The sequence below is a fragment of the Streptomyces sp. NBC_00390 genome (assembly GCF_036057275.1).
In the GTDB taxonomy this organism is placed as follows: Bacteria; Actinomycetota; Actinomycetes; order Streptomycetales; family Streptomycetaceae; genus Streptomyces.
The window spans coordinates 4,869,056-4,925,894 of the sequence record NZ_CP107945.1 but is presented as its reverse complement, the minus strand read 5'-3'; the positions used below and the strand labels follow the sequence as shown (position 1 = coordinate 4,925,894).

Here is a 56,839-nt window from a genome sequence, read left to right as displayed (position 1 = left end):
CCTGCAGCACCTTCCGGCCGAAGCGCGGGACCAGCATCTGAACGGACATCCCGGCCGCCGCGGAGACCGCTATCGAGAACGGCACCCCGGTCAGACCCGCCTTCAGCAGACTCCAGCCGAGTCCGACCTGCATGTACAGCGTCCAGACCAGGAAGAAGATGCCCATCACGATGCCGAAGGTCAGCTGGACGGCGACACCGGCGGCGAAGCTCTTCACCTTGAACAGCGACAGCTCGACCAGCGGCGAACCGTCCTTGCGCGTCTTGTACTTCTCGTAGACCACGAACGCGGCGAACACCAGCACGCTGCCGGCCATGCACAGGTGGCCCCACAGCGGCCAGCCCAGCTCATGCCCGCGGGTCAGGGGGTAGATGAGCATCAGCAGCGCGAGCGTCACCATCGCGACACCCACCAGGTCGAGCCGCAGCGCCTTGGGGGCCCGGGACTCGGTGATGAACTTGCGGCCCAGCAGCAGACCCGCGATGCCCACCGGCAGGTTGATCAAGAAGATCGGACGCCACTCGAGACCGAAGAGGTTCCACTGGGTCAGCAGCGCGCCGAGCAGCGGCCCGGACACCGCGCCGAGGCCGATGATCGCGCCGAACATGCCGAAGACCTTGCCGCGCTCATGGGCGGGGAAGGTGACATGGATGATCGCCAGCACCTGCGGCACCATCAGCGCGGCCGTCGCGCCCTGCAGCAGGCGGGAGGCGATCAGCATCTCCTCGTTCGCGGCGAAACCGCAGAGCGCGGAGGCGAGTGTGAAGCCGGTGATGCCGATCAGGAACAGCCGCTTGCGGCCGTAGATGTCACCGAGCCGGCCGCCCGTGATCAGACCGGCGGCGAACGCGAGGGCGTAGCCCGCCGTGATCCACTGGATCGCGCCGAAGGACGCGCCGAGATCCCCCTTGATGCTGGGAATCGCGATATTGACGATGGTGACGTCGACCAGGTCCATGAAGGCCGCGGTCATCACGATGGCGAGGGCTATCCAGCGACGGCGGTCTGATGCCGTATCCGTTACGGCGGGCTGTGAACTCATAGGAAGAAAACTAGAGTCCATATAGGTCAGCTCATGACCTAGTCGCGGGGCATCCTGAGTGACATGACCGACACCCCGGCACGACTGTTGAATCTGCTCTCGCTCCTTCAGACCCCGCGCGAGTGGCCCGGCAGCGAGCTCGCCGAGCGCCTCGACGTCAGCCAGCGCACGATCCGGCGGGACATCGACCGGCTGCGCGACCTCGGCTACCCGGTCGAGGCGACACGAGGCTCGGTCGGCGGATACCGCCTGGTCGCGGGCGCCGCCATGCCGCCACTGCTCCTCGACGACGAGGAGGCCGTCGCGATCGCGGTCGGGCTGCGGGCCGGAGCGGGCCATGCCATCGAGGGCATCGAAGAGGCTTCGGTGCGGGCCCTGGCCAAACTGGAACAGGTGCTGCCGTCCCGGCTGCGCCACCGGGTCACCACGCTCCAGGCCGCGACGATCCCGCTCACCAGGGGCGACGGCGCGACGATCGACCCAAGAACGCTGACGGTGATCGCGGGCACGGTGACCGCGAGGGAGCGGCTCCGGTTCGCGTACCGCGCGGGGGACGGGTCCGACTCGCGCCGGCAGGTCGAGCCGTACCGCCTGGTCTCGACGGGGCGCCGGTGGTACCTCGTCGCGTACGACCTGGGCCGGGAGGACTGGCGTACGTTCCGCGTGGACCGGGTCGCTGAGCCGTTCGCCACGGGTGCGCGGTTCACCCCGCGGGAGGTGCCGTCGGGGGACGACGCGATGGAGCTGCTGCGCCACTCGATGTCGAGGCGCCAGCCGGAGCATGAGCTCGACGTGAGCTTCGCGGCCCCGGCGTCGTACGTGGCGGCGCGGCTGCCGGAGACCCTGGGATCGCCGGTCGCGACCGGCGACGAGACCTGCCGGCTGCGCGCGCGGGCGGCGGACTCGGTGGAGTGGCTCGCACTGCGGCTGGCGCTGGTGGACTGCGAGTTCACGGTTCACGGCCCGGCGGCACTGCGCGACTACGTCACGGATCTGGCGACCCGGCTGACGCGGGCCACCAGCTGACCACGCGACCGGCTCCCCGGCAGCTGCCGGCGCCCCGCCGTGGCCGCCGACGCACCCTGCCCGCGACGCGGCACCAGATCGACGGCCCCGGGGAGTACGCCCCGGGGCCGCCTGTCGCCGGACCCCTTACGCCGCCACCCTTATGCCGCCGCGTCGAAGCCCGTGTCCCTGGCCATGCGCTTGAGCTCCAGCAGCGCGTGCTTCTCGATCTGGCGGATCCGCTCGCGCGTCAGGCCGTGCTCCTTGCCGACCTCCGTCAGCGTCCGCTCACGGCCGTCCTCGATGCCGTACCGCATGCGGATGATCGATGCCGTCCGGTGGTCGAGCTTGCCGATCAGGCCGTCGAGCTCCTCGCTGCGCAGCAGCGTCAGCACCGACTGCTCGGGCGACACCGCCGAGGTGTCCTCGAGAAGATCGCCGAACTGCGTCTCGCCCGCGTCGTCCACCGCCATGTTCAGACTGACCGGGTCACGGGCCCAGTCCAGGACGTCCGCGATCCGCTCCTCCGTGGAGCCGAGTTCGGTCGCGATCTCCGCGGCCTCGGGGTCCCGGCCGTGCTCCCTGTTGAACTCACGCTGGACACGGCGGATCCGGCCGAGCTCCTCCACCAGGTGGACGGGGAGCCGGATGGTGCGGGACTGGTCGGCTATGGAGCGGGTGATGGCCTGACGGATCCACCATGTCGCGTACGTCGAGAACTTGAAGCCCTTCGCGTAGTCGAACTTCTCGACCGCGCGGACCAGCCCGGCGTTGCCCTCCTGGATGAGGTCGAGCAACGGGAGACCGCTGCGCGGATAACGCCGCGCGACCGCCACCACCAGGCGCAGGTTGGAGCGGATGAAGACGTCCTTCGCGCGTTCGCCCTGCGCCGCCAGGGCCTCGAGCTCCTCGCGCGTGGCGCCCCCTGCCTCGCTCTCCACTGCACCGTCGAGAATCTGCTGGGCATAGACGCCGGCCTCGATGGTCTGGGAAAGCTCGACCTCCTTGGCGGCGTCGAGCAGTGGCGTACGCGCGATCTCATCGAGATACATGCCGACCAGGTCGCGGTCGGCGATCTCCCCGCCCACGGCGCGAACGCTGCTTGCCCTCTCGGACCCTCCGGCCTTGGAGGTGCCCCCAACATCGGACTGCCGACGGGCGACGGCACGGGTTGCCATGCGTGCTCCCTTGCTGAGTAGGTCGCGACACCCTTCCGGGTGCCCTGCATCCGATGGAAACAACGACTGGAATCCGGACAGAATTCCCACACGGTGCATTGATTTTCGCGATCATGCAGTACCCTGTGCGGCCATCAGGGGGAGGCCAGATGCCGCAGGAATGTACAGATGTCCAGGTCAGGGCAGGCACGGAAGCCGACCTGACGGCACTCACGGAGATCTACAACCACTACGCCCGCGAGACCCCCATCACCTTCGACACGGCGCAGTTCACTCCTGAGCAGCGCCGCTCCTGGCTGCACTCTCACCCTGAAGACGGCCCCTACCGCCTTCTGGTTGCTCAGGATGTCCGAAATGCCGAAAGCTCTCCCGCGGACCGCCTCCGGGCGGGGGGCCGCTCCCGGACCGGTCGCATCCTGGGCTATGCGACCAGCAGCCCGTTCCGCCCCAAGCCCGCGTACTCGACCTCCGTCGAGGTCAGCGTCTACTGCGCCGCCGAGGCCACCGGCCGAGGCATCGGCACCCTTCTATACACGGAACTCTTCGATGCCCTGAAGAACGAGGACCTGCACCGGGCGTACGCGGGCATCGCGCTGCCGAACGAGAGCTCGGTGACGCTGCACACCCGCTTCGGCTTCCGGCACGTCGGCACGTACGAGCAGGTCGGCCGTAAGTTCGGCCGGTACTGGGACGTCGCCTGGTACGAGAAGCGACTGGGGGACCCGGCGCTGCCCTGACCGCAGCCCGGCCGAACTGCCGGGTCAGCCGAACTGCACGGACCGCTTGGCCAGGCCCATCCAGAAGCCGTCGATCACGCTCCGGCCGCTCCCGAGCTCGCCCTGGGCAGCCCCCAGGGTGACGAACAGCGGGGCGAAGTGCTCGGTGCGCGGGTGAGCCAGCCGGCCCGCCGGGGCCTTGTTCTCGAAGTCGAGCAGCGCGTCCACATCCTGCGTCGCCAGCGCCCGCCGCCCCCAGTCGTCGAACTCCGCCGACCAGCCGGGTGTCCCGGCATGCCGGAGCGCCGCCAGATTGTGGGTGAAGAAGCCGCTGCCGACGATCAGCACACCCTCGTCCCGCAGCGGCGCCAGCCTGCGCCCGATCTCCATCAGCTTCTGCGGGTCGAGCGTGGGCATCGAGATCTGGAGCACCGGAACGTCCGCCCCGGGATACATCTCCACCAGCGGCACGTACGCCCCGTGGTCGAGGCCCCGGTCGGGGATGTCCTGGACCGGGGTACCCGCGCGGCGCAGCAGCTTGCGTACGGAGTCGGCCAGGCCGGGTGCGCCGGGCGCGTCGTAGCGCACCCGGTAGTAGTGCTCGGGAAAGCCCCAGAAGTCGTACACCAGCGGAACGGCCTCGGTCGCTCCGAGCGCGAGCGGCGCCTCCTCCCAGTGGGCGGAGACCATGAGGATCGCCCGGGGACGCGGCAGGCCGGCGGACCAGGCGGCGAGCTCGCCGGGCCAGACGGGGTCGTCGGCGAGCGGCGGGGCACCGTGCGAGAGGTAGAGGGCGGGCATGCGGGCCGCGGCCCGGGCCTCAGGTGTTGCATTCATGACGGCTCCCGATGGGACTGGCTGCACGCGCTCCGCGCCTGGCCGACTTTCGCCGGCATCTCTTCTTCAACCGCTTCAACCGCCTGAAGCGTTCTACTTGAACCTTCAAGCTAATCCGACCCTAGCCCCATATTGTTCAACTTTCAAGAATGGGTCGTAGAGTGGGATACATGAACACGGCATCCAATGGCGGGAGCGGCGCCGGGCCGCGCTGGCTGACCGAGGACGAACAGCGCGTCTGGCGCGCCTATCTGCACGCCACCACCCTCCTCGAGGACCATCTCGACCGCCAGCTGCAGCGGGACGCCGGGATGCCGCACGTCTACTACGGCCTTTTGGTCCAGCTCTCCCAGGCCCCCCACCGCCGCAAGCGGATGACCGAGCTGGCCGTCGACGCCAAGATCACGAGGTCGCGGCTCTCCCACGCCGTGGCCCGTCTGGAGAAGCACGGCTGGGTGCGCCGCGAGGACTGCCCCTCCGACAAGCGCGGCCAGAACGCGGTGCTCACGGACGCGGGCCACGACGTGCTGCGGCGGACCGCGCCCGGCCATGTGGAAGCCGTACGCCAGGCCATGTTCGACCGGCTCACCCCCGAGCAGGTCGAGCAGCTCGGCGAGATCATGCGTGTCATGGCCGAGGGGCTTCAGCCGCCGGACACCGGTGCGGATCTGCCCTGGCTGCGCTGACGGCTGCGCGCCGGCACACCGAAGGGCCTCGTCCGATGGATCGGACGAGGCCCTTCGGTCGTGCGTGATCTCTCCAGCGCACGCGTGATCTCTCACGCGTTCGTGTTGCCCCTCAGTGCGCGATGACCGGGACCTTCACCTCGTCCTCGACGGTATCGGCGTCACCCGAGCCCGCGACGGCCGGACCGCCGCCCGGACGCCCGGTGTTGATCAGCGTGAACGCGATCGTCGCGGCGGCCACCAGGATGCCGACCGCCCACCAGATCGCCGACGAGAAGCCGTGCACCATGCCCTGGAGCTCCAGCAGCTTGGGGTCGCTCGCCCCCGCGGCGTGCGAGCCGATGTACGCGGTCGTGGCGGAGGCCGCGATGGTGTTCAGCAGCGCCGTACCGATCGCGCCACCCACCTGCTGCGAGGTGTTGACCATCGCGGAGGCGACGCCGGCGTCGGCCGGGTTCACCCCGTGCGTGGACAGCGACATCGCCGGCATGAACGCCGTACCCATGCCCAGGCCCAGCAGCAGCTGCGCCGGCAGGATCAGGCCCGCGTACGAGCTGTCGATCTCCAGCTGCGTCAGCATCAGCATGCCGACCGCGGCGACCACGAAGCCGGGGCCCATCAGCAGCCTGGGTGCGACGCGGGTCATCAGACGGGCGCCGATCTGGGTCGAGCCCGTGATCATGCCCGCGATCATCGGCAGGAACGCGAAGCCCGTCTTGACCGGCGAGTACCCCTTCACGACCTGCAGATAGAACGTCAGGAAGAGGAAGAGCCCGAACATGGCGATGATCGCGAGGCCCAGCGAGAGGTAGACACCGCCGCGGTTGCGCTCGGTCAGCACACGCAGCGGCAGCAGCGGCGCCTTCACCTTCGCCTCGGTGACGACGAAGGCGGCGAGCAGCACCACGGAGGCGATGAACATGCCCACGGTCAGGCTGTCGGACCAGCCGGCCGACTCGGCGCGGGTGAAGCCGTACACCAGCGCCACCAGGCCCAGGGTCGACAGGACGACACCCGGGATGTCCAGCGACGAGCGGTTGCGCGCGCCCTCGGGCTCACGGATCACGAAGTACGCGCCGACGGCGGCGACGATCGCGAACGGGATGTTGACGAAGAAGGTCCAGCGCCAGTTGAGGTACTCGGTGAGGAAGCCGCCGAGGATCAGGCCGACGGCGCCACCGCCACCGGCGATCGCACCGTAGATACCGAAGGCCTTGGCCCGCTCCTTGGCGTCGGTGAACATCACGGCGAGCAGCGAGAGCGCGGCGGGCGCGAGCAGCGCGCCGAAGACACCCTGCAGGGCGCGGGCGCCGAGCATCATCGCCTCGCCGTTCGCCGCGCCGCCGAGCGCGGAGGCCGCGGCGAAGCCGATAAGTCCGACGACGAAGGTGCGCTTACGGCCCCAGAGGTCGGCGATACGGCCACCGAAGAGCAGCAGTCCGCCGAAGGCCAGGGCGTAGGCGGTGATGACCCATTGCCGGTTGGCGTCGGATATGCCGAGGTCCTGCTGGGCGGTGGGCAGCGCGATGTTCACGATCGTCGCGTCGAGCACCACCATCAGCTGGGCGAGGGCGATGAAGACCAGGGCTTTCCAGCGGTTGGCATCAGGGAGAGACATGTCGGGCGTTTTTGGCATGGGTCTGGCCACCTAAGGAGTACGGAGAGATCACGCGGGGCACCTGCCCTCGCGAGTGAAGTGAGTAAGAGGCTTGCTCAATAGGGGAGTTGGCGGGCCGTGGACGCGGGCCCTGCCCGGGGGCTTACGGCATCACATGGAGCTCCGGAGGTCTTCCAGGGTCGCGGCCGCACCCGGCAGTTCGGAGCGCGCGGGCGCTTCGAGGCCGTCCAGGAACAGCTGAAGATGGCGGTGGACGAACTGGTCGATGTTCGGGCACTCGATGCCCGGCAGCGGCCGGGTGAGCTGGGACAGCGCGATCATCAGATCGCCGGCGGCGACGTCGGCGCGCATGCGGCCCGCGCTCTGGGCCCGTTCGACGAGGTTCTGCACGGCTGCCTCGAGGCGCTCGCGCCCGGCGTGCAGATCGGGATGGTCGGAGTCGAAGCTGCCGGAGAGCATCGGGCACAGGGCACCGATCCGCTCATCGGCGGCCGCGTGGACGAAGCGGCGCAGCGCGGAGAAGGGGTCGGCCTCCTCGGCGTCGGCGGTCTCGAGCTGCCGCACCGTACGGGTCATGACACTGAGGACGACCTCGCGGACGAGGACCGCGCGGTCGGCGAAGTGGCGGTAGAGCGTGGCGTTGCCGACTCCGGCGCGGCGGGCGATGTCGTCGAGAGGGACCTCGGGTCCGAACTCCACGAACATCTCGCGCGCTGCCGTCACGATCCGCTCGCGGTTGCGCAGGGCGTCTGCCCGCGGGCGCGGCGTGCGGCGCGTTTCGGTGGCGGCGGCGGGGCTCACAGCTCCACTCCCTCTCCAGGTCGGTTCCACCCGGTCCCGTAATCGGGGACCGACTCCCCGTTTCGCGGGGACACAGGTCCAAACGGGGAATCGATCCCCGGTTATTTCCGGCCCCCATGTGACCTGAGTCACCCCTACTGCGCGGTAGTCCTTCGCCGACGAAAAATCGCACGATCGGACCACCCGACGGGCGCACCACCCCCTCCCGAATCAGGCTGTTTCGGGACGGAGTGCAGCCAGGGTCCGGCCTGCTGCCGCGGACCCGAAGGCGAGTTCATGGAGCAGACGCGCCCCCGGATACGCAGCCGGGGCGGATCCCACCGCCTCGGAGCACTGGCCGCCCTCGCCTCCCTCACCCTCGCCGCCCTGACCACCGCGAGCGCCACGCTCCCCGCCCCGTCCCGTGCCTCGGCCGGACCGGTGGCCGCCCCCGATGCGACGGGGCTCGGGCCCTGCCGTATCCCCACGACGCTCGGGGTGCAGATGTCGGAGGGCATGCCGACCCCGCCCGGGTACGCGGCCTCGACCGGACCCGTGCGCGCCCTGAATCTCATGATCGATTTTTCGGACGCTCAGGGGGAGGGCTCGGCACTCGACCGGCTCGCCGAGTTCTTCCCGCAGACATCGGAGTGGTTCAGCACCAGCTCGTACGGGCGGCTCAGCTACCGCCCGCACGCCCCCGTGAGCGACTGGCTACGGATGCCGATGCCGTTCGCCGCGTACGGGATAGAGCGCGGCTCGTCGTACGAACCCGGCTACCGGCGGCTCGTCCAGGATCTGGTCTCGGTCGCCGACCCCAAGGTGGACTTCAGCGCGTACGACCTGATCAACGTGCTGGTCACGCCCAATGCCGGGCCGTCCGCGCTGGACACCGTGCTGTCGGTGACCTTCTCCGGGAACGAGGAAGCCCCGTACGCGGACGGCGTCCCGCTCGCCAACACGTCCTTCGTCTACAGCCGCCAGGACGACGGCTCCGGGTCGTACGCGGAGACGGGCTATCGCGTCCTGCCCCACGAGAACGGCCATGTCTTCGGCCTGCCCGACCTCTACACCCATGACGGCGGGGGCGCGGTCGGCCACTGGGACATCATGTCCGAGGACTGGGGAGCCAACAACGATCTGCTGGGCTGGCACAAATGGAAGCTGGGCTGGCTGGACAACAGCCAGATCAGCTGCGTGTCCGCACCCGGCACCACGGAGTACGCGCTGACCCCGCTCGCCACCCGGGGCGGGTCCAAGCTGGCCATCGTCCCCGTGGACGAGGACAGCGGCTACGCGGTGGAGGTGCGCACCCGGTCCGGCAACGACGAGGCCGTCTGCGAGCCGGGAGTGCTGATCTACCGGGTGCGGACCGGCGTGGACACCGGGCGGGGCCCGGTCACCGTCATGGACAGCGAACGGGACAGCGGCGGCTGCACCCGGCGGCCCAATGTGCACGCGGAGCTGTCCGATGCGCCCTACCAGCCCGGCGAATCCTTCAGCGACCACGAGACCGGGGTGCGCATATCCGTGGTCCGGGAGGACGCGGGAGGCATCTACCGGGTACGGATCACCCGCTCCTGAACCGGCACCAGCCGCTCCCCTTCGGCCGGCACAACCCGCTCGTTCTCGGCCTGCACCACCACTCCTGAGCCGGATCACGCCTCCTTGAGCAGCTCCAGCTGCTCCCGTACGGGTTCACGCAGCTCGCGCTTGAGGATCTTGCCCGTCGGGTTGCGGGGCATCGGCTCGTCCCGCAGCACCACGTGCGCCGGCACCTTGAACGCGGCGAGCGTCCGGCCGACGTGCTCCCTGAGCGCCTCGGCCGTGACCAGGGCGCCGTCCCGCAGCTGCACGACCGCCGCGACCTCCTCCCCCAGGACAGGGTGCGGCACGCCGAGGACGGCTGCGTCGGCGACATCGGGGTGGTCGTGCAGCACGGCCTCGACCTCGACGCAGTACACGTTCTCGCCGCCGCGGATGACCATGTCCTTGATCCGGTCGACGATGCTGACCCGCCCGTCGTGCACGGTCGCGAGATCGCCGGTGCGCAGCCAGCCGTCCCGGAAGGCGGCCGCGGTCGCCTCGTCGTCGCGCCAGTAGCCGCGGACGAGGGACTGGCCGCGCAACCAGAGTTCGCCGACCTCGCCCTCGGGCAGCGCCTCGCCGGCCGGACCGGCGATACGGACCTCGGTGGCGGGTGCGGGACGGCCCACGCTTCCGGGATTCTCGCGGTATCCGACGCCGAAGTTGGCGAGCACACCTCCACTGGTCTCCGTCAGCCCGTACCCGTTGCGCGGTTCGATCCGATGCCCGAAGCGAGTCGTCAGCCGGGCCACGAGATCGGGCGGCGCGGCGGCTCCGCCGGTGCTGAGGTTGGTGAGCGTCGCCAGCTCGGCCCCGGTGCGCTCGGCGGCGTCGAGAAGCTGCAGCGCGGTGGCCGGCACACCGGAGTAGTGCGTGATCCGGTGCTGCTCGATGAGCGCGAGGGCCTGCTCGGCGTTCCACTTGCGCATCAGGACGAGCGTGCCGCCGGTCGCCATCATCGTGTAGAGCGTGGTGAAGGCGGCCACGTGGAAGAACGGGAACGTCATCAGCACGACGGGCGCCCGCCCCTGGCCGGGCACGATGCCGCGGGCGAGCGCCGCGGCGGTGGCGTGGAAGCGCGGGTTGGCCGCTGCTCCCGCCTGGGCGAGCTGGGTGGCGACGGCGCCCTTGGGCCGGCCGGTGGTTCCGGAGGTGTAGATGATCGTGGCGTCGGCCTCGGCCGCCACCTCGACCGCCGGCGGCGCGGCGGACGGATCGGGCTCGTCGAAGTCCTCGTACCGCTCGACACCCTCACCCGTCGGCCCGTCGTGATGGAAGACCACGGCCCGCACGCCGTTTCCTGCCCGCCACGCCTCCATGCGGGGCAGCCGCTCCCCGTCGACCAGCAGCACCCGCGGCGTGCAGTCGTCGAGGGCGTACGCCAACTCATCCTCGGTCCACCAGGCGTTGAGCGGCACGGACACCAGTCCCGCCAACTGCGTTGCCCAGAAGGCGATCTGCCACTCGGGGTGATTGCGCATGGCGACGGCGGCCCGGTCGCCGGGACGCAGCTCGTACTCCTCGACAAGCCGCCGGGCCAGCGCACTCGCGGCGGCGAAGAACTCGCCGTAGGTGTACGTCCGGCTCTCCGCGACGAGGAACGGCCGGTCCCCGAACGCCCAGGTGGCCTCGACGAATTCCCGCAGGGTGCGCGGCCCGTCCGCGTACTGCAGCCCGCCGTCCTCGGCGCGTACGACGGCAAAGGGAGCACCGGGCGCGGTCAGCGCGGCCTCGGGGCGGACGGACGGATCGGGGTGCGGCACAGATCGCCCCTCCATAAGCGCTTGCTCAGTACAGTGCGCGACGCTATGCGGGGTCCTCGGCACCGTCAAGGTGCACATACGGCCCGACGAGAGACACGATCACCCGAGCGCCCCCAGGAGGTGCGCGCCGCGATCGGCGTCACCGGTCAGTTCTCCGCCGTGCGCAGGGCCGAGTACGCTTCCTCGCGGCCGGTGATGTAGCTCCGCTTCGCCTCGCCCTTGGCGTTCTCGGCGGCGTCGGTGCCCTTGGCGCCCCGGGTGTCGGCCCAGGAATCGATGAGGTCGTTCGTGCCGGCGATGCCGCCCGCCGTCTCCTTGCTGACCTCGGCGCGCGCGAAATTCTCCTTCTCGGTGATGACGTCCTTGGACCACTCGTACGCACCTCGTGCATGCTCCGTCCGAAGCAACGTCACGCCTGCACCCCGACCCGGCCGATGCCGCCGACGCGATGGCCGCTTTGCTGGGCGCTGCGCCGTCCACGAGCCAAAGAGGTTCCGTGTCACGCTGAAGCAGGTGGCCCGGGCGGTGTTCAGGGGGCTGCGGTGCGGGCAAGGTAGTCCTGCAGCTCCCGGTGCCGGAACTGATACGCCAACCCGGCCGTGCGCATGAGCCCCGCCTCGCAGCACCAGTCCAGGAACCGCCCTAACCCCCAGGGCAGCCATCCCACCCGTGCCCACAGACGACGCGTACACAGCAGGAGACAGAGATACCGCGCGCTGGCCCGACCAGTCGTGATCCAGATCATGAGCCCGAGGCAGAGACCTAAGCTCAAAGGCACGGGCTCCGGGCCTGGTTTGTTGTCGGGTGCCAGAGCAATCACGAGCGTGGCTACGAGCGCGCCTCCCAGCCCGCCTGCGAGCCCGGCCATCAGGTCACCGCGCACAATGCCCCGCGAGGTGAGCCCACCGTTCCCTGCTTTGCCCCAGAGTGCGACCCCGAGCGTCGACGCCAGGGCAGCGAGCCCGAAAGCAGCGCCCGTTGCGAGGTCGTGTTTGACTGCGGACACCAGCGCCATGGCGAGCCCGGCCACGAGCATCATCACGACGAGCTCTCGCAAGGTCTTCAATCCCGTCAGGGACATTCGGGTCGGCTCTTGCCAAGGGTCGTACGTTGCCATCACCATCAGGGCTGGCATTGCCATGATCCCTATCACCTGCAGAATCTCACGGTGGGTGAGAAAGAGCGGACCTGGGGTCAGCAGCCCTGGCAGGGCGATGAAACCCAGCACGGCGGCCAGCGCCGCGTGGGCCACGCGCGCCCGATTGCTCCCAGCCAGTGGCCACATTTCATGCAGGACCAGGTCAGTGCCGGGCAGAAGCCGCCCGCTGATCTCCCGGCCGGTCACAGTGTTGGTTTGCAGGTAGAGGGCGAGTACGGTCAGCCAGGCATGGACCCGGTCCGGGGTGTAGGGAGCGGCGGGCGCGTGGTCGGCACCGGGCTGGACGGGGCCTGCGGTGGCGGCTGGGACAAGCAGGCCGAGCAGGTGGTCGCGGATTTTCTCTTCGGTGTCCAGCGCGGGGTCGAGCAACTCTGTGGGGTAGCGGTCCCAGATCCCGCTGGGACGGCTCCGGTCGTAGACGATGGCGGCCACCGTCAGCCGCCACGGAGTGGACAAAGCGCGGGCCAGCGGGCCGTCCGGGTGCTGAGCGAGGGCGTCCAGCACCGGCTCCCACCGCTGCGGCGCGGCGGTGCGCGCGACCAGGAAGTCCCAGGCGGCTTCCGCGGTGACCGGGCGCAACATGATGCGGGCGGCGTCCTGTGCCCATACTTCCTCAGCCTCCAGTACGGAGTACGGCGCGCTGCGGCAGGTGACGACCAACTGGCCGAGGGCCGTGCCGTCCAGGTAAGCGTTCATGGCGTGCAGCGCGGCGGTGGCGCGGGCCGCTGCGGCGGAGGTGGGATGTCCCAGGAAGTCTTCTTCATCCATCTCGTCCAGGCCGTCCAGGATCGGCAGCACCAGTCGGGCAGCCATCAGCAACCGGGCCTCGCGTGTGCCCAGAGGGTAGTCGCGCACCAGGCGTTCGGTGATCCACTTCTCCAGGGTCTGGCGGGTGGGATCGAAGCCGGACAGCGTCATGCGCACCGCCACCGCCTCCCCTGGTCTGCGCTCCTCCAGCAGGCGCATCATCAGGTGCAGCGCCAGGACCGTCTTACCCGCGCCCGGCGCGCCGGTGATCACCAGTCGTCCCGGCCGCAGGGCACGGTAATAGTCGGCCACTTCGCCCAGGATGCCGTGCGGAGCGGCGCCTTCGGCGTTGTGCGCGGGAGCAGGCTCGAAGGCGAAGGAGACGTCGATCGAGCGGATGCTGCCGCCCAGCAATCGGCGGCGTGCCTGCTCCTCCTGGCGTTTCACCTCCCGCGCCAACCGGTCCGCCAACCCAGCCGCGTCGGACTCCTGCAAGCGCAGCGCCAGATAGGCCATCCGTCCCGACCACAACGTGCCCACCGCCGTCGCGGCCAGGCCCACCAGGCCCAGTAGCGCACCCGCGGGGTCGACGTCACCCGTCCCGGCAGCGGGGAGCACCCGCGCACCCAGTACGAGAGCGATTCCGCACAGCGCCGCCGCCGCAGCCGCCCAAGCCAGCCCGAACCCACGCCCCGTCCCCATGACCGCCATCCTGGACCAACCACCGGCCGGCAAGAGGGCGGTTCACCGAGCCGAGCTCCTCGCAGACAGCAGCAGCCCCCTCGGGGCAGCCCTCCGGTGCCATCTCGCTCAACACTTTCACCCCCACCGAAACCAGAACTTCTGTGACCCAGATCCCGGCGCAACTATCGGACATCGTGTGCATCATGAGCCGCGCCGACGTGCACGGTCTACGCGTGCCGTCGGCACAACTGCCCGCTGCTCGACCCCTGTCCGGCCTGCGGCAACCCGCCACTGGCGCACGGCCCGTCCTACCAGAGACCGACCACACCGGGATTGCCGTCTCCGGTGAATTGCGCGCGCTCGGACTCCAGGATCCAGTGGAAACACCTCTGCTGAAGCCCGGTGACCTGTGTCGTGGGCGATTACGGCGATCGCGGTGCGTGTCGCCTACCTGGGCCGATCATGCACGCCCAGCAACGCCGTCGCGAGCGGCTGCACGCCGGGCTGTCCTCCCCCGAACCGGCCGGCACTGCGCGCGATTTCCTGACCGCGCTCGGCTTCCCAAGCTCCTGGCCGACGCGCATGGTCACCGAGCTCACTGCCGGCGAGGAACGTGCCTTGGTTCTCGCCGGCGGGTCGCCAGCGATCGATCCGGTGGCCTTGCTGGTGGCTGGTGCTGGTCCAATTCCGTTCGCAGCGAACTTCGTGGGCTGCCCGCCGAGATACACCAGTACCTCGCCGTAGCCGTCTGCGGGAATCCCGGTGACAACGGTGCCCGAACTGCCCACCAGGTCCTCACCACGCGGCGCGTCCGAGTCCGCGTCACTCATCAAAGCGCGGCTGAACTTCCACGTCAGCCACCCTGCGCCGGCCCCTGCCAGAACTCCCACCCCAGTGGCCGCTCCCATCCCGAGACCGGTAGCGCCCAGCGTGATCGCGCCGGCGAAACCGAGCATCGACAGGAACCCGGCGATCACCGGCAGCGACCGAAATCCGTCCAGACCGCCGCTCAGCCCGTCGAAGACTCCCTCCAACAGGCCGTCGAAGACCAGCGAGAGCACAAGAAGCACCAGACCGGCAATGCCGAGACCGAGAAACCAGCCCATGTTCCTCCCCATCCCCAAGGACTGCTGCGCCTCGCCCGTGGCCGCATCACGGTCCTCGACACCTCCCGCCTCAAGGACGTCGCGGGCTGACGTCACCGAACCGTAAGCCCTCCGCGCACGCCTGCCGGGCCTGGCGGATCTACAGTCGCACCAGGTCCCGAACACACAGGAGTCCTTCATGCGCGCCCGCACCCTCGTCCCGGCCGTCATGGCCGCTGCCCTGATCACCGTCGCCGGGTGCGGAACCGAAGGCGGCTCAGACTCCACCGGGGACGCCGGAGCAGCGCCCTCGAATACGTCGTCCCCCGCGCAGCCGCCCGCCTCGTCGGACGGCGGTGACGCCGGCAGCACCGGCGCCGAGGTGCCCGAAGCGCTGAAGTTCACCGCCTCCACGGTGGACGGCAAGCCGTTCGACGTGAAGACCCTGGCGGGCAAGCCGACCGTGCTGTGGTTCTGGGCCCCCTGGTGCCCCAAGTGCAAGGCTCAGGCAGCCGAGACGGCCAAGGTCGCCGCCGACTATGCGGGCAAGGCGAACGTGGTCGGCGTCGCGGGCCTCGACAAGAACGCTGCCATGAAGGACTTCGTCTCCGAGACGAAGACCGGCTCCTTCCCTCACCTGTCCGACGAGGCCGGTGACGTGTGGAAGCGGTTCGAAGTCACCGAGCAGAGCCGCTACGTCATCCTCGACAAGGACGGCAAGACCGTCTACGAAGGCGTCCTGCCCGGCGGAGAAGGACTGGCCGAGAAGGTCGCCGGACTCACCGGCTGAGTACACCATGGCCGACCTGCCGCTCGCCCTCGCACTCAGCGCGGGCATGCTCGCCGCCGTCAACCCGTGCGGCTTCGCCCTGCTCCCCGCCTACTTGTCGCTGCTCGTCCTCGGCGACGACGCCCCCGGCCGCACGGTCGCCGTCGGCCGGGCGCTGACGGCCACCGCCGCGATGACCGCCGGCTTCGCCGCGCTCTTCGGCGTCTTCGGGCTGGCCATCCAGCCCGTCGCGGGCCAGGTCCAGGAGCAGCTGCCCTGGTTCACCATCGTCTTCGGACTCGTCATGGCAGGGGCGGGGGCATGGCTGCTCGCCGGGCGCCAACTGCCCGCCCTGACCCCGAGGATCCGCCGGGCCCCCGCCGTCACCCGCTCCCTCCCCTCGATGGCACTGTTCGGCATGGCGTACGCCACGGCCTCGCTGGGCTGCACCATCGCACCGTTCCTCGCCATCGTGGTCTCCGCCTTCCGCGGCGGATCCACCGGCGAGGGCATCGCGCTGTTCGCCGCGTACGCGGGCGGGATGGGCCTGATCGTCGGCGCCGCCTCGCTGACCGTCGCCCTCACCCGCACGACTGCCGTCACCCGGCTGCGCCGTCTTGGCGCCATCGCCCCTCGGCTCGGCGGCGGACTGCTTCTGCTCGTGGGTGCGTACGTCGCGTACTACGGCTGGTACGAAATCCGCGTCCAGCGCGACCCTGCCACCCGGGACCCGGTCATCGACGCGGCAGGCGCCGTCCAGCGCACGATCGCCGACGCCCTGGACTCCGTCGGCCCTTCGGTGATCGCCGGCGTCTTCGCGGGCCTGCTGATCGCGGCTGCGGTGCTGGTGCGGGTCCGGCGGGCCCGTCGCCGGCGCACTACGGGCATCGATCCGCACACCATCTGAGGGTCTTGGTGCGCTGCCGTCGGGCGACTATCGGGGTTTGGCCGCCGTCAGCAGTGCGTAGCCGAGTGCGCCGTCCGTGACGGCGGCGCGCGCGGCTTTCAGTACGGGCAGGGCCGCCGCCGTGTCCAAGCCCGCCTCAGCGAGTCGTGCCGGGGCGGTGATGCGCAGCAGGTTCAGCCGGGCCTCGATCTGGTCGATCATGCGGATCATGGCCTGGTCGTGGCGTTCGGCGATGATCGTGCGCAGTCCGGCGGCGGTCAGGAGATCGGCGTACTCGGTCGTGGGGCGGGCGTCGGCGATGCAGGCGATGCGGGCGCCGAGCGTGGACAGCTCCGGTGGCAAACGGTCCGGAACGGCGGTGACGTCGGTGATGCCGAGGCGGCCGCCCGGGCGCAGGACCCGGGCGAACTCGACGGCGGCTTTCGCTTTGTCGGGGAAGGTGCACAGGGCGCACTCGCACACCACAGCGTCGAACACCCCGTCCGCGTATGGCAGATGCTCTGCGTCGCCCGTGACGAATACAGCCCGTTCCGAGAGTCCCGCGGCTTGCGCTGCCCCCTGTGCGAGGGTGGTGTTGGCAGCGGAGTAGTCGACGCCGTCCACCCGTACCCCGTGGATGTCGGCGAGCAGCAGCGCGGTGGTACCGCGGCCGGAGGCGACGTCCAGGACGCGGGACTGCGCGGACAAGGCGAGTCGGTCCGCGAGGCGGCGGGTCAGTGCCGTGCCTCCGGGATGGTACGACTCGCCCAGCAGGAGGGCGACGACATCGGAGGAGTACGCGGCGGCGCAGCACGCCTTGAGCCGGTCATCGCTCATCTCGCGTCTCCCTCACTGTCTTCGACCCGTACGGTGTCGTCGTGAGCCGGTCCGCGAGCGGCAGCGCGTTCGGCACGACCTGTGCGATCGAGACGCCGGACATCTGCGCGCGGATCTGTTCGCGGTAGCCGACGGAGTTGTACGCGCAGAAGGGGATGAGCCGTCCGTCCGGGGTGATCTCCTCGACGCAGCACTTCATCAGCTGCTTGACGTTGAGGGTGTAGGGGTCCTGGAAGTCCTGCACCACGATCATGAACGCCTTCTCGCTGAGGTCCTTCACGGCCCCGGGCAGGTCGATGCCGCAGCTGTCGGCGCAGCCCAGGGCCTCGGCCGTGGCGCGCAGCTTCTCCTGTGTCGTCTCGGTGCCCATGAAGGCGGAGGCGGACCACAGCTTCTCCAGCGCCTCGCGGATGCCGTGGTCGGGCATGACGCGGTTGGTGACGTAGTCGAGGTGGTCCTCGACGTTCAGCAGCCGGGGGATGGGGACCACGGTCCGGTCGCCGGGCGCGCCGTCCACCAGCAGATAGGTGACGGAGCGGCAGGTGGGAAAGCAGCACGGCACGGGGAAGAAGTCGCCCTTGCGGAACCATCCGGGCAACTGTTCGCCGATCAGCCTGATGACGTCGGGGTTGGTCAGGCGGTTCAGCGGGTCGAAGGCGACGTGGCGCCCGGAGTGGGTGACCGGCTGGAAGGCCACTGACCGTACGGCCGGGTGGTCGATACCGAACTCGACGATCGCACCGACCTCGTGCTCGTTGAGCCCGCGCTCGACGGCGGCCACCAGGGTGACGGTCAGTCCGGCGTCGGCGCAGTGGTCGAGCGCCTGCTGCTTGATCTTCCGCAGGTCGCGGCCCCGGATCTCCAGATGGGTGCGCTCGTCGAAGCCGTCGAACTGGAGGTAGACGCTGACAGACCTGCCCGGCGTCTCGTTGCGCCTGGCGATCTCGGCGGCGAAGGCGCGGTCGGAGGCGAGCCGGATGCCGTTGGTGTTGAGCGTGACGTTTTTGATTGGGCGCTGTTGGGCGAGGTCGATGAAGTCCAGGATGTGCCTGTGGATCGTGGGCTCTCCGCCGGAGAACATCACGACCTCCGCCTCGCCCTCCGACTCGACGAAAGTGTCGAGCATCCGCGCGCACTGCTCATGCGTGATCGAGTAGCCTCCCCCAGACTTCGTCCGGGAGGTACCCCCAGGCTGGTGACCCGAGTCGGCGAAGCAGATCGGGCAGTCCAGGTTGCAGCCGGTGTTGACCTCGATGATCCCCAGGCACGCATGCTGCTTGTGCTCCGGGCACAGCCCGCAGTCGCTCGGGCAGCCGTCGCGTACCTCGGTCTGAAAGGCGAGGGGGATCGTCCCCGGCTTGTTGAAGCGCGAGGAAGACAGGTACTCCTCCGCGTCACCGTAGACGAGGGCCTCGAACTGGCCGTGCTCACGGCAGCGTTTGCGCAGGTACACCTTGTTGTCGCGGATGTTGACCTGGGCGTCGACAGGCACCTTGCACACCGGACAGATGGACTTGGTGAACTCCACGAACACCTCGTCGCGATCGGTCTTGCCTCGCCGCGGTTCGGGTGCCTGCGTCATACAGAACTCCTCAGGTGTCTACGAGCAGCGGTCACAAGGGCACAGCGCCGCGACAGCGGCGGATGCGGCAGCGCAGGAGGTATGCCATGACCACCACCATCGCGCCGACCATGATCAGCCACGGGTTGCTCAGAAATCCGCCGACGGCAGCAAGCACGCCGGCGCCCAGCAGGCCGAGCAGCCCGCACAGACGGGAACGTTCACGCGGTCCGGAGGTCACGCGCCGCCTCCTCGTGCTCTCGAACCATGCGAACTCTGCGTAGCAGCAGCCCGGCGTAGAGCAGCAGCAGTGCATCCTGGACGAGCACAAGCCAGCTCAGGCGCTGGGTGAGGTAGATCCCGAAACAGCCGCAGTTGGCAACCGTGAGCCCACGCGCGTACGCCTGTACGGCCAGCAACGCCCACACCACCGCCACGCCCGCGAACACCCACACCGGGACTGTCGCGCGGGATCGCGGGCGAGCCAAAAACCACACCCCGCACACCAACTCGCCCACGATCAGTGCCACGGCGAGCACGGTCGCACCCGGGCCGACGACCTGCCCATAGCCGGCGATGATCCCGGGCATGTGGCGGAAGGACGCGAGCTGCCCGGCCGCCATCGCGGCGAACAGCGCGCCCAGCACGATCCGCAGCACCATGCTGCGCACGCTATGCCCGCGGCGCCGCCGAGAACTGTAAGCGCGCTCACCGAACCGGCCGCGGCCCTGCGGAGCATCGAAAATGGACGCTCAGCCTCTGGCCCTTTGCAACGCCGGCCTGCCGCGGCCACTGGGCACACCCGCGTACGGAGTGCTCCAGCGATCCGCGCCCGGGCCGACGCATGGGAGCTCCGCAAGACGGTGACTGCGGCCTTCGACTTGATCAGCGACCCAACTGGCGGCGTGAGCGCCTACGCGGTCAGAGCAGGGCCCTGCGTTCCGCCTCCTCTTTGACCGACTCGAGCGATGCCGCGACCGTCGCTTCCCACCGGGCAGCCACCTTCGTGCCCCACCACGTGCCTGCCCCCCACAAGTCGGTGCCCAGCTTTCCCTCGTACACGAGTCGGGTTCCTGCGGCTTCCTCGGCCAGGGTGAAGGATTCGACGACGTACGGCACCGGCCCGCGCACCAGGCGGAAGTCGACACGATTGGGCCGGGTGAAGCGCACCGTCTCCACAGTGACGGCCTTCCACCGGCTGCCCAGCGGCGTGATGTGTGCGGCGAGCACCATGTCGCTGCCACGCTCGAGCACCTGGACCTTCTCCCGCATTGCCCTGGTGGCCCGTCCCAGGTACGGCTGGGCGATCACATCGAAGACGGCCTCCTGGGGCGCCGCGATGTCGACAGCCTGCGGCCCGAGCGGCCGGATGCGCCGCCCCACGCCCAGGTCGACCGGCAGTGCACCGCTGACCAGCCCCGCCCAGCTGCCGGCGGCGACGGTCGCAACCCCTGCCGTCCAGGCCGCAGACCGAGCCAGGCTGCGGCCGGTCACGAGGCGATCCCCGGTTCGTCCGCGACCTCAATTGCGATCCCGTGCCTGAAGGCGACGTGGTTCTTGATCCGGCGGGCGAGGGGGCTCGGGCGCGGGTAGTACCAGGCCGCGTCTGGAATGGTCTGCCCGTCCACGGTGACGGCGTAGTACCGGGCTACCCCCTTCCAGAAGCACAGCGACCTCGTGGAACTCGGCATGAAGTACTCACGGTGCAGGGTCTCGGGCGGGAAGTAGTGATTGCCCTCGACGATCACCGTCTTGGGAGCTTCCGCGATCACGGTGCCGTTCCATACAGCCCGCAGCATGGTCTCACTCCTCATCATGTGCCGGGGGACTCCCGGGACGGACGACGTTATGCGTGGTCGGCGCGTGGCTCAGTGACCGTGCTTACCGTTCGCTGCGCAGTTCACCCATCCCGGCGAGGATGCGGGAGATGACGTCCGGTGCACTCGGTCGCGGCCGCACGCTGGGCCACTTCAGGCGGGGCATCGCGTGTGGAGCGGCCTGTGCCGGGGCCGGCAGGAAGCGCTGCCGACCTGTCCGTGGACGGAGGCAGTCAGCCCTCGCTGCCCGACCAGGCCGAGTGCGTGGCGGGCGTCGCCTCACTGCGGTTGAACCGGTCGCAGAGTGTGGCTCCGAGAATCAGCCCGTGTCCCGCGAAGACGGCCGAGGGCACAAGCACCATCCTCAGGAATTCGGCGTCCTCCGACCGCATTCCGGCGAGCGATGGAATGGCCGGGATCAGCACGCCTGTGTAAAGGACCAGGGCCGCGATCCCCTTTACCTTGAGGCCACCCGGAGTCGACTGCCGCCGCATCCATTGTGGCGCGCGCCCCGACAGAAGGACCGCGGCGAGGGGCAGAATGATGACCGACCACACAGTTATCCACAGCCAGTGGAACATGTCCCCTCCAAAGGACCGCGACCTTTCCGGCGATTGAGGGTGCCCTCACGCCTGTCGCGTTGCTGCGGACACAGTGACACCCCGGGCTGCGGCCGGTCACTGCCCAGGCGCGGCAGCCCGCAGCCGCTCAGGCTGCCGGAAGCGCGACGTGCCTATGGCCCGACGCGCGGCCTCCGCGGAGCAGAGCGGCGTGCGGGCGCTTGAACCGTCCGGTACCCGGCCTCGGTGAGCATGAACAACTGCCGTCGATAATGATCTTGAATGCCGAGCGCCGCGGCGGTTGGCCGGGGCTCCGCCTTGTGCCTGCGGGCTGCTTTTCAGTGGCCGACGGTGAGTTCGCCGCTGAGCTTGCCGTGGATGGGGGCGCGATCACCAGGGCGACGGCGCCGGTCGCGGCAGAGATCATCGCCCGGCGCCCACCCACGATCGAGTGGTCCGCTTGCCTCTGCTGGCTTACTGCCACGGGGCCGCCTGCCGGGCGTTCGGGTTGGTGAGCATGTGGCGGGGATCGGCAGCGCGGACAATCGCGGACTCCACCGCAGCGACCCGGTCGGCCAGCAGACCGAGAGCGGCGACGGCTCGGGTGAGCGGATCCTCCTCCGGTCCGCCCAGGGCCTGTCGGCGTCTGTACGTGGACGTGATCTCCGCCCAGCGGCCGGCCTGCTCCTTGGTGTGTGTGCCGCGCAGGGCGGCCAGCTTGAGGAGGTTGGATTCCGCTCCGGTGGTGAGAGTCTGGGCCTCGCCTGTGTAGTGGTCGTCGATGACGGCCGCGAGTTCGGCGTCGTTCATGACGGGCACGACGCGCTGGGCGATCTTGTTCATGTTGCGGTACGAACCTTGGAGCTGGAAGGGCGGTTCGGTGCGGGTGGCGTCGGTCTGGGCGGCGGAGGCGATGTACGCCTGGTTGACCGCGAGGACCGTCTCGCGCGCGGTGAGCAGGTGGCGCAGCACGGCGAGGATGCGGTCGAGCTCTGCCGGGGCATAGGGGTGGATGAGCCGGTCGCGCCGAGCGGTCGGGTTTCCCCCATGGCCTTCGGCATGGGTGGTACCCCCAGCGGCGAGGCGTACCAGCAGGTCCAGGTCGGCGCGGTCGCGCCCGGCGAGCGGTGCGAGGACGGAGTTCGAGGTGAGGGCGTTCTCGACGAAGCTGAAGGCGAAGGCGTCTTCCTTGCCGGTCAGGACGTCGCCGAGGTTCCAGACGTCGGCGCGATTGGCGAGCATGTCGGGGATGAGGAAGCGCTGCCCCGACTCGGTGTAGGGGTTGCCTGCCATGCAGACGGCGAAGCGCTTGCCGCGCAGGTTGTGGCCGTTGAGCGTGCGGGTGGCGTCGCACAGTGGGATGAACTTCTGCAGCAGTTCAGGAGAGGTGTGCTGGATGTCGTCCAGGTGCAGCAGGACGTTGTTGCCCGCCGCAAGCGCAAAGTTGATCTTTTCGATCTCCCGCCGGGCGGTGGCGTTCGGGGCCTCGGCCGGATCGAGTGATGTGGTCGCGTGGCCGAGCGCCGGACCGTCGACCTTGACCAGGAGCAGGCCGAGGCGGTCCGCGACGTACTCCATGAGGGTCGTTTTGCCGTAGCCGGGCGGTGAGAGGAGGAGCAGCATGCCGCTGTTGTCGGTCCGCCTGCTGTCTCCCGCGGCACCGAGCTGTTTGGCGAGGTTGTCCCCGATGAGAGGGAGGTAGACCTCGTCGACGAGCCGGTTGCGCACGAACGACGACATGACCCTGGGGCGGTATTCGTCCAGGCGAAGCCTGGTGTGCTCTGCGGCGACGAGGGTGCCGCGCAGCTTCTGGTACGCACGGAAGCCGGGCACTGCCCGGTCGGCGAAGTCCGCCGTCCGGACGAGGAATTCGTCCAGGCGGACGGGGAGGTCGCTCCGGGTGACTCGCGGGTGCGTCCCGAGCAGACCGCTGACGGTGCTGGTCAGCGGGGCGTCGACCTCGCGCCGTGGGAGGTCGGGGCAGAGCTCGATCGCGACGGCCTCGGCGAGGTCGCCGGCGTCGACGTCCTCCCCGCAGGCATCGGCGTACGACCTGAGCCAGCCTTCGACGAGCCGGTGAGCGGCGGCCGGGTCGTTGTCCTCGACGTGCGTGCGTACGTCCTCTTCGTACGGGGAAGAGCCGACAGCACGGCGGAACTTGTCGAGCAAAGTGCGGGCCGCGGTGCTGGTGGTGAAGGATTCCCCGGTGGCGAGTTCCTCGACCAGGTAGGCGGCGGCTCCCGCGTGGCGGTGCGCCTGCAGGCCCGGCATTCCGGCGGCGAAGGCGGCCATCGCATCGGTCATTTCGCCCCGCAGCGCGTCGAGCGCCGGGGCCGTCCCGAAAGTCTCGCGTGCCCGTATCAGCGACACGGCGTGCCGGGCCCATGTCTCGCGTGCCGAGGATGTCGTCCCGTACGTCCAGAACAGCTGGGCAGCGGCACGGTCCGCTGCCGGGTGGAGCAGCAGACCGGCGTCCTCGTGCAGTTGCAGCACGACGGCCAGGATCGCGGCCGCGTCGTGGTCGTGGATGCCGCGCTCGTAGCCCTCGTCGTACGCGGCTTCGGCCGCCCGGCGGGTGAGAGCGGCCAGGTCGGATCCGGCGAGCGCTTCCGGGCCATGCTCGGCCAGCAGCTGCGCGGCGAGGTGTTCGGCCCGGTAGACCTCGCTGTTCTCGGACGGGATGTGCTGGCCCCAGTAGGGACGGGTGGCCGGGAAATCCTGGGCTGTGACGGGGGAGCGGTAGTCGGTGCCGGTCAGGGCGAAGGCCATGCCGTCCTCGTGCGGGACGAGGGTGAGTTCCGTGGGCTGTCTGCTGACGGTGAAGCGGTGACGACCGAGTCTGATCGTCTCGCCGCCGTCCGCGTACAGCTCGGTACGGTCGTGCAGTGCTCGGCCGGCCTCCTGGCGCGCTGCCTTCAGTCTGCCCTCGAGCTCCTCCGCGCATACCAGGTCGCCGAGCGCACGGAGCTCCTGTGCGGTGCGGCGGACCTTTGCGGTCATCGGGTCGGAGGCGAAGTAGGTGTTGACCGCGTCCAGGCTGTCCAGGGTGGCCGTCCGTCGGGCGACCGCCTCCAGGACCCGTGTCGCCGACTCCGCGAGCCGTTCGGCATGCCGGGCGCGGGTGTCCTGGAGCGTCTGCCTGCGCGTGGAGAACGCCTCGTACACCTCGGTGCGCTTGTCCGCGACGTCGGTGAGGAAGTCGTCGTGGTCGGCGAAGCGCGACTCCAGGTTCTCCATCTGGAGCAGCAGCCGGGCGAGTTGCGCGTCGCAGTTCTCCGGGGAGTCGGCGGCGGCCAGCGCACCGGTGACAGACTGGCCCAGCAGGGCGAACTCGGCGGCGAACTCGGCCCGGCCCTCGTGGTCGAGAAGCTCCCGGCGGCGGGCGGCCAGGGTGGCACGAGCGCGGTTGACGCCGCCGAGGACGTCGGCGATCCGCTTCAGGATGGAGGTACGCACAGTGGCGTCGCCGATCTCCAGGCCCGCGATGACCTCGGCGAGTGACTGCAGACCGAAGGCCTGCTCATCCAGCCGCTGGGCGACCGGCCCCGCTGCGGCGACCGTGGTGATCGCCACGGCGTCCGCGGTCAGCCTCTCGATCTCCGTCTGGTAGCCGGTGAAGGAGTCCTCGCGCTGAAGGAAGGCGACGGCGCGCTGCGCCGCGGAGGCTACGTCGGCCTCCACATCCGTCGCGAGCTCGTCGATGCGCTCGGGGTCGGCGTACCGCATCTCCTTCAGCGTCAGCAGGTGCCCGTGTGCCTGGCGCAGTTCGGTGATGCGCGCGACCCATTCCCCGGCGCTCACGGGGGCCTCGCCACGGATGCGCCGGACCAGGCGGGCGATGTGCCCGGCGGACTCGGCCAGCGCGCCGGCCGCCTTCCGCGTCATCTCCTGCACGCCCCGGAACTCGTCCAGCACATGCTCGGCAGTGACGCGTACCGCGTCCAGCGGGGTCCGCAGATCCCCGGTCTCCGGGTCACCCAGCCAGTGGTGGGCGTCGGCGGCACGGGTGCATGCGGCGACGAGAGCCTCGTACGTTTCGATGGCCGCGGCTGTCTCGGCGACCTGTCGGGCGACGGCCAGGCAGTCGGACAGGCCGCGGACCAGGTCCGCGTTGCCGATCCTGGCGAGCGGCCCGGAGCCGGCCGGAGCTGCGGCGGCGTACGCGTCGGATGCATATGGGCTCCGCCACACCTGCGCGACGTGCACGCGGGCCGGGCCCTCGGAGGCGGGCGTGCGCAGGATGACGAGGGTTCCGTCGTCGAGAAGGGCGTAGCCCTGGCAGGTGAGGCGACTGGTGATCTCCTTGCGGATCTGGTTGTAGGAGAGGAGCAGACTGCGGCCCTCGAGGCGGGAGTGGAATGCGTACAGCACGTCCTCGCCGTTGGGGGAGTGCAGGACGCGCTCGAACTCCAGGTCGTCTGCGGTATCGGTGTCGAAAGTCTTCACGGTGCCCGTGGCCAGGCAGTATCCGCCGGGGAAGACGATGCCCTGGTCGTCGGGCAGACGGCGGCAGGACTGTCCGATGCCGTCGAGCCTGACGACGGACTTCGTAAGGGCGTTGAACACCAGGTGACGCTCGGTTTCCTCCTTGTACGGGCGGACGCGCAGGAGGATCAGCGCGCCTGCGCGGGCGTACGCAACGTTCGCATCGGCGAGCGACTGCAGCGGCTCGTCGACGGGCTCGCTGTATGTGCCCTGGTCGGACTCCGTGTCGTTCTCGGTCTTCACGGTGAGCGTGCCGCCGACCGTCGAGACGAACAGCGTGCCGTCGGCGACGGAGATGTGCGGACACCGGCCCAGGACGTGGTCGTCGCGTGTGGTCTCCACCCATGTGAGGTCGTGCGAGGCGGGGAAGGTGTGGTCGCGCTCACCGCGGGCGTCGAGGAAGCGGGTCTCGCCGGACGGGGAGGTTGACCAGCGCAGGACGCGGATGTCGTCGGCCTGCTCTCCGGTTTGGAAGACGGCCAGCAGCTTGCCCTCGACGTGGCGTAGCCGGAGGAGACGTGCTCCCTGGAAGTAGCGGTGAAGAGCGGCGAATTCTCGGTTGAAGTCCGGGTCGTCGAGGAGACCGGGTACTGCGTCCTCGGCGAGCCGGTTCAGCTCGCGGTCGTACAGCGAGAAGACGTCACCGACCGTGGTCCGCGGGGTCAAGGCGGCGGCGGTGTTGTGGCCGAGGAGGAGTCTGTCGCCGATGGCGACGATGTCGCGCCCCACGCAGGCGGTCTCGGTGCTGATGCGCTCGGTGCCGGTCAGGGCGAACTCGCCGGCTCCGAACTCGGCGATGCGGGCCGAGTTGAGTGCCTCGGCGCGCCGGGCCAGCTCGGTGGCCTGCGCGCCGAGCCGGTCGCGCAGCACCTCGTACGTTCCGGCGTCCATGCCGCCCCCGCCGTTGTCCATCCAGTTCACACTCCCTATGTGCTTGTGGTTGAGGTTCCGGAGCCGCCGACCCCCGTCCGGCGGTTCCGGAACCTCCGACCGCTCCCCCGGGGCGGTCAGCTCTTCGCGGTGCCGTTCAGCGCGGTGAGCGGGGTGTCGGCGAGGCCGAGTTCACCTGCTTTGTCGAGCAGTTGGCTCAGCTGCGCGGTGGGTGCTCCGCCCGTCTTCATGAGCTTCATCAGCAGTGCGGACACAGTGAGGTTCTGTACGTCCACGGTCGAGACCGCGCCCAGCATCTTCGTGAGGTCGTCCGTGAAGGACGCGGAGCCGTCCAGCCACGGTCCCGCGAGGGCCTGCGCGGTCTGCGAGTGCTCGACGAAGCCGTCGACGCTCTTGCCGAGTGAGATGGACTGCACGAGCCGGTCGAAGAAGACGGACTCGCCTCCCACGATGTTGATGTCGGCACTCTCCAGGCCGGTGGCGAGCACCGTGGCCTGCGCCTCGGCGACCTGACGCTGGACGTCCAGGCCCGCCAGACGGATGTCCTTCTCCGCCTCCAGGCGCAGCCGGAACTCCTCGTGCGTACGGGACGCCTCGTCCAGGGCAGCCATGGCGGCTGCCTTCTCGGTCAGTCCCGCGGCTTCCGCCTTGAGCTTTTCGCCGATGGCGGTGGCCTCGGCGAGCGCCTTCTCACGGGTGCCGGCCGCCTCGGCACGCAGCCGGGCCTCCGTTGCCCCAGCCTCCGCACGGCCCGCCTTCTCGATCGCGTCGGCCTCCTTCTCCCGTACTTGGACCGCCGCCAGGCCCTCGGCTGCGGCTTCGGCCTGGATGCCCTCGGCAAGGCGGACCTTGGCGCGGGCGTCCATGTCAGCGGCCTTGTTGCGGGCCTCGGCGAGGGTGAGTTCCTCCGCGGCGCGGTGGATCGCGGCCTGCTCGGCGGCTTCAGCGGCCTTGATGTCCTTGACCAGCTGCTCCTGTGCCTCGGCCTCGGCGGCGATGACGACGGTCTGCCGGTTGCGCTCGGCCTCTTCGACCGCGCGGAGCTTCTTGATGGACTCCTCCTGCTCGGCGACCGTACGGTCCACCGCGACCCGCTCGCGGATGACCTCGGCGATCTCCCGGCGCTCGGCCTCGACCTCCTTTTCCGCGGAGATGCGTGTCAGTTCGGTCTCCCGGTCCCGGGCGATGACTTCGAGCAGCCGGTCCTTCTCGATGCGCTCGTTCTCGACGGCGATGACGCGCTCGCGGTTCTTCTGGGCGACGGCGACCTCGCGGGCCTGGTTCTCGCGCTGGATACCGAGCTGCTCCTCCGTCTTCAGGAAGGCGCTCTGTGCCCGCAGCCGCTCTTCCTCGACCACCCAGGCCGTCTCGGCCTCCTCTCGGGCCCGTACGGTCTCGATCTCCCGCTTCTGCTTGACCTCGGCATCCGCCTGTCGGCGCTCCAGCTCGAGGATCGCCTCGCGGGCGTCGACGTTCTGCCGGGTGAGCTCCTTCTCCTCGTGCCGCTGGAACTCATTGGTGCGCACGTGCTCTACAGCCGTCAGCTCGGTGATCTTCCGGATGCCCTGGGCATCCAGGATGTTGGAGGCGTCCAGCTGCGCGAGCGGCGTCTGCTCCAGGTAGTCGATCGCCGCGTCCTCGAGGCTGTAGCCGTTCAGGTCCGTGCCGATGACCTGGATGATCCGGTCCCGGAACTCGTCGCGCTTGGTGTAGAGGTCGGTGAAGTCCAGCTGCTTGCCGACCGTCTTGAGTGCCTCGGAGAACTTGGCGTTGAACAGATCCTGCAGTGTCTCCTTGTCGCTGGCGCGTGCCGTGCCGATCGCCTGGGCGACCTTGATGACGTCCTCGACGGTCTTGTTCACCCTCACGAAGAACGAGATCCGGATGTCGGCCCGGATGTTGTCCTTGCAGATCAGCCCGTCCCGTCCGGTCCGGGTGATGTCGATGGTCTTCACCGAGATGTCCATGATCTCGGCCTTGTGGAGCACGGGCAGGACGACCTGCCCGGTGAAGGTGACGTCCACCTTGCGCATCTTCGACACGATCAGCGCCTTGCCCTGCTCCACCTTCCGGAACAGTCGGCTGATCACGAACAGCATGGCGACGGCAATGAGCAGGACAACGGCGATGAGCACACCGATGCCCATGGTGATGGCATCCATGAAAAATCCCCTGGTGAGAGGTGAAAGCTGAAGGCTGAGGGCAGCGGCGTGTCAGCCGCGCGGGTCGAGCGCCGCGTCGTAGGGCGCGACCCAGAAGAACTCGCCGGCGTCGTCGTACGCGTACAGCAGCCCCGTACTGCCGAGTGCCAGGACGTCGGTCCCGGTCTGGCGGACCTGGACGACAGCCGTGGAGCCGTCCCGCGCCGCGACCTCGGCCTGGCCGAAGCCCGCGTCCACCCGCCCCGTGCGGATGGTGCAGGTCAGCCCGACGAAGTCCTGCCGGGACGGCCCGGGTTCATCAGGGAACAGCTTCGCGAGCGGTCGCACGAGTACCCGGGTCACCCGCCAGGCGAAGAAGAGCGAGCCGAAGAGCAGGACCGCGCCGAGCAGATGGATCGCGGCTTCAGGCAGGTCCGAGCGGGTGAGGAACACGGAACCGCTGTAGTTGGCGAACCACGCGAGCACGATCAACAGCGAGGCCGACACGGAGACGGGCACTCCGCCGAGATGCAGAGTGTCGGCGTCAACGTCGGCGTCGAAGCTGTCGGATTCGACGGCGCCGATCAGTACGAGCAGCCAGAAGCCGACGACGACCACGAGTGCTGAGGTGAAGAGCACCGTGGGGAACCTGACGGCGACTTCCAGAAACTCTGCCATCGGTCCTCCCCTCGTCTCCTGCCGGTCGAGGTCACCTCGGCCGGCAGTCGGAGCGGATCACTCCTTTCCGGCCTCCGGCAGGAGATCTTCCCCTCCGCCCGACCCATCTCATCCTGGCAGCGCAGCAAGCCTGTTCGCATTGCCGCTCACTGGCAATCTTTACGGCTTCTTGATGCCGGTCGCAGACCCCCGGAACGGTCGTGCCACCCTTGGCATCCTCGCGTCACGCAGTCGTCAGCGGCGCGTCAGAAAGGCGGGGAGAGGCATGACGGAGCGGGAGACACCCGAGGAGTACCTGAAGGGGTACACCCAGACCTTGGTGGATGCCTGCGCCACGAGCCGTCGGCTCACCCGCGAGGAGCTGACGTCCCTCCGGATCCAGGGCGAGCGCGCCGCAGAGGCCGGCATCGGACTGCGCGTCCTGGTCCGTGCCCATCTCGCCGCCGCCGGAACCGTGCGACCCGGACTGACGGGCACCGCCGCCGAACACCTCCTTGCCGCCGTCGAGCAGGCCGTGGACGCCTTCGCGGAGGGGCACGAGCGAGCCCAGCGACTGGCGGTACGTCAGGAGGAGGCCGTGCGCCGGGAGTTCATCGACGACCTGCTCTACGGGCGCAGCGATCTTGGCCGTCTGGCGGAGCGCGCCGAGCGTTTCGGGCTGCTGCTCTCCCATGCCCACGCGGTCGCCGTGGCGCAGGGCACCGAGCCGTTCGACGACGGCTCCCCCATCACCCGCCACATCGATTCCTCGCTCGTCGCGCGTTTCGGGAACCGCCGCATCCTGCTCACCACCAAGGACGGCCGGCTCATCTGCATCGCACCGGGCGACCAGTCCGAGGTGCTCAGCTTCTTCGCCAAGCAGGCGTACGCGGCGACGGACGGCGGCCAAGTGGCCATCGGCCGGGCCCATCCAGGCGCCGGAGGCGTCGTCCACTCCTACGAAGAGGCGCTGAACGCTCTCGACCTGGCCACCCGCATGGACCTCGAAGACCCTGTGCTCCATGCCGCTGACCTTCTGGTGTATCCCGTGCTGACCCGGGACCGCCAGGCCATGGCCGACCTCGTGCACAGCGTCCTCGGCCCACTCAAGCAGGCCCGCGGCGGAGCCCAGCCCCTGATCGACACCCTCACCGCGTACTTCGACACGGGCTGTGTGGCCGCCGAGGCAGCCCGACGGCTCTCGCTGAGCGTGCGGGCGATGACGTACCGGCTCGAACGCATCCACAAGCTCACCGGTGCCGACCCGGGCGACCCCGTCCACCGCTACACCCTCCAGACAGCGGTCGTCGGCGCACGCCTGCTGGACTGGCCGAACCAGGACCTCTGACGGCCAGGGCGTGCGCGGGCGCGAGCGGGGCCGGTCATGGTCGCCCTACCGGGCGTCTTCCACACTGTGCGGCACCCCAGCGTTCACTGGGGCTTGGCCGGCACGGGACGACGGCGCTGAGGAGCCGAGCCCGTTCACGCGGATGGACCTCAGCAGCGGCTCAGAGGACGGGGATTGACGAGCCCCTGATGTCGCCCATGGCTCGTGAAGCAGGGGTCACGACATCGGTGCGCTCGTGGGGATCCCTGCCCCCGCGGAGCGTCGGCGCCTCCGGATCTCGGTATGCGCGACCACCAGAGTCGCTACGTTCAAGGGGAACGCCGCAGCGGAGGCGATTTCTGTCGTGCCGGTGGCCCTGGTGAGACTGGAGGCCAGTGCCGCACACAACAGTGTGGCGGGCAAGCAGCGGCGCCAAGTGGGAAGGTCTCGCAGACGCCACACCCGAACGCTCAGTACAACATTGAGGGTGAGGAAGGCTACGGCCCAGGCGGCCAGCAGGAACAGAGTCAGGGGCATCGGCAGAACTCCACAACAGAGGAAGACGTCATGCCGACCGGCCTTCCTGGCTCACTGGTGGGCGGCGCGGAGATGACACCGAGCAGGTGGTGCCGCCGACCTTGGTCTTCTGGGCCACTGCCACCAGCGGGCCGCGTACCGCGCCGTCAGGGCCGCCGCCTCCCGCGCAGTGTCGTCGGGTTCCGCAAGCGGCGGCGGAGGTACATCTGCGTGCAGGTGGTCCCCCACCGAAGCCCTGCTCCTCGGTCGATATGTGTGAATGCGGTTCCGCGAGGTCATGCGCGAGCATGCCCGATCTCCTTGCTGTGCTGGGCTGCCGCCTCGTCCTCGTCGCTCGGAATGCCGGCCAGGTCCTCTACGTGGAAGAGACGGGCGATCGGTACGTCGGTGCTGCTGTGGGCGATGATCGAGGCGGCGATGCACACGGCGATCAGCGTGTACGCCTCCTTACCCTGCGGGATACCGGCCTGCAGGACCAGAAGTCCGTACACCACCGATGCGAAGCCCTTCGGTCCGAACCAGGCCGCGACCAGCTTCTCGCGGCGGTCGAACCCGGTTCCGATCAGCGAGATGAGCAGTGATGCCGGCCGGATGAGCACGATCGCCAGCACCACGGCGACGTATCCGCCCAACGACAGGTCCGCGAAGAGCTGCGGGGTGAGCAGTGCGCCGAAGACCAGAAGGGCGGCGAACTTGGCAAGCTCGGCCAGCGCCTCGCCGAGCGGCTCGAACGCAGCCTTCGCCTCCGGGGAGACGGCAGTGAGGACCGCGCCGGCCGAGAAGGCCGCGAGGTAGGGGTTTGCGTGGGTGAGGTGGCACAGCCCGTACAGGATGATCCCGATGGCCAGCGGCAGCAGCGGCTGCAGCTTCGGTTCCGCACCCAGCAGCCGGAACCGCGCAAGACCGTTCACCAGCAGTGGCAGGAGAACACCGAAGGCCAGTCCCAGCCCCAGTTCCAGGGCGATCTTGCCGAACGACGCGTTGCCGTGGCCGACTGCGGGGCCGGCCGCCGCGATGAGGACCAGAACGATCGGCAGCGCGAGACCGTCGTTGACGCCGCTTTCCACATTCAGCAACTGCCGTAGCTTGGCAGGGACTTCCTTGCGCCCCACGATCGCCGACGCGAACACCGGGTCCGTAGGCGCCAGCACCGCGCCCACCAGGAACGACGTCGTCCAGTCCAGACCCACCACGTAGTGCGTGACCAGGGCCATGCCGACGAAGGCGAGCGGCATGCCCAGCCCCAGGGCCCGCGCCGGGTTCTTCCAGTTCGCCCGCAGCTTGGGGAAAGAGACATGCATGCCGTCGGTGAACAACACGGCGAACAGAGCGAGGTCAGCAGTCACCGAGACGATCTCACTGTTTGGCGTGATGTGAATCAGACCGAGAAAGCCGTCACTGACCAGCGCCCCGCCGACCAGGAAGAGGAGCGATGTGGACAGAACCGTACGAGCAGCGAGCCCGGACAGCAGCACAGCGATGAGCAGTGCGACCCCGAAGACAGCAACGAGCACCATGAGGGTGTCCCCCGATCGGAAAAGAGAGCTCTCTCGAATTCGCCGACCAGGCTTCCCGGCACACCGCTGGGAACCTTACCCGTTCTTTACGCGACATTGACAGGTCTCTAGCGCGCACCCGTGGCGTTGTTGCATTGCCGACACCCGGAAGCGAGCTCGGTCAACTGCAACGGCGGGCCGGCTGTCAGAAGCGGCCTCCCGACCAGGGCGCATGCGCGACGGGTGACCCGGCACGCTCGGCCTCGCCGCGGTTGAACGCTCGCTCAGGGTCGCTCCGATGACGAGTCCGTTGGCGCCGAAGACGGCTGCGGGCAGCAGGACCAGCCTCGTGAAGTCCGCGTCCTCCGAACGCAGGCCGGCAAGAGGGCGAGCATGCTGTTCAGCTCCAACCTCCTGGAGACAGACGTTCCCAACAACTGGGCCAAGGCCATCAGCCGCCGGAGCGGCTCGGCGTCCACCATGTCGTACTGCCCGACCACGAGATGGGGGAGCGCGTCGCACGCCTCCTCACGGGCCGCATGGTCCGTTCCCGTCGGTGGGACGGACTTGCCGCTCATCGTTGCCTGGCTCGTGGTCGCCGGCCTGGTGTTCACCGGCTGGTTCGGGCTGGTGCAGATCCGCAAGTTCCGGCTCGCGGTCGACGTGGTGCGGGGCAAGTACGACGAGGAGGGGTCGGCCGGTGAGGTCAACCACTTCCAGGCGCTGACCGCCGCGGTCTCGGGCACGGTCGGTCTCGGCAACATCGCCGGTGTCGCCGTGGCCGTCTCCATCGGTGGTCCCGGTGCGACGTTCTGGATGATCCTCTGCGGCCTGCTGGGTATGGCCACGAAGTTCGTCGAGGTCACCCTGGGTGTGAAGTACCGCGAGGTGCATGCCGACGGCACCGTCTCCGGCGGCCCGATGCACTACCTGCCCAAGGGCCTCGCCGACCGCTTCGGAAAGAACGGCAAGACCCTCGGCAAGGTGCTCGCCGTCCTCGCCTCCTTCATGATCCTGTTCTTCGGCCTCTTCGGCGGCAACCTCTTCCAGGTCAACCAGAGCTACGCACAGCTCGTCTCCGTCTCCGGTGGCGAGAACGGCGCCCTCGGCTCGTCCGCGGGTGCCCTGTTCTTCGGCATCCTGATCGCCGCGCTCGTCGGCATCGTCCTGCTCGGCGGCATCCGCTCCATCGCCAATGTCACCAGCAAGTTGGTCCCGGCCATGGCCGGCATCTACATCGCCGCCTGCCTGGTCGTCATCCTGGTGAACGTCACCGCCGTCCCCGATGCCCTGGCCTCGATCGTCAAGGGCGCCTTCAACCCCGAGGGCGTCGCCGGTGGTGTCCTCGGCGCACTGATCATCGGTTTCAAGCGGGCGGCGTTCTCCAACGAGGCCGGTCTCGGCTCCGCGCCGATCGCCCACTCTGCCGTGAAGACCAAGCACCCTGCCAGCGAGGGTCTGGTCGCCCTGCTGGAGCCGTTCATCGACACCGTGGTCATCTGCACCATGACCGCCCTGACGATCGTGATCGCCAACCCGGCCAGTTGGGCCGAGGCGCGTGCGGGCGAGTCGATCGGCGGCGTCACCATCACCTCCGACGCGTTCGGCACGGTGCTGCCCTGGTTCCCGTGCATCCTCACCATCGCGGTGATGCTGTTCGCCATCTCGACGGTGCTGACCTGGGGCTACTACTGCCTCAAGGCCTGGACGTACCTCTTCGGTCGCAGCAAGGCCAGCGAGCTCATCTTCAAGGTGCTTTACACGCTGTTCGCCGTCGCGGGCTCCCTGCTCACCCTGCAGACCCTGATCGACATGGCCGACGCCATCCTGTTCATGCTCGCCGTCATCAACATCATCGGCCTCTACCTCCTCGCCCCGGTTGTCAAGCGCGAGCTGAACTCCTTCCTGGAGTTCGTCCGCGCCCGCAAGGCCAGCGAGACAGGCCACGCCGACGAGGACCCGGAGCTGGTGAAGACCACCGCCTGACCGCCCCTGCGACCCGGCTCCTGAGCGGGCCTGCGCACACCTCTCGCCTTGGTGTGCACAGGCCCGCTCGTTGTGCGTTTCAGCAGGTGAAACGGCATCTGGTGGGATCACCGGCAGGCGGTTAGGGTGTAAAGAACGCGTCAATGCAGCGCCCCGAAGCGGGGCCGTGAGACGCGGGGTGTGCCGGGAAGTCTGGTCGGCGTCCTAGGGGCCGTATGCCCTCACGTCGATGCCCCGGAGGTCCTCCTGATGGCCGCTGCCCCGCGCGAGCGTTCCACCTTCCTCGGCCTGCTGCCCTGGCCGGAACGCACAGCAGTGGCCCAGGCGCTGCGAACGGAGACAGTCGGCGGACTGGTGCTTCTCTTCGCAGCCGTGGTGGCCCTGGTATGGGCGAACACCCCGTGGAGCGGGGCCTACGAGCAGCTACGTGACTTCCACTTCGGTATCCCCGCACTCGGCCTCGACCTCTCCGTGGAGCACTGGACCGCTGATGGTCTGCTCAGCATCTTCTTCCTGGTCGCGGGCATCGAGCTGAAGCGCGAACTGGTCGTCGGTGAGTTGCGCACTCCTGCTACGGCAGCTCTGCCGGTCGTCGCCGCCCTGTGCGGCATGGCAGTGCCCGCCGCCGTGTACGCCGCCACTGCCGGCGCGGGTGGGGGCAGACTGGACGGCTGGGCCGTCCCCATGGCCACCGACATCGCCTTCGCTCTCGCGGTCCTCGCCGTCCTCAGCACCCACCTGCCCTCGGCGCTCCGCGCCTTTCTGCTCACCCTCGCCGTCGTCGACGACCTCGGCGCGATCCTCATCATTGCGATCTTCTTCACCAGCGATCTGAATTTCTTGGCCCTGGGCGGCGCGTTCGCCGGACTGCTCGTCTTCTATGTTCTCCAGCGCTTCCGTGTGCGGGGCTGGTGGTGGTACGCCCCGCTCGGCATCGCGATCTGGGCGCTGATGTACAACGGCGGTGTCCACGCCACCGTCGCCGGTGTGGCCATGGGCCTGATCCTGCGCACCACCCGCGACAAGGGCGAGACCGCCTCCCCGGCAGAGCGGACCTCGCATCTGCTGCACCCGGTCTCGGCGGGCATCGCCGTCCCCCTCTTCGCGCTGTTCGCCGCAGGCGTCGCAGTCTCCGCATCGGCCGTGGGTGACGTCTTCACCGGCCCGGAACCGCTCGGGGTCGTCCTCGGTCTGGTGGTCGGAAAGACCGTCGGCATCTTCGCGGGCACCTACCTCGCCGCCCGCTTCACCCGGGCCCGGCTCAACCCGGACCTGGCCTGGGCGGACGTCCTGGCGCTGTCCGTCCTGGCCGGGATCGGCTTCACTGTCGCCCTCCTGATCGGCGAATTGGCCTTCCCCGATCCGGCCGACGCCGAGAGCATCAAGGCGGCGGTCCTCATCGGATCGCTGATTGCGGCGGGCCTGGCCGCCCTGCTGATCAAACGCCGCAACAGGATCTACCGCCGCCTGTACGAGGAAGAAACACGCGACGACGACCACGACGGCATCCCCGACATCTACCAGCGCACCGGCTCCGGCCTCCAATAGCTGGCCGGTTGGCTGGTCGGCGGGGCCGCCGGTCCGACCCTTCTGGTGAGCGGCGGCACCAACGCGGCCGGGTAGCGCGGCAGCCCGGCGCCCTCACGCAGGCGCAGCACGACACCGAGGGTCGCGAAGGCGTCATGGTCGTGGATGCCGCTCTCGTAGCCCACGTCGTACGCCGCCTGAGCAGCCCGACGGGCGTGCTCGGCCCGCTCAAGCAAGCCCACGGGCGGAGCACAGCCCCTGATCGACACCCTCACGGCGTACTTCGACACGGGCTGCATGGCTGCCGAAGCGGCGCGGCGGCTGTGGCTGAGCGTCCGGTCATGACGTACCGGCTCGATCGCACCCACAAACCGACCGGCGCCGGCCCGGCGACCCCGTCCACCGCTACACCTTCCAGACAGCAGTGGCGGCGCAGACTCTCCGAGTGTCAGGACGTCCGCGGATCCGGGCGGGGTGCCGACCGCCGCCCCAGGAGCTCGGCCAGCCCGCGGCGGGTCGCGGCAAGCACGACACGGTCCTCGGCGCGCAGGACGTAGCCGGGGTGGAGGTCCCACAGCAGTCCGGCCACGGTCCGGCCGCCGTCGTCCGGACGATTCGCGGCCAGATCGGGCCGGCGCTCGGCGGGCTCGGCCGTATCCAGAGCGATGACGCGCCAGGCGCCGGGGCGGAACGCCTCGGCGACGGTGCGGCCCTCGAACTGTGGATGTCCGGCTACATCGAGCGCGGCGAACAGAAGCACCTTTCGCTCGACCGGGATGGCACCGAGGATCTGGCGGCCCATCATCGCCCCGGCGAACGCGGGCGCGGCGAGTGTGGAAACGCTCCGACTGCGGGTGAGGGCCTGGGGGTGTGCCGCCCGCAGGGTGCGGTAGACGGCGGTGGCGAAGTCGTCGTCGTACAGCCGCAGCGCCACCCGCAGATCCGGCTTGACGGTGCGCGCGTACAGCGCTGCTTCGAGATTCGTGGTGTCGGCGCTGGTCAGGGCCAGCAAGGCGTGCGCTCGGTGGACCTTGGCCGCCTCCAGCACGCCCTCCTGGGTGACGTCTCCCACCACGACGGGCACGCGCAGACGGCGGGCGAGCGGGATTCCGCGCGCTTCCGGATCCTCCTCCACACACACCACGGGAATGTCGAGCTCACGCAGCCGGGCCAGCACACGGGTGCCCACTTTGCCGAGGCCCAGCAGCACCACATGCCCGGACAGTCCGCGCGGTGGCCGGAGCAGCGCATGCGCTCCACGGACTGTCCCAAGGGCCTCCAGCGAGGCTGCCACGAGCACCGGCAGCAGCGCGAGTCCCACGAGTCCGGCCATGAGCTGGAACACCTGGCGCACCAAAGGCTCGCCGACAGCAGGGTCCCCAATGCCGAACAGATCGAGAAGTGTGATGTAAGCGGCGTGCAAAGGGTGGTCTCCGGTCGTGAGCCAGGAGGCGACGGCCAGGGCGACGACGGCCGCGGCAACACCGGCGAGGGTCCAGCGCAGCCGGCGCGAGAGGATCTCTCCCAGCGATGCGCCGCGGCCGACAAGGCGGCGGGGCGGCACCCATGGCCCGGCATACGAGACCGTCTCCAGCACCACGGTCCCCCGCCCGGTCGCGGCCGTGACCGCGGCGTCGTCGGGCAGCAGCAGGGGCCCCTGGACGCCGCTGTTGTCCGATCCCTCCGCGCCCGCCGGGTCGTTGGTCGTGGACGACAGCAGGGCGAGCGTGCACAGCCCCGGGTCAGGGACCTCGCCGCGCCCGGGCGGGGTGCGTTCCACGGCTCGCAGCAGCAGCCCGTCGGCCTGGACAACCTTGCTCGTGCCGGCGACGGCGGTCGCCGCCAGGGCCGGTGCCGCGGTGTCGGCGTCGGACAGCACCGTGGTGGAGGCGTCCAGCGCGGCTGAGGTCAGCCCGGGCATCGCGACCATCGCGGCCTGGTCGAGAAGCTCCTCCAGGTGCTGGCCCAGCTTGCGGTTGTAGAGCCGGATCACCAGCCGCAGGCGGGGATTGAGCCGACGGGCGGTCAGCGCGGCGCGGATGTTGGTCTCGTCGTCGTCGTACACGAGGGCAAGCGCCGCAGCCCGCTCCACACCGGCCTCTCGCAGCGCCTCCTCCGACGGCTCCGTGGCCTCCAACTCCCGTACGGGGAGCAGGAACTCACCGCTCGAGCCGACATCGTCGGCGCTGTCCGGCCGGGTGATGGCAGCTGACACGCGCCCGAAGAGCACCGAGGCCCGGATACGGTTCCGAGCCACGGTCGGCGGCAGGCTCACGCTCTCGGAGGAGCGGGAAGGTGGGACAACGAGCGTCACCCTCTCCCCGTAGACATCGTGCAGCTCGGCAGCAAGACGCGTAGCCAGCGCATCGTCCCCGCAGACGATCATCTGCTCTGCGGGCACGGCTTGTTGAGCCTGCTGAGGAAGAAGAGAAGACACGCCCCCAAGACTCCCTTGCGACGGGGACAAGCGGTAACCCGGGGCCGGATGCGGCGTCGGGCATCAAGGCGTGGCCTGAACAGGTCGTAGCTGGTCGGACCTCCTGCGGGCGCCGTCAATCCCGGCCACCCGATGCCGAATGTCCGGCGGGACACAGGTCACGCTCGGTCCTGTGGCGCTCATCGCAGCGGACACCGGCCTCTTCCTCGCCGGGAGCGTTCCGATCGGCGTCTCCCATTTTCCAGGCCACTGACGCTGCTCATGACCGAAGCCCCACCAACCATGACAGCTGGGGCGGTGGTGCCGAGGAGCACGTAGCCGCGCGTGTCATAGCAAGGGGCCACCGATCAGCCAGCCCCCTCAGGACGGGCAAGCTGGGATGCGCGTCCTGCGCCGCGACGGCCGCCACCGAACGGGAGAGCACCCGCGGCCGCTCTCCAAGGACGCGACACCGCGGCCTACGAGGGCGGAAACGCGGCCGGCCATCACCGACGACACGCTCCCCACCGTGCGGCGAGCCACCCCTCTGCGGATCCGTCGAGCAGATCCAGCCCGACCTGATCACCCCAACCGGCAAACGCAAGGGCCACAACCCTTCGGTGGTCGGCATCGAGGCTGCCCCGCACGGCGCCCACGCCGTCTGCGGGCCATGCCGCCCAGACCTCCCGGCTCACCTGCGCGGAGCATGGTCGTCCGCGAGCAGCACGGCAAGACCTGGCCGCGACGGGAGAGAGCCGTCGGCTCCTTCGCAAACGGAGCTGTACCCACTCCAAAATAGAGTTACTCTCTAACAAGAGTTAGTCACTAACAAACAAGGGATACCGATGTCCACCATCGTGATCGCGGGTGCGGGTCCCACCGGTCTCGCCCTTGCGTGCGGGCTCAGGGCGAACGGCTTGGCGGTGCGGGTCCTCGACGGGGCGGCGGGACCCTCGAGAACCTCTAGGGCGCTGGGACTGCAGCCCAGAGGTGCGGAGGTACTGGACCGGCTCGGCGCCCTGGACGACCTTCCGGAGCGATCGGTGCGCATCGAGCAAGTGATCACCCACGTCGACGGGCAACCGATGGCACGGCTGAATGTCGGTCAGCGCACGAAGTTGGTGACCAGGCCCGGTCTGCTCATCTCCCAGGCCGAGATCGAGGCGCGTCTCAGGGATCGGCTGCGCGCGCTGGGCGTCGAAGTGGAATGGGGAAAGGAACTGCTGGCCGCCGACCAGGACGGCTCCGGCGTGAATGTCTCCTTCACCGGTGGACAGACACGGGCGGACTGGCTGGCCGGCTGCGACGGCGCGCACAGCCGCGTACGCAAGGCAGCAGGAATCAGCTTCCCGGGCGTGGCCGTGATCGAGCGCTTCCTGCTGGCCGACGTTCAAGCGGCACTGCCTCTGCCTGCGAACGCTGTGTCCGTATGGCTCCGCGCCGGCAGCATGCTCGGTGCCTTTCCTCTGCCCGGCACCGACGTGTGGCGTCTGATGTCCCCAGCACCCGGCGACGCCGACGGCCTCGGCCGGCCAGACGTGCTTGCCGTGCTCAAGGAGCAGCTACGGATCCAGGCCGGAATAGCCCCGTCGACAGTCCGCAACGCGCTGTGGACTTCCACCTTCCGGATCCATCGCCGACTCGCATCCACCTACCGGCGCGGCCGCATCGTGCTGGCCGGGGACGCCGCTCACACTCACAGCCCCTTCGGGGGGCAGGGACTGAACACCGGCCTGGGTGACGCCGAGAACCTCGCCTGGAAGCTCGCCATGGTCGCCTCCGGAGCGGCATCCGACGCACTGCTGGACACGTACGAGTCCGAGCGTCGCCCGATCGCCCGCGAGGTGCTGCAGTCCACCAGTTCCCTGACCCGCATGGTCGTCGGCCGGACACTCGTGGCCCGTGCTGCACGAGACCGCGTCTTCGTACCGCTGATGAACCGGCCGTTCGTGCAGCGGCTGATATGGGAGCAGTCGTCCCAGCTGAAGATCCACTACCGGAGGGGGCCGTTGGGCGTACGGCCGCACGAACGATGGTCCGTTCCCGGCCCGCGAGTCGGCGACCGGGTACCCGACCTCGCATGCACCCGCCCAGATGGCAGTCCCACCCGTCTTTATGCGGAGATCGGGCCGCGTTGGGGGCTCGTGGTCCCGGCGTCCGGCAACCACGATGTGTACGTGTCCGTCACCGCGCGACACCTCGGTACGACGACCCCTGCCACCACACTGGTCCCGTCTGGCGCCCGGGGGCGGCACGTCATGCTGGTGAGGCCCGACGGACACTTGGCCTGGCGAGGCACGTCCGTAGCCTCCCTGGACCAGTGGCTGAGGCGAGCACTCGGCACACCTGCCTGACCAACGGAGACCGCACACCCCATGGAACTCCCCCCGACACCGCCGATGAGCCTTCGGGAACGCAAGAAGGCACAGACGCGCCGCACCATCCAGGAAGAGGCCCTGCGGCTATTCCTCAGCCAGGGCTACGAAGCCACCACGGTCGAGCAGATCGCCACCGCCGCAGGCGTCTCCAGCATGACGTTCTTCCGCTACTTCCCCACCAAGGAATCCGTCGTCGAGTCGGACGACTACGACCCCCTGATCGTCCGGCTCATCGAGCAACGGCCGACTGAGGAAGACCCACTCACAGCTCTTCACCGCGCCCTCGGCGAAGGCCTCGCAGTCGTCTACGCCACCGAACGGGAAGCGCTGCTGGTCCGTACGCGCCTCATCCTGCGGACACCGGCCCTCCGCGCCCGGCTCTGGGAGAACCAGCACTCCACCGAGCGACTCCTCGCCGACGCGCTCGCGGCCCGGCTCGACACGGAGCCCACCCTGAGCGTTCGCGTGATCGCCGCGGCCGCGCTCGCAGCGCTCACCACGGCACTCACTCTGTGGGTGGACAGCGACGGCAGCACCGACCTACCTGCACTCGTCGACCAGGCCTTCCTCACACTGCTCGGCCAGTAATGCATGGCAGAAACCGCGAAGAGTGACAGGAGCACTCCTGCCGGAGCAGGCGGTCCGACACAGTCACTTCGAGCATCACCGTCAGCCTGACGGTGACGGTGACGGTGACAGTCGACCGGAGTGTTCGCCGCCTTCGTCTCAAGAGGATCTAGGCGATGATGGCGCGGTCTAGAAGTTTCGAACAAGGCGAGCCGCGCAGCTCCCAACGCCGTCAAGAGCCACTCCACGCTGATCGACGACGCGCGCGGCAGTACCGCATCGACCTGAAATTTGATGCCGGGGATACACCGCTTGAGAGCGCAAGAGTGGCCGGCGACTGCCGAACAGCCCAGCATCGGCAAACCGGGAGGCGACAGGTCGCCTCAGCGACCTGTCGCCTGTGCGCTCAGAAGAAGGTGCGCTGCGAGCTCGGTTCGCGGATCAGCGCTCTGAACCAGGGCCTCGTCCGAGGGCACTACTGGTGCGATACCGAGGCAGCCCTGCTCCTGCTCCGGCGCCCCGATCAACGTCATCACCAAGGCGTGTCCAGAGTCTGACGCCTGGTCTCCGTGTCAGGCCGTGCAACCTAGTTCCTTCTTCAGCTTCGGCACGAAGTCCGAGGTGAAGGCTTCGATGTTCTTACGGCGCTCGGCGACGTCACCGCTCGACTGACGGCTGATGGTGATCTGCACGACGAGGTGGTCCGCCGTCCCGGCCGCGCAGCCCGTACTGACCATGGCGTTGTAGTCGCCCACCGCGCCCAGTCCCTCGAACGGCAGGCTCTCGATCTTCTCCCGGTTCTGGAACCGGAAGCTGTCCAGCTCCCCCATGGGGTCGTAGAGCTTGTCGACCTTGTCGACTTCAAGGCCGACCACCAGCCAGTCGTCCACTTCGATGTTGCACGAGCCCGAGGTCTTGGTGCCCGTATCGATCACGGAGTCACCCTTGACCTCGATTTTCTCGCCGTCCACGAGGAACGGTTCGAGCGCCTTCTCGTTAAGAGGCACCCCGCACGCCTCCTTCGGAACCGTGTACTCGCGTCCGCCGCCGCACGCTGTGAGCGACAGTGCGAGACAGCATGTCAGCGTCGAGGCGGCGACGCGCCGCAGACCCGTTCCCATCACTGGTCCTCCGCGACTCCTTCTGCCTTCTTGTTGCCGTCGTTGGCGGAGGCACCGATGTTCGAGTACACACCGTGCCCCTTGGAGTATCCCTCGTGCGCCGGGTCCTCCGCCCACTCCTTGTTCTTCTACGTCCTGCCGGTGACGGTGACAGGCGACCGGTGGTGATTCCTCCTTCCCTGCTGGGCATGTGATGGTCGCCGCCTCCAACTGCCCTCGGGACAACGACCCACGCAAAGTGCGATGCCGAGCATGACCGGCAGCTTTGACGGTCGCCCGCCGGCAGTGGACCTTCACCGCCAACCGCGGCGCTGCGGCAGCTGGAGCCACAGCCGCAGAGGCTGACCTGGCTGCGCAGTCGACAACTGCCGTCCGGCTGCATCGCGGTCACGGGGCAGGGTGCTCGGCTTCGGCCTGGTGATGGCCGGGTGAGCCGTACTGCCCGGACAGCTGCGACGAGCGATGTTCCATGGATACACGGCTCCAGCAAGTACGAGCCACGGTGGTGCCGACTCGATGCCTGGGGGCGGCACGTTCTGGCCGAACGCGCCCGGCACGTCAGCGCCCAGCGCCCCTAGCCCTCAACGGCGCGCCTCGCGGTCTCGAGCCGTCCCACTTCCGACGCAGCCCTTCAAGCCCGCGCCTGCGTCGCCCTGGGGGATCTCCTGCGCCGTATAGGGCTCGGCGATGAGCACGACGTCAAACCCGCCTCCATCACCGCCACCGCCGCCATCGCCGCATTCGATGCGACCGGCCGCATCGAGGAGGCGGCCCGCAGCATCGGCCTTCGCTCCCTCGATCGCGCCGCCGCCATCGTCGGCTACGACTGGCGCTGCGACCCCGCCTACACCGACGGAGTACCGCCACGTGCCTGACGACATCTTCGGTGACCCAGTGCCCGAGCACGGCCGGCCCAACCGCCAGCGCCAGCTCGCCGACCACCACCAGCGCACCGTCGCCCAGCGCGTTCAGGACTGCCTCGACTACCCCCTGCTGTACGAGATGGCCGGGCTCCTCCCGCCGCCGGCCAACGTGGGCTGTCCGCGCGAGTACCTGGCGATCGTGTACATGCTCCTCGCTGCCTTGACCCCGGTGACAAAGTCGAAACGGTCGGCCGTCGGCCTGATGGCGTCGCCGCGGGAATGGCGCAGCGTGCGTGCACACATCCGGCGCCATCTGGGCCGCAGAGCCGCCGCCGTGCTTCCCCTGAACGCACCGTCACGCAACCAGTTCCAGGACGCCGTGGACAAGCTGCTGGTCCCAAGCAGCGACGCACTCGAAGAAGCCTTCCGCAGCTACGCCGCCAGGCAGGCGCTGGAACAGGGGCTCTTCCCGTCCAGCGTTCCCAAGGTCTGGAGCCGCCCGGAGCGACGACAGCTCCTCGTGGGCGACGCCATGGTCCCGCGAGCGATCTCGAAAGCAAGGAAGAGTGAAACCGTCGACGAGAGCACCGGCGTGCTCCGCAACCACCGCGTGGACCCCGCCGCCCGCGTGTACTACGAGAATGGCGAGAAAGCCAAACGAGAGGTCCGCGGCACCAAGTGGTTCTTCACCTCGGGCCGGTCCGATGGCTACTGGACCCGCGTCATCCTCTCCTTCGCCTACGTCGCCGGCGGCGAGTACGAGGACGAAGCAGCGGTGGCCGTCCGCCAGTTCACCATGCTCAAGGATGTCCTGCCGGACTGTATGGGCATCGTCTACGACGGCGCCTTGCGCGGTGTCCACCGCGACGCCCTGGCTCGCAGGGGAATGCTGGCCATCAACAAGCAGCACGGCTCGGTGACTCCCGCGTTCTACGAACACATCAAGCCCTGCCGGAGCGGCCACGAGCTCTGGTGCAACGAAGGACGGATCGCCGAAAGCATCTCCCTCGACGACGGCACCCGCATCCTTGCGCCACCAAGCTGGAGCCCCGCCTCGGTGTCACCAAGAGCCGCTGGTGCCACGTCCTGCGCATCTCCTGCCGTCACGGGGACCACACACACCGCGTCCCCGTCGGCATCACCACCACTCCTGCGGATCGCGCTTTGCGTCAAGCCGACAGCGGGAAACGCCCCAAGAGCGACCGTGAGCGCGGATTCCACCGCGCCGAACTGCTCCAGCAGATCCCCCAGTCCACACTCGCACACCAGCTCGTCTACCCCTACCGCGCGGACTCCGAGTCCGTACACGCCCAGTTCGACCAGAGTCTCTGGAACCGCCGCATGGTCGCCTATGGCATCGAACGGCAGAAGGTGTTCGTCCTCGGCTTCGCCCTCGCCCAGAACGCGACGAGCCACCAGATCCACGTGGAAGGGCGCAGCAACGCGCAATCTGTGTCCGCGCTGGCCTGACCCCCTTCCACCCATGTCGACACGACGGCTGCGGCCCATAGGGGGCGGCCGTCGTGTTCGTCGGGCCTGAAAGGCAGCAGGACGGGCCCTGTCAGTTCACCAGGGACAGCGCGCGCCGTGGTTCGCGCTCGGTCTGCTCGCCGCCGTTCGACCATGGTGATGGTCAGGCCGAAGAGCATCTTGTTCATCTCGTCCACGGTCAGGCCGAGCTCGCCGGCCACGGCGGCGGGCCGCACACCGTTGGCCCTGAGCCCCTGAAAGACCTTGGTCAGCACCTGCGAGGTCTCGCGCTTCTTCATGCCGTGCGGCTCGTCCTTCCGGTAGCCGCGCTTGCTCAGCTCGGTGCACGCCGACCGGTACTGCCAGTCGGTGAGGAGCCCCAGATCGTGCATGCGATAGGTGAGCGCCATGGCGGAGACCTTCCAGATGCTCTTGGCCTGGATGATCTGGTCGACATGGGCCCCGGACGGCATGTGGCCGAGGACGCTCGACGCCGGCATCAGGAACGCGCTGGCGAAGTCATTGGCCTGGCGCTCCGCCTCAGGCCCCGAACACTCCTTGTCGCTGCCGTGCATCACGAGGTGGCCGAGCTCGTGCGCGGCGTCGAAGCGGCCCCGCTCCACGGATTTCAGGGTGTTCAGGAAGACGAACGGGGTGCCGTTCCGCCACACGGCGAGGGCGTCCACTTCCGCATAGTCGGGAGCAAGGGAGAACACGCGGACCCCGTGGGCTTCGAGCAGATGCACCATGTTGGGCGCCGGTGCGATGCGAAGATCACAGCGTGTACGGACCATGCCGGCCGCGGTCTCCGGGTCCGGCTTGCTCAGCGAGGGGATGTCCGCGGCCGGGAGGCGGAAGCGCTCGTCGATCCAGTCGTACAGCAGGGCGCCGAGAGTGCCGGCCGAGCGGGCGGCTTCCAATGTCCGCGCCGAGGTCTTGCTGCGGGCACGCCAGGACACACCGTCCGCCGGGAGCTCGTCGAGCTCGGGCCCCTCGAAGAATGCCTCGGGGAAGTCCAGCGCCTTGGCGGGCTACCACAAACACGGTCCGAAAATTATGAGAAATGCCATGGTGGGCGGCCTGAGGTCGACGTGATTGTGCGCTCCCTGTGCGGCGACGGGACGAAACGGACATCCCAGTCCGCCCACCGCACCGGCAGCGCGCCCCCACCCCGGCTCAGGCGACCCGCCTCGCCGCAGGTCAGCGGCTCGATCCCACTCCCGAGCAGTCGTAGTGCTTTATAGGGGCGCACCCTCGCAACACGATCCGCTAGGCTGTCAGCGGTCAGTCGGCTACTAGGTGTGTGCCGGGAAAGATGTCCCACAGGACATCCCACCCGATCCCGCGCGCGAGTTAGCTGACCAGGGCGTTTGACTCGTCGTGACGCGAATCCCTACCGAGGGTTTCCGGCGCGGTTTCCGTCAAGCCCCCGCCTTCGTAGCTCAGGGGATAGAGCACCGCTCTCCTAAAGCGGGTGTCGCAGGTTCGAATCCTGCCGGGGGCACAACACTAAGGGCCAGTTCAGAGGCTTGATCCTCTCGAACTGGCCCTTTCGCATGATCGCGGGCGTGCCACACACGTGCCACTACGGCTCCGCGTCGCCCTGCCGCTGACGGATCATGGTCCCCAGCCGTTCGGCAATCGCCCGGTCTCGGTCGGCGGTCATGTGCTGATAGATCAGCGCGGCCCGCGCGGTGCTGTGGCCCATGCGCGTCATCAGCTCGCGGGTGCTGGCCCCAGCAGCAGCCAAGGTGTTCCCGGTGTGTCGCAGATCATGGAAGTGGACGTCATCTGTGATGCCCGCCTTCGCGCGAGCCCTGGTCCAGTCATCCCGGAAGTTACTGCGGCGCAGTCGGCCGCCCTGGGGCCCGAGGAAAACGTGGCCGTCCCGGCCGGCACCCGCGTAGTGCTCCAGGTGCTCGGTCACGTCGGCCAGGATCTCGTCCGGGAAGGCGACGGGCCGAACCCCAGCCGCCGACTTCGGAGCCTTGTCGAAGAGCTTTCCGTTCTGCATCTCAGCTTGCGCCCGCTGGACCAGGACCACGCGCCCGGAGACGTCGATATCTCGGCGGCGCAGCGACGCCAGCTCACCGAACCGCAGCGTGGTGAAGGCCGCCAGCAGCACGAGCAAGCGGTAGCGCGGGGCGATGGCGTCAGCCACGGCGTACACCTCGGCCACGGTGAGCACCGGCCGCTCGGGCACGTCGTACCGGTCGGCGCCCTTGACCCGACAGGGATTGCGGCGGATCAGCTCATCATCAACGGCGGTGGACATCATGGCCCGCAGGATTTGGTACGCCTTGACGACGGTCGGCTCCCCCACGCCTGCGGCGAGCAGATTGCTGCGCCAGGCCCGGACCCGAGACGTGGTGACGTCGGCCAGAGTCCCCGCGCCGAAGGTCGGTTTGATGTGCAGCCGGATCACCGCCTCGTTGCGCTCCCTGCTGCGGTCAGCCAGCTTGCGGTCCCGCAGCCATGCATCCGCGTACTCGCCGAACGGAACGGCCCCCTTGTCAGGGTCCTCCCACTGGCCACGCGAGATGTCCGCCTCGATATGAGTCAGTGCAACTTCAGCGTCGGTCTTGGTTGCGTAGGTCTGCTCCGCCGTGCGGAGTTGCCCAGTGGCAGGGTCGCGGTACCGAGCCTGCCAACGCCCCGACCTGAGCTGACGCACCGAGCCGAAGCGCCGCCGGATGCCTTTCCTGTTGGCCATCAGGCAACCCTCCGCAGAGCGGGCCGCCGGATCACCGGCTCAACGGTATTGGCCTCGACGTAGGCCGAGAGGACGCTCTCGGGGATGCGGACGTGTCTGCCGACCTTCACGAAGGTGATGCGGCGCTCTTCGATGAGCCGTCGGGGGAACCGGACGGTTGTGCCGAGTACATGGGCGGCCTGCTCCACTGTGAGCAGTCGGTCGGTCATCCGGCGAAGTCTCCTTCCGTGGTGTCGGGTGCGAGTGAGGCAGCGAGCCATTCCTCGCCGCGGGTGAGTCCGGTTCCGGCGAAGGCCCAGTGCGCGAGGACGAGGGTGGTGTCCTCATCCGGATCGGCTGGCACGGGGTGTTCCTCGCTCCGGGCGATGGCGGCTTGGAGGCGTCGCCATTCGGCTCGGGCGGTGCGGAGGGCGCCGAGGGTGGTGGAGTAGCGGCGGGTCTTGGTGGAGAAGTGGCCGCGGAAGCCGAGCATGTGGGCCCAGGCCCGTAGGCGGAGCTCTTCGAGGTCTTTGCGGGCGCCCAGGGTCCAAGCGGTGCGGATCAGTCGGCGGGCATGGTCCGGGATGGACTTGCCGCCGAGTTCGGCAAGGAACTTGATCGGACGGTCGAGGGTGCCGGTCGCGGTCTCAGCTCCTTTGGTGGCGTACTTGGCGATGTAGGCGGCGACGGCCCGTTCGGTCAGCTCGGTGCCGCCGTCGAAGTCGGCCGAGCGGATCGGGCGGATGTCGAGCTGGGTGCCGAAGGCGAACGTGTGGGCGCGTCCGTCGATGACCGGGCCGGGCACGTCTGCGGCGGTGGCGGCAGCGCGGATGGCGTCGGCGAGGAGGTCGGTGGTGGCCCAGGCCGGGGGCGGGGTGTCGCCGCCGTCGGGGCCGTCGAGGCGGATCACGGCGTGGAAGTGGATGGCGCCGCGGCGCTGGTATTCGGCGACCTTGGCGAACGAGACGCGGGCGTGATCGCGGAAGGCTCGCTGCGAGAGCCCGGCGCGCTTGGCGACTTCGCGGCGCAGGTAGATGGAGAACCGTGCCCAGATCTTGGAGGCGTGCGCGTTCCACAGCACGGCTGCTTCGTAGTCGTACGTCTCGGGGTCGATCGGGGTGCCTAACTCGGGTGCGTCGGCGGGGTGCACGGTGCCGCAGCGGCAGCGGCCCTTGGTGGGGCGGTTGTGGACGGGGCCGAAGCTGGGGGCGGTGAAGGTGGCGAACACGCGCGGGTGGGTGGCCACGCGCTCGGGGGTGCCTTTGCCGCCGCGGAGGCCGGCGGTGATGAGTTGGTAGGTGTCGCGGCGGTAGGTCTCGGCGCAGGCCGGACAGCGGGTGGCGCGGCGGTTGTTGCAGCGGACCAGGAGATTCCCGGCGGGCAGGTCGCTGGCGGTGAGGCTGTGGAGGATTTGGCCGGTCGCGGTGTCGACCTCGGTGCGGTGGCCGTCGAGGCGGATCGGGGTGGTGCAGCCGCCGAGCCCACGGAGCTGCCGCATGAGGCCGGGCATCGTGCCGAGGGAGGCGAGGAACGCGAGGTCACGCACGGGAGGGGGTGCGGTCGTGGTCAAGGAAGTGTCCTCCTTTCAGAGGCAGGAGAGGGGCCGGGGCAGCACCGGCCGCGGGATGGGCGGGCGGTGCCCCGGCAGGGGGTCAGCGGTGGGGGCAGGTGTTGCGGTGGTCGATCCAGGCGGCGACGAGGTCCCGGACGTTGTCGTCGCCCTGGGCGTGGCCGATGGCACCGCAGCGGCAGGCGTAGGAGCTGGTGGCGGGGAAGTCCCGGCCCGGTGTGGCGATGTGCACCCCCGGCCGTTCCGGTGTGGGGGCGAGGTCGGCCACGGCGGTCAGCACGGGGCGAACACCGCGTCGGCCGCGGAGTCGAGCAGCTGCCGCAGCGGCGGCACGGTGCCGGAACCGCGGCAGGTGCGGCAGTGGGTCGTCACGGTCCGGCGGTGCCCGTTGTGGTCGCGGCCCCCGCTGGTGACGGCGACGGAGGCGAAGCCGTCGCAGGCCGGGCAGAGACGGGCCAGGGCATGGCTGTGCTGGGGCATGATGGGTTTTCCTTCCGGTTGATTGAGGTCGGGAAGGGGCTGGACCCGTCCGGGCGGCGGAGACTTGGCGGTTTCAGGGCCGCCCGGAGGGCTGGTCAGCGATGGCGCTGGTTGTTGACCATGGAGCGCAGGACGACAGCGCAGACGGCGACCGATGCGGCGGTAATGGCGACGGCAAGCAGGAGCGAGACCAGGACCGCGCCGACCACGAGCACGACCGCGGCGCCACCGCCGACGGCGATCAGGAGGCCGGTCGGGGTGAGCCGGACCGCAGGCGCCGAGGAGGAAACCAGGGCCGGGACTGCAGCGGGGGCGGTGGGGTGCTGGCAGGCGCACGCCGTGGCGTGGTGCTGCTCGACCGGGGCCGGGTGGATGATCGGGGCGACGATGCCGGTCGGTGTCGGCATGGTCGGGATCTTCGGGCGGAGCATGGCGGATCTCCCTTCTGGGCTGGTTACTTGGTGGTGCCGTTGACCACGTCGACACCGGTCCGGGTGCCGGATTCGATGGCGGGGGCGAGGAAGGTGTCGGCGAGCAGGAAGCCGCCGAGGAGGAGCACGACGATCAGCCACGTCGGCGGGCGCATGAGCTTGATCCCGAAGTAGCCGAAGATGGCGACCAGGACGATCAGCGGAAGTTCGACGTTCACGGCAGGGCCCTTCCTGGTCAGTTGGCGCGGCAGCGGTGGGCACGGGCAGCGAGCTGGGCGGCCGAGCGGCTGGAGAAGTCGGCGGACCAGCCGCAGCGGTCGCGCGTGCAGACGGCGGCATGCTTGGTGCGTCCGTTCCGGTCGCGATGGGTGCCGATCTGCACCGGGCCGATCCGCATCATGGAGTGGAAGAAGTCACGGGGAGCCATGGAGATCAGTCCCCCGATCGCAGGCTCAGGCCGGGGAACTCGGCAAGGATGCGGGCGACGTCGGCCGAATCGGTGGCACGATCCGCAGCCTCTTCAGCGAGCAGCCGGGCCAGCGTTGCACGACCCGCGGCGGCCATTTCGCGTGCTGCCGACAGGTATTCGTCTCGTGTCGGTTCGTGTCCGGGCATAGGTGGCGTCCTTTCAGGCGAGGTGGGCGGCGAGCTGGTCGGCCATCAGGCCGGGCAGGCCGAGGCGGTCGCGCAGGGTGGCGGCATCGATCGGGGTACCGGTCGCGGAGCGGTGGGCGTCGGCGAGTTTGCGGGCGTGGTCGACGAGGGCGGGCGGCACATCCGCGGGCGGCGGTGATGCGGGCAGGGCCGGGACAGGCTTCGCAGGCTCGACCGCATCCGGCTCCGGGGCCGGTTCGGCCGGCACAGTCACCGGCTCGACCACCGGCAGCGGCGCCGGCTCGACAGCTTCAGTGTCTGTGCCGGTCGGTGTGTGGACGAGCAGTGTGCCGCCAAGGAACGCCAGGGCAGGCCATCCGGCAACCAGAATGCGCAGCCAGTCGGGCACGTCGTTCAGGTCGAGCAGGCCCGCGGTCGCGATGTTGGCGCCGAGCGAGGCGGCCAGGGCGACGGCGAACCAGGTCCATGCCGCCCGGGCCGGTTCACCCTGGGCCCGCAGGGTGCGCAGGCGTCGCCAGGCCGCGACCAAGAGCAGGTCGACGGAGACCGGGTAGGCCCATGCCTTCCAGCCGTCTTGTCCGGCAGCTTGGGCGATGTCGTGCAGGTGGGCGAAGGACAGCGCACCGGCGATCACGGCTTGCACGAGCACGGCGTCCAGGCGGATCGAGGGGGTCACGGGTCTTCACCTCCTTGGGAGTTGGGCCGGGGCCGGCGAGGCTCGGAGGCCGGTCGCCGAGCCCCGGCAGCCGTTTCGGGCATGGCGGGGGTAGGGGCGTGGCGCGAGACGGTCGCGCCGACCGGAGAAGAACCGCGGATCAGGTGGTGACAGCCTTGGTGGCCGGGGCCGGGACGTCGAAGGCGTCCAGGCTCGGCAGCACCGGCCGGAAGGGCTCCAGGCCATCCAGCACGGGGGTGCGGTGGGCGTGCGCCGTGCAGGCATTCACCGCCTGGCGCATCGAGGTGAACGGGGTGCGGATACGGACCCAGCCACCCGTCGAGTCACCGGCCACAGCCATGCCGGGCCGCTCGACCGGGATCTGCGTGGTGGCCAGCACGGCGTCCGGGGAGATGTCGCCGAACGCCATCTTGGCCGAGGCTTCATCGTTGACCCGGTGCGAGACCCGGCCGGTCAGCTGGGCACGGAGCATGGTGATCCCGTCGCCGAGTTCCGCGCCGAAGCGCTGCCCGCAGATCTCCACATAGATCCCCGCGGCGCGGCCGAGCTGGACGAGGCGGACCAGGGCGGTGATGATCCGCTCCCTGCGCTTCTTCTCCGCCGTGTTGGAGAACAGAGCGAGTTCGGCGACCTCGTCGACCAGGAGCACGACCGGCACGGGCCGCAGGTGCTCGGGCAGGCCCCAGATGTCGGCTGTGATCTCGGCATCCGTTGTGTCCGCGCTGATGCGCTGTTCGCGCCGGATCACCTGATAGGTGTCGGCCATCCGCAGGACGAGTGCTTCCAGCAGGTCGGCCGCATCGTCGGGGTTGTCGGCCAGGGCGGAGAACCGGCGGGCCAGCGGGGCGAGTTCCACGCCCTGCTTGCAGTCGACGCCGACCAAGGCGACGTGCTGCGGGGCGAGTTCCTTGACCAAGTGGCGCTGGTAGACGGACTTCCCGGACTTGGTCGCGCCCAGGTTCAGTGCGTGCGGCACCTCCTGATAGTCGCGGTAGTGGACTTCTCCGTCTTCCCGCAGCGCGACCGGGATCCGCAGCCCCTTCCGCTCAGCCCTGGCGGGCATCTGCACCCGCTGGAGCACGTCGTAGCCGGTCATGCGCAGCTCGACCACACCCGACTTGATCTCACGGGAGGTGATGCCGTGCATGGAGAACGAGTGCCGCAGACGGTCCGTGGAGGCGGCGAAGTCGAAGGCGTCCTGACCGGGCTGCAGCTTCAGCCTCAGCACCAGCCCGGTACGCGTCGGCCGTATCCGCAGAATCCGCGGGGGCCGCGCCTCGGGTGCGGGGCGGTTCGCCAGCCGCGCCAGCGTGAGCCGCAGCCGGGACGGCGGAACGGTCAGCCCGCACGCGTCCATGACCGAGGCGTACCGGAAGACCACACGACACGTCGCGAGGACGATCCCGATGCTCAGCCAGTACCAGGCCGGGCGCAGCCGCCGCAGTACCAGAGCTGCGACGACGGCGACCAGGGCTAAGGCGAAGAACGTGTTCGTTGACATGCCGCTCAGCCCTTGGCACCGGACGGGCCGACCAGCGCGACCGCCCGGAACGCGATGCCGTGCCGGTTGTCCCGCTCCCAGTCGCGCGCCTTGAGGCCGACGACCTTGACCGGCATGCCGAGCGTGATCCCCTCCGGGACGCCGGTCTCCGGGACGGACACGGTGTAGAGGTTCGCCTCACCCTCATCGGCGACGGTCAGGCCGACCGTCATCATCCTGGCGCCGGACTCGCGGTCGACCGCGATCTCGCCCGTCTGCTTGTTGATGACCTTCAGCTGCGGCTCGACGGCGACGAAGACGACAGCGGTCGAGGTGTCGATCTTGAACGATGGCATGATGGAAGCTCCCTGATAGGGGCGGAAGCGGCGGCTTGCTTGGCGGTAGGGCGCCGCTTCTGCGTTGGCTTGTGGGAGTCCTGCGAGAGCACCGCAGGACTTTCGCGTTCCAACTGGTGCGCACCAGTAGATTGCATCTGGTGCGCACCAGCTGTCAAGCGTTGTCGCCGTTCCGGCTTCTCAACTCGCCTTCCTGCGACGCTTCTAGAGAACCGCGCCGCTCAACAGTCCGGTAGTCAACAGAGGTTCACTGCCATGCCGTTAACCCCGGCTATTAACCCCTGCCGACCTGCGCCAATGTGAGGCATGCTGCTGTAGAGCTGTCAGGCCAACTGCGGGGGCGGTACAGGTGCTCAACCGGCTGCGAGAGGTGAGGAGCGGGCGCGAGTGGTCGCAAGCGCGCCTGATTCATGAGATCGAGCAGTACGCGAGAAGGCATGCGCTCGACGTTGGTTCGACCGCCAGCCTGCGCGTCTATGTCTCGGAGTGGGAGAACGGCAAGCGCTCCATCAGCGAACGCTACGCACAGATCCTGCGACCGATCTTGGGCGTCACCGACGAAGAGCTATTCGGCCGGCACACTCCTGCCGCACCGCCCGCCGCAGTTGGCGGCTATGACGAGCTGATCAGCCGTATCGACTCAGCTCGCAGCGTCAGTCTCACGATGGTGAAGACCTTCATGGATCAGACCGAGCTGCTGCGCACGGTCGACCGTCAGATGGGCGCGGCCGCACTCGTCGATCAGATGACGGGGCACCTGGCGACACTGGAGGACGCGCTCACCTTCGCCGTGCTTCCCGAGACCCGCCGCCCAGTTGCTCTTGCCCTGGCCGGGGCGGCCACGCTCGCCGCTTGGCAGGCACTCGATGCGGGAGGCGTCGAAAGAGCTTGGCGGCACTACGAGTTAGGCAAGCGCGCCGCGCAGGAAGCAGGCGAGCCGATGTATCTCGCGCATGCCACAGCAGAGCAGGCGTACGTACTCAACGACGCCGGGCGGCCGGAGATGGCGGTCAACCTCGCTCGCGAGGCTCAGCGCTTGGGCGGTAGCCAGATGTCACCCCGGTTGCAGGCATGGTTGTTCGCAGCCGAGGCGGAGCTCTGCGCCAAGGCGGGGTTGGCGGATGACTGTCGGCGCGCGCTCGACAAGGCCGACGCCGTCTTGCCCGCAGGTGTCGAGGCCCGCGATGCCGACATGCTGAGCATCTTCCTCAACGGCGGTCACCTGGCCCGATGGCGCGGAAACGCGCTTGCGTTGCTGGGCGACGACGAGGCGCTCGGCAGTCTGTACACCGCCCTCAACGAAGCCGACCCGACGTTCATCCGCGCCACGTCGGGTCTGCGGTGCGACCTTGCCCAAGCACACCTTGCGCGCGAGGAGCACGCCCAGGCGCAGGAGCACCTACAGCAGGCGCGCCTGTTGGCCAACCGCACGGGGTCGGTCCGTCACAGGCGACGTATTGAGCAGCTCACGCAGAAGCTGTAGGAGCTCCCTGACCGCGCGAAGCCAGGAGATGAAGCAGCGCGACAAGCGTGCCGGAGCCCATCAGCTCATCCCTGGCCATCAGGCCGGGGATGTCCGAGAGCGGGACCCAAGCAATGTGGCCGGCCTCTTCGATGTCGGTGGGCTCGCCGACGTGTTGGGCTCCCTTGCCCACGAAAATCTCGTGCGGTGAGTCGACCATGCCCACCATGGGTTGGTAGGTGATGACGTGATCGAGGGAGTCCGGTCGCCAGCCGGTCTCCTCTTCGACTTCGCGAAGTGCGGTCATGTGCGGGTCCTCACCCTGGTCGACGATGCCGCCGGGGAGCTCCCAACCCCACTTGTCAGGCACGAAGCGGTAGCGCCAGAGCATGAGCACGCGGTCTTGGTCGTCCAGGACCGCGGCAATTGAGACGTGATGCAGCCGCACGACGTGGTGCTCGAAACGCTCAACTCCAGGCGGCTCGACGTCGACGAGAGCAAGTTTGACCCAACGGTTGTCGTAGACGGTTCGCTCGCCATGGATCTGCCACGACTCCAAGTCGTCCGGCCGCCCGATGCTCACCTCGCGGGACGGCACCCGGTAGGAACTGCGGGCGTACGACTCGATGACCTTCTCCGCGACGAGCTTCGCCAGCACGGTGCGCAGCTGGGTGCGGCCTATCTCGAGCTCTTTCTCGAGGGTGCGCTCAGAGGGCAGCTTCTCGCCGGGCTGGAGCCTGCCCGAGGCCACCCACTCGCGAATCGTGCGGTAGACCCGCTCCGACTTCGGTCCCATCCCTTGAGCCCACTCCCTGATGTCATCAGCTGGCGCGGACCAGCGTAGCCGCCAGGACTGACCGCCAACAGGTGACGATCACGGCCCCACGACCGCAGCCGAGGTGGTGAGTAGAAATCTTCTCTACGGGTTCAAGGCGCTTCTGCCGCGCACGGCGCGGCAGCGCGCGGCCCGTCGGCCGGGCCGCCGCTCCTGTCTTCGCCCCACGGCCACCCGTCCGCCGGCCGCACGCCGAAACGGCGAAGGGTTGACGGTTGAGGAGGCCCGCTGTGGCTGGGGCGGTCGGCTCCGCGGCTTTACGCAGCCACCATGGGGCGAGCCTCGAAGATCATGGCCCCGATCGGGCTATTGCGGGCAGGCGAGGAGCCAGCCCGATTCGCGGCCAGCGTAAGGGGCCATGATCTCTCGCCCCATGGCAGCTCCAGCCCAAAGCCGCTCCCACCGACCTGGTCGTTGTGCTAAACCGCTTGTTCATGGACGGCTCGTTATCTGCGCTAGTGGCCGCGATCGGAGCGGTAGTGGCGGCTCTCATCACCGGATACGTAGCGATGAAGGGGCAAAAAGCGCTCCACCAGAGGCGGATGGAGGCATACGACGAGTTCCAGGCATCGCTGAACCAGTTCCGGCGCGCTCTTACAGCTCCCGATCCCGACTTTGAGCTCGCGGAGCTGATGGACGCGAACCAGGGAGTCCACGACATGATCTACAAGGTCTGGACTGTCGCGCCTAAGAAAGTGACCGAACTGGTGATACAGATCAGCCATACGTGCGGAGCGATCAGTCACCATGTCCAACGCGGGCGGCTGGACTCCCTTGCGAAACGTGAAGAGGCGTGGCGAACGAGGGTGTGGCCACTGCGGCGACAGCTGAACAATGCCACCGCTCAGCGTGGTGGCTATTGACCGTGCCCCTCACATGCCCGTTCGGTCAGGAAACAGCGGGGAACAGCGGTCGCTGGCAGACAACGCTCATGACGACGGCCCCTGACCGAGTTGCCTGGTCAGGGGCCGTTCATCTGCGGTGGGTGTGGGATTTGAACCCACGGTGACATCGCTGCCACGACGGTTTTCAAGATCGCTCAGTCGCCGACGAACCATAGATA

Annotated in this window: 51 protein-coding genes, 1 tRNA gene and 2 pseudogenes (2 of these 54 cut by a window edge); 15 read left to right on the top strand and 39 right to left on the bottom strand. The window is 69.0% G+C overall.

Going from position 1 to position 56,839, the window contains the following annotated elements; all coding sequences use genetic code 11:
- Positions 1-1,042: the 5' portion of an MFS transporter gene (locus OHS70_RS21685; RefSeq protein WP_328399533.1), read on the bottom strand. Its footprint begins 476 nt before the window's first position; 1,042 of the gene's 1,518 nt are visible here — the first part of the coding sequence; its start codon is at positions 1,040-1,042; its stop codon lies off the left edge, out of view.
- Positions 1,043-1,105: 63 nt separating this feature from the next.
- Here OHS70_RS21685 and OHS70_RS21680 point away from each other — a divergent pair, with 63 nt between their 5' ends.
- Complete coding sequence (locus OHS70_RS21680) at positions 1,106-2,068, top strand: helix-turn-helix transcriptional regulator (RefSeq protein WP_328399531.1); 963 nt, start codon at positions 1,106-1,108, stop codon at positions 2,066-2,068.
- 140 nt (positions 2,069-2,208) lie between these two features.
- Here the strand turns inward: OHS70_RS21680 and OHS70_RS21675 are convergent, their stop codons facing one another.
- Positions 2,209-3,225 (bottom strand): sigma-70 family RNA polymerase sigma factor, encoded by a 1,017-nt coding sequence (locus tag OHS70_RS21675; RefSeq protein ID WP_328399529.1) that lies wholly within the window; start codon positions 3,223-3,225, stop codon positions 2,209-2,211.
- 149 nt (positions 3,226-3,374) lie between these two features.
- Here OHS70_RS21675 and OHS70_RS21670 point away from each other — a divergent pair, with 149 nt between their 5' ends.
- A complete protein-coding gene (locus OHS70_RS21670) occupies positions 3,375-3,962 on the top strand; it encodes a GNAT family N-acetyltransferase (RefSeq protein ID WP_328399527.1) in 588 nt (195 codons plus the stop codon).
- 24 nt (positions 3,963-3,986) lie between these two features.
- On the opposite strand, the gene OHS70_RS21665 is transcribed toward OHS70_RS21670, so the two are convergent.
- Positions 3,987-4,778 (bottom strand): dioxygenase family protein, encoded by a 792-nt coding sequence (locus tag OHS70_RS21665; RefSeq protein ID WP_328399525.1) that lies wholly within the window; start codon positions 4,776-4,778, stop codon positions 3,987-3,989.
- A gap of 161 nt (positions 4,779-4,939) precedes the next feature.
- On the opposite strand from OHS70_RS21665, the gene OHS70_RS21660 reads away from it, so the two are divergent.
- Positions 4,940-5,464: a MarR family winged helix-turn-helix transcriptional regulator gene (locus OHS70_RS21660; RefSeq protein WP_384037488.1), complete on the top strand. Its 525-nt coding sequence runs from the start codon at positions 4,940-4,942 to the stop codon at positions 5,462-5,464.
- Between the two features lie 112 nt (positions 5,465-5,576).
- Here OHS70_RS21660 and OHS70_RS21655 read toward each other — a convergent pair whose 3' ends face one another.
- Both OHS70_RS21655 and OHS70_RS21650 read right to left on the bottom strand, forming a co-directional pair.
- On the bottom strand, positions 5,577-7,100 hold the full coding sequence (locus OHS70_RS21655) for an MFS transporter (RefSeq protein ID WP_328399520.1): 1,524 nt from the start codon (positions 7,098-7,100) through the stop codon (positions 5,577-5,579).
- A gap of 132 nt (positions 7,101-7,232) precedes the next feature.
- The gene (locus OHS70_RS21650; protein WP_328399518.1) at positions 7,233-7,883 is read right to left on the bottom strand and encodes a TetR/AcrR family transcriptional regulator; all 651 of its coding nucleotides are present in this window, start codon (positions 7,881-7,883) and stop codon (positions 7,233-7,235) included.
- 276 nt (positions 7,884-8,159) lie between these two features.
- Between OHS70_RS21650 and OHS70_RS21645 the strand changes: the two genes are divergently transcribed.
- Positions 8,160-9,446 (top strand): M6 family metalloprotease domain-containing protein, encoded by a 1,287-nt coding sequence (locus OHS70_RS21645; RefSeq protein WP_328399516.1) that lies wholly within the window; start codon positions 8,160-8,162, stop codon positions 9,444-9,446.
- Positions 9,447-9,520: 74 nt separating this feature from the next.
- Here OHS70_RS21645 and OHS70_RS21640 read toward each other — a convergent pair whose 3' ends face one another.
- From OHS70_RS21640 to OHS70_RS21625, 4 genes and pseudogenes are all read right to left on the bottom strand, one after another.
- Complete coding sequence (locus tag OHS70_RS21640) at positions 9,521-11,227, bottom strand: class I adenylate-forming enzyme family protein (RefSeq protein WP_443062635.1); 1,707 nt, start codon at positions 11,225-11,227, stop codon at positions 9,521-9,523.
- 131 nt (positions 11,228-11,358) lie between these two features.
- On the bottom strand, positions 11,359-11,625 hold the full coding sequence (locus OHS70_RS21635; protein ID WP_328399512.1) for a hypothetical protein: 267 nt from the start codon (positions 11,623-11,625) through the stop codon (positions 11,359-11,361).
- A 116-nt stretch (positions 11,626-11,741) separates the two neighbouring features.
- Positions 11,742-13,820 carry an NACHT domain-containing protein gene (locus OHS70_RS21630; protein WP_328399510.1) on the bottom strand — a complete coding sequence of 693 codons (2,079 nt, stop codon included), beginning with the start codon at positions 13,818-13,820 and terminating at the stop codon, positions 11,742-11,744.
- Between the two features lie 674 nt (positions 13,821-14,494).
- Positions 14,495-14,908 (bottom strand): annotated as a pseudogene (locus tag OHS70_RS21625) (hypothetical protein); the annotation flags it as partial.
- 178 nt (positions 14,909-15,086) lie between these two features.
- On the opposite strand from OHS70_RS21625, the gene OHS70_RS21620 reads away from it, so the two are divergent.
- Together OHS70_RS21620 and OHS70_RS21615 are read left to right on the top strand one after the other, a co-directional pair.
- On the top strand, positions 15,087-15,677 hold the full coding sequence (locus OHS70_RS21620; RefSeq protein ID WP_328399508.1) for a redoxin family protein: 591 nt from the start codon (positions 15,087-15,089) through the stop codon (positions 15,675-15,677).
- Positions 15,678-15,684: 7 nt separating this feature from the next.
- Positions 15,685-16,563: a cytochrome c biogenesis CcdA family protein gene (locus OHS70_RS21615; protein WP_328399506.1), complete on the top strand. Its 879-nt coding sequence runs from the start codon at positions 15,685-15,687 to the stop codon at positions 16,561-16,563.
- Between the two features lie 27 nt (positions 16,564-16,590).
- Here OHS70_RS21615 and OHS70_RS21610 read toward each other — a convergent pair whose 3' ends face one another.
- The 10 genes from OHS70_RS21610 to OHS70_RS21565 all read right to left on the bottom strand — a co-directional run bounded on the left by OHS70_RS21610 (position 16,591) and on the right by OHS70_RS21565 (position 29,512).
- The gene (locus OHS70_RS21610; protein ID WP_328399504.1) at positions 16,591-17,379 is read right to left on the bottom strand and encodes a class I SAM-dependent methyltransferase; all 789 of its coding nucleotides are present in this window, start codon (positions 17,377-17,379) and stop codon (positions 16,591-16,593) included.
- On the bottom strand, positions 17,369-18,961 hold the full coding sequence (locus OHS70_RS21605) for a radical SAM protein (RefSeq protein ID WP_328399502.1): 1,593 nt from the start codon (positions 18,959-18,961) through the stop codon (positions 17,369-17,371). Before OHS70_RS21605 ends, OHS70_RS21610 begins: the two co-directional genes overlap by 11 nt.
- 31 nt (positions 18,962-18,992) lie before the next feature.
- Positions 18,993-19,181, bottom strand: coding sequence for a hypothetical protein (locus OHS70_RS21600; protein ID WP_328399500.1), 189 nt, complete (start codon positions 19,179-19,181; stop codon positions 18,993-18,995).
- Complete coding sequence (locus tag OHS70_RS21595; RefSeq protein ID WP_328399498.1) at positions 19,162-19,602, bottom strand: MauE/DoxX family redox-associated membrane protein; 441 nt, start codon at positions 19,600-19,602, stop codon at positions 19,162-19,164. Before OHS70_RS21595 ends, OHS70_RS21600 begins: the two co-directional genes overlap by 20 nt.
- A 259-nt stretch (positions 19,603-19,861) precedes the next feature.
- Entirely contained in the window at positions 19,862-20,434 is a 573-nt protein-coding gene (locus OHS70_RS21590) for an SRPBCC family protein (protein WP_328399496.1), read from the bottom strand.
- A complete protein-coding gene (locus tag OHS70_RS21585) occupies positions 20,431-20,739 on the bottom strand; it encodes a DUF427 domain-containing protein (protein WP_328399494.1) in 309 nt (102 codons plus the stop codon). Before OHS70_RS21585 ends, OHS70_RS21590 begins: the two co-directional genes overlap by 4 nt.
- A gap of 251 nt (positions 20,740-20,990) precedes the next feature.
- Positions 20,991-21,338 (bottom strand): hypothetical protein, encoded by a 348-nt coding sequence (locus OHS70_RS21580; protein WP_328399492.1) that lies wholly within the window; start codon positions 21,336-21,338, stop codon positions 20,991-20,993.
- A 453-nt stretch (positions 21,339-21,791) separates the two neighbouring features.
- Positions 21,792-26,714: a DNA repair ATPase gene (locus tag OHS70_RS21575; RefSeq protein ID WP_328399490.1), complete on the bottom strand. Its 4,923-nt coding sequence runs from the start codon at positions 26,712-26,714 to the stop codon at positions 21,792-21,794.
- A 95-nt stretch (positions 26,715-26,809) separates the two neighbouring features.
- Complete coding sequence (locus OHS70_RS21570) at positions 26,810-28,855, bottom strand: flotillin family protein (protein ID WP_328399488.1); 2,046 nt, start codon at positions 28,853-28,855, stop codon at positions 26,810-26,812.
- Between the two features lie 51 nt (positions 28,856-28,906).
- Positions 28,907-29,512, bottom strand: a complete 606-nt coding sequence (locus OHS70_RS21565; protein WP_328399486.1) for a hypothetical protein — start codon at positions 29,510-29,512, stop codon at positions 28,907-28,909.
- Between the two features lie 265 nt (positions 29,513-29,777).
- On the opposite strand from OHS70_RS21565, the gene OHS70_RS21560 reads away from it, so the two are divergent.
- The gene (locus tag OHS70_RS21560) at positions 29,778-30,839 is read left to right on the top strand and encodes a PucR family transcriptional regulator (protein WP_328399484.1); all 1,062 of its coding nucleotides are present in this window, start codon (positions 29,778-29,780) and stop codon (positions 30,837-30,839) included.
- A 791-nt stretch (positions 30,840-31,630) separates the two neighbouring features.
- Here OHS70_RS21560 and OHS70_RS21555 read toward each other — a convergent pair.
- Positions 31,631-32,872 (bottom strand): cation:proton antiporter, encoded by a 1,242-nt coding sequence (locus OHS70_RS21555; RefSeq protein WP_328399482.1) that lies wholly within the window; start codon positions 32,870-32,872, stop codon positions 31,631-31,633.
- 459 nt (positions 32,873-33,331) lie between these two features.
- Here OHS70_RS21555 and OHS70_RS21550 point away from each other — a divergent pair, with 459 nt between their 5' ends.
- Together OHS70_RS21550 and nhaA are read left to right on the top strand one after the other, a co-directional pair.
- Positions 33,332-34,837 (top strand): alanine/glycine:cation symporter family protein, encoded by a 1,506-nt coding sequence (locus OHS70_RS21550; protein WP_328405806.1) that lies wholly within the window; start codon positions 33,332-33,334, stop codon positions 34,835-34,837.
- 249 nt (positions 34,838-35,086) lie between these two features.
- Positions 35,087-36,385: a Na+/H+ antiporter NhaA gene (nhaA, locus tag OHS70_RS21545; RefSeq protein WP_328399480.1), complete on the top strand. Its 1,299-nt coding sequence runs from the start codon at positions 35,087-35,089 to the stop codon at positions 36,383-36,385.
- Here nhaA and OHS70_RS21540 read toward each other — a convergent pair.
- Positions 36,355-36,606, bottom strand: a complete 252-nt coding sequence (locus OHS70_RS21540; protein ID WP_328399478.1) for a hypothetical protein — start codon at positions 36,604-36,606, stop codon at positions 36,355-36,357. The two genes, nhaA and OHS70_RS21540, sit on opposite strands and share 31 nt — an antisense overlap.
- Between OHS70_RS21540 and OHS70_RS21535 the strand changes: the two are divergent.
- Positions 36,583-36,806, top strand: a pseudogene (locus tag OHS70_RS21535) (helix-turn-helix domain-containing protein); the annotation flags it as partial. The gene OHS70_RS21540 and the pseudogene OHS70_RS21535 sit on opposite strands and share 24 nt — an antisense overlap.
- A gap of 6 nt (positions 36,807-36,812) precedes the next feature.
- Here the strand turns inward: OHS70_RS21535 and OHS70_RS21530 are convergent.
- Entirely contained in the window at positions 36,813-38,750 is a 1,938-nt protein-coding gene (locus OHS70_RS21530; RefSeq protein ID WP_328405804.1) for an NAD-binding protein, read from the bottom strand.
- Positions 38,751-39,625: 875 nt separating this feature from the next.
- Here OHS70_RS21530 and OHS70_RS21525 point away from each other — a divergent pair.
- Positions 39,626-41,134 carry an FAD-dependent monooxygenase gene (locus tag OHS70_RS21525; RefSeq protein WP_328399476.1) on the top strand — a complete coding sequence of 503 codons (1,509 nt, stop codon included), beginning with the start codon at positions 39,626-39,628 and terminating at the stop codon, positions 41,132-41,134.
- A gap of 21 nt (positions 41,135-41,155) precedes the next feature.
- Positions 41,156-41,746 (top strand): acyl-CoA-like ligand-binding transcription factor, encoded by a 591-nt coding sequence (locus OHS70_RS21520; protein WP_328399474.1) that lies wholly within the window; start codon positions 41,156-41,158, stop codon positions 41,744-41,746.
- Positions 41,747-42,297: 551 nt separating this feature from the next.
- On the opposite strand, the gene OHS70_RS21515 is transcribed toward OHS70_RS21520, so the two are convergent.
- The 3 genes from OHS70_RS21515 to OHS70_RS21505 all read right to left on the bottom strand — a co-directional run bounded on the left by OHS70_RS21515 (position 42,298) and on the right by OHS70_RS21505 (position 46,138).
- Positions 42,298-42,732 carry a hypothetical protein gene (locus tag OHS70_RS21515; protein WP_328399472.1) on the bottom strand — a complete coding sequence of 145 codons (435 nt, stop codon included), beginning with the start codon at positions 42,730-42,732 and terminating at the stop codon, positions 42,298-42,300.
- A gap of 1,332 nt (positions 42,733-44,064) precedes the next feature.
- Positions 44,065-44,619, bottom strand: coding sequence for a hypothetical protein (locus OHS70_RS21510; RefSeq protein WP_328399470.1), 555 nt, complete (start codon positions 44,617-44,619; stop codon positions 44,065-44,067).
- A gap of 439 nt (positions 44,620-45,058) precedes the next feature.
- Positions 45,059-46,138, bottom strand: coding sequence for an ImmA/IrrE family metallo-endopeptidase (locus OHS70_RS21505; protein ID WP_328399468.1), 1,080 nt, complete (start codon positions 46,136-46,138; stop codon positions 45,059-45,061).
- Between the two features lie 472 nt (positions 46,139-46,610).
- Between OHS70_RS21505 and OHS70_RS21500 the strand changes: the two genes are divergently transcribed.
- Positions 46,611-46,683 (top strand) — tRNA-Arg (locus OHS70_RS21500).
- 81 nt (positions 46,684-46,764) lie between these two features.
- Here the strand turns inward: OHS70_RS21500 and OHS70_RS21495 are convergent.
- From OHS70_RS21495 to OHS70_RS21440, 12 genes are all read right to left on the bottom strand, one after another.
- A complete protein-coding gene (locus OHS70_RS21495; RefSeq protein WP_328399466.1) occupies positions 46,765-47,892 on the bottom strand; it encodes a tyrosine-type recombinase/integrase in 1,128 nt (375 codons plus the stop codon).
- Positions 47,892-48,101 carry an excisionase family DNA-binding protein gene (locus tag OHS70_RS21490; RefSeq protein ID WP_328399464.1) on the bottom strand — a complete coding sequence of 70 codons (210 nt, stop codon included), beginning with the start codon at positions 48,099-48,101 and terminating at the stop codon, positions 47,892-47,894. Before OHS70_RS21490 ends, OHS70_RS21495 begins: the two co-directional genes overlap by 1 nt.
- Positions 48,098-49,381, bottom strand: a complete 1,284-nt coding sequence (locus tag OHS70_RS21485) for a replication initiator (protein WP_328405801.1) — start codon at positions 49,379-49,381, stop codon at positions 48,098-48,100. The genes OHS70_RS21490 and OHS70_RS21485 overlap by 4 nt, the downstream gene beginning before the upstream one ends.
- Before the next feature lie 142 nt (positions 49,382-49,523).
- Positions 49,524-49,721: a hypothetical protein gene (locus tag OHS70_RS21480; protein ID WP_328399462.1), complete on the bottom strand. Its 198-nt coding sequence runs from the start codon at positions 49,719-49,721 to the stop codon at positions 49,524-49,526.
- Entirely contained in the window at positions 49,715-49,921 is a 207-nt protein-coding gene (locus OHS70_RS21475) for a hypothetical protein (protein WP_328399460.1), read from the bottom strand. The genes OHS70_RS21480 and OHS70_RS21475 overlap by 7 nt, the downstream gene beginning before the upstream one ends.
- Positions 49,922-50,016: 95 nt before the next feature.
- On the bottom strand, positions 50,017-50,352 hold the full coding sequence (locus OHS70_RS21470; RefSeq protein WP_328399458.1) for a SpdD-like protein: 336 nt from the start codon (positions 50,350-50,352) through the stop codon (positions 50,017-50,019).
- A gap of 23 nt (positions 50,353-50,375) precedes the next feature.
- Positions 50,376-50,570, bottom strand: coding sequence for a hypothetical protein (locus OHS70_RS21465; protein WP_242337251.1), 195 nt, complete (start codon positions 50,568-50,570; stop codon positions 50,376-50,378).
- A gap of 17 nt (positions 50,571-50,587) precedes the next feature.
- The gene (locus OHS70_RS21460) at positions 50,588-50,779 is read right to left on the bottom strand and encodes a mobile element transfer protein (protein ID WP_328399453.1); all 192 of its coding nucleotides are present in this window, start codon (positions 50,777-50,779) and stop codon (positions 50,588-50,590) included.
- A gap of 5 nt (positions 50,780-50,784) precedes the next feature.
- The gene (locus OHS70_RS21455; RefSeq protein ID WP_328399451.1) at positions 50,785-50,967 is read right to left on the bottom strand and encodes a hypothetical protein; all 183 of its coding nucleotides are present in this window, start codon (positions 50,965-50,967) and stop codon (positions 50,785-50,787) included.
- Between the two features lie 13 nt (positions 50,968-50,980).
- Positions 50,981-51,643, bottom strand: a complete 663-nt coding sequence (locus tag OHS70_RS21450; RefSeq protein WP_328399449.1) for a DUF2637 domain-containing protein — start codon at positions 51,641-51,643, stop codon at positions 50,981-50,983.
- A 139-nt stretch (positions 51,644-51,782) separates the two neighbouring features.
- The gene (locus OHS70_RS21445) at positions 51,783-53,144 is read right to left on the bottom strand and encodes an FtsK/SpoIIIE domain-containing protein (protein WP_328399447.1); all 1,362 of its coding nucleotides are present in this window, start codon (positions 53,142-53,144) and stop codon (positions 51,783-51,785) included.
- 5 nt (positions 53,145-53,149) lie between these two features.
- Positions 53,150-53,479, bottom strand: coding sequence for an SCO3933 family regulatory protein (locus OHS70_RS21440; protein WP_328399445.1), 330 nt, complete (start codon positions 53,477-53,479; stop codon positions 53,150-53,152).
- A 349-nt stretch (positions 53,480-53,828) separates the two neighbouring features.
- On the opposite strand from OHS70_RS21440, the gene OHS70_RS21435 reads away from it, so the two are divergent.
- The gene (locus OHS70_RS21435; RefSeq protein WP_328399443.1) at positions 53,829-54,962 is read left to right on the top strand and encodes a helix-turn-helix transcriptional regulator; all 1,134 of its coding nucleotides are present in this window, start codon (positions 53,829-53,831) and stop codon (positions 54,960-54,962) included.
- On the opposite strand, the gene OHS70_RS21430 is transcribed toward OHS70_RS21435, so the two are convergent.
- Positions 54,946-55,737 (bottom strand): NUDIX domain-containing protein, encoded by a 792-nt coding sequence (locus OHS70_RS21430; protein ID WP_328399441.1) that lies wholly within the window; start codon positions 55,735-55,737, stop codon positions 54,946-54,948. The two genes, OHS70_RS21435 and OHS70_RS21430, sit on opposite strands and share 17 nt — an antisense overlap.
- Positions 55,738-56,234: 497 nt before the next feature.
- Between OHS70_RS21430 and OHS70_RS21425 the strand changes: the two genes are divergently transcribed.
- The gene (locus OHS70_RS21425; protein ID WP_328399439.1) at positions 56,235-56,639 is read left to right on the top strand and encodes a hypothetical protein; all 405 of its coding nucleotides are present in this window, start codon (positions 56,235-56,237) and stop codon (positions 56,637-56,639) included.
- 176 nt (positions 56,640-56,815) lie between these two features.
- Here the strand turns inward: OHS70_RS21425 and OHS70_RS21420 are convergent, their stop codons facing one another.
- On the bottom strand, positions 56,816-56,839 hold the end of the coding sequence (locus OHS70_RS21420; RefSeq protein ID WP_328405799.1) for a hypothetical protein. It continues 258 nt past the right edge of the window; the window shows 24 of its 282 coding nt (coding positions 259-282); its start codon lies beyond the right edge, outside the window — the gene reads right to left on this strand; it ends in the stop codon at positions 56,816-56,818.

Coding starts and splice junctions, on each gene's coding strand:
- OHS70_RS21610 (WP_328399504.1), bottom strand. CDS start 17,379: ATGAGCGATGACCGGCTCAAGGCGTGCTGCGCCGCCGCGTACTCCTCC.
- OHS70_RS21580 (WP_328399492.1), bottom strand. CDS start 21,338: ATGTTCCACTGGCTGTGGATAACTGTGTGGTCGGTCATCATTCTGCCC.
- OHS70_RS21670 (WP_328399527.1), top strand. CDS start 3,375: ATGCCGCAGGAATGTACAGATGTCCAGGTCAGGGCAGGCACGGAAGCC.
- OHS70_RS21430 (WP_328399441.1), bottom strand. CDS start 55,737: ATGGGACCGAAGTCGGAGCGGGTCTACCGCACGATTCGCGAGTGGGTG.
- OHS70_RS21640 (WP_443062635.1), bottom strand. CDS start 11,227: ATGGAGGGGCGATCTGTGCCGCACCCCGATCCGTCCGTCCGCCCCGAG.
- OHS70_RS21440 (WP_328399445.1), bottom strand. CDS start 53,479: ATGCCATCGTTCAAGATCGACACCTCGACCGCTGTCGTCTTCGTCGCC.
- nhaA (WP_328399480.1), top strand. CDS start 35,087: ATGGCCGCTGCCCCGCGCGAGCGTTCCACCTTCCTCGGCCTGCTGCCC.
- OHS70_RS21470 (WP_328399458.1), bottom strand. CDS start 50,352: ATGCTCCGCCCGAAGATCCCGACCATGCCGACACCGACCGGCATCGTC.
- OHS70_RS21605 (WP_328399502.1), bottom strand. CDS start 18,961: ATGACGCAGGCACCCGAACCGCGGCGAGGCAAGACCGATCGCGACGAG.
- OHS70_RS21665 (WP_328399525.1), bottom strand. CDS start 4,778: ATGAATGCAACACCTGAGGCCCGGGCCGCGGCCCGCATGCCCGCCCTC.
- OHS70_RS21620 (WP_328399508.1), top strand. CDS start 15,087: ATGCGCGCCCGCACCCTCGTCCCGGCCGTCATGGCCGCTGCCCTGATC.
- OHS70_RS21655 (WP_328399520.1), bottom strand. CDS start 7,100: ATGCCAAAAACGCCCGACATGTCTCTCCCTGATGCCAACCGCTGGAAA.
- OHS70_RS21565 (WP_328399486.1), bottom strand. CDS start 29,512: ATGGCAGAGTTTCTGGAAGTCGCCGTCAGGTTCCCCACGGTGCTCTTC.
- OHS70_RS21445 (WP_328399447.1), bottom strand. CDS start 53,144: ATGTCAACGAACACGTTCTTCGCCTTAGCCCTGGTCGCCGTCGTCGCA.
- OHS70_RS21675 (WP_328399529.1), bottom strand. CDS start 3,225: ATGGCAACCCGTGCCGTCGCCCGTCGGCAGTCCGATGTTGGGGGCACC.
- OHS70_RS21560 (WP_328399484.1), top strand. CDS start 29,778: ATGACGGAGCGGGAGACACCCGAGGAGTACCTGAAGGGGTACACCCAG.
- OHS70_RS21460 (WP_328399453.1), bottom strand. CDS start 50,779: ATGGCTCCCCGTGACTTCTTCCACTCCATGATGCGGATCGGCCCGGTG.
- OHS70_RS21680 (WP_328399531.1), top strand. CDS start 1,106: ATGACCGACACCCCGGCACGACTGTTGAATCTGCTCTCGCTCCTTCAG.
- OHS70_RS21530 (WP_328405804.1), bottom strand. CDS start 38,750: ATGATCGTCTGCGGGGACGATGCGCTGGCTACGCGTCTTGCTGCCGAG.
- OHS70_RS21615 (WP_328399506.1), top strand. CDS start 15,685: ATGGCCGACCTGCCGCTCGCCCTCGCACTCAGCGCGGGCATGCTCGCC.
- OHS70_RS21595 (WP_328399498.1), bottom strand. CDS start 19,602: ATGGTGCTGCGGATCGTGCTGGGCGCGCTGTTCGCCGCGATGGCGGCC.
- OHS70_RS21495 (WP_328399466.1), bottom strand. CDS start 47,892: ATGGCCAACAGGAAAGGCATCCGGCGGCGCTTCGGCTCGGTGCGTCAG.
- OHS70_RS21630 (WP_328399510.1), bottom strand. CDS start 13,820: ATGGGGACGGGGCGTGGGTTCGGGCTGGCTTGGGCGGCTGCGGCGGCG.
- OHS70_RS21475 (WP_328399460.1), bottom strand. CDS start 49,921: ATGCCCCAGCACAGCCATGCCCTGGCCCGTCTCTGCCCGGCCTGCGAC.
- OHS70_RS21520 (WP_328399474.1), top strand. CDS start 41,156: ATGGAACTCCCCCCGACACCGCCGATGAGCCTTCGGGAACGCAAGAAG.
- OHS70_RS21645 (WP_328399516.1), top strand. CDS start 8,160: ATGGAGCAGACGCGCCCCCGGATACGCAGCCGGGGCGGATCCCACCGC.
- OHS70_RS21555 (WP_328399482.1), bottom strand. CDS start 32,872: ATGGTGCTCGTTGCTGTCTTCGGGGTCGCACTGCTCATCGCTGTGCTG.
- OHS70_RS21525 (WP_328399476.1), top strand. CDS start 39,626: ATGTCCACCATCGTGATCGCGGGTGCGGGTCCCACCGGTCTCGCCCTT.
- OHS70_RS21550 (WP_328405806.1), top strand. CDS start 33,332: ATGTCGTACTGCCCGACCACGAGATGGGGGAGCGCGTCGCACGCCTCC.
- OHS70_RS21570 (WP_328399488.1), bottom strand. CDS start 28,855: ATGGATGCCATCACCATGGGCATCGGTGTGCTCATCGCCGTTGTCCTG.
- OHS70_RS21585 (WP_328399494.1), bottom strand. CDS start 20,739: ATGCTGCGGGCTGTATGGAACGGCACCGTGATCGCGGAAGCTCCCAAG.
- OHS70_RS21455 (WP_328399451.1), bottom strand. CDS start 50,967: ATGCCCGGACACGAACCGACACGAGACGAATACCTGTCGGCAGCACGC.
- OHS70_RS21485 (WP_328405801.1), bottom strand. CDS start 49,381: ATGCCCGGCCTCATGCGGCAGCTCCGTGGGCTCGGCGGCTGCACCACC.
- OHS70_RS21490 (WP_328399464.1), bottom strand. CDS start 48,101: ATGACCGACCGACTGCTCACAGTGGAGCAGGCCGCCCATGTACTCGGC.
- OHS70_RS21575 (WP_328399490.1), bottom strand. CDS start 26,714: ATGGACAACGGCGGGGGCGGCATGGACGCCGGAACGTACGAGGTGCTG.